47 protein-coding genes and 2 pseudogenes (1 of these 49 running past the window's edge) are annotated in these 57,671 nt (G+C 63.2%); 15 read left to right on the top strand and 34 right to left on the bottom strand.

What is annotated here, in order from left to right:
* The 10 genes and pseudogenes from JSS27_04105 to JSS27_04060 all read left to right on the top strand — a co-directional run.
* Positions 1 to 2,640: pseudogene (locus JSS27_04105) on the top strand (multidrug efflux RND transporter permease subunit); it begins 1,054 nt to the left of the window's first position.
* Between the two features lie 50 nt (positions 2,641 to 2,690).
* A complete protein-coding gene (locus JSS27_04100; GenBank protein ID MBS0208117.1) occupies positions 2,691 to 6,005 on the top strand; it encodes an efflux RND transporter permease subunit in 3,315 nt (1,104 codons plus the stop codon).
* 221 nt (positions 6,006 to 6,226) lie between these two features.
* Complete coding sequence (locus JSS27_04095) at positions 6,227 to 7,138, top strand: hypothetical protein (GenBank protein ID MBS0208116.1); 912 nt, start codon at positions 6,227 to 6,229, stop codon at positions 7,136 to 7,138.
* Between the two features lie 194 nt (positions 7,139 to 7,332).
* Positions 7,333 to 7,704, top strand: a complete 372-nt coding sequence (locus tag JSS27_04090) for a hypothetical protein (protein ID MBS0208115.1) — start codon at positions 7,333 to 7,335, stop codon at positions 7,702 to 7,704.
* Between the two features lie 422 nt (positions 7,705 to 8,126).
* The gene (locus tag JSS27_04085; protein ID MBS0208114.1) at positions 8,127 to 9,119 is read left to right on the top strand and encodes an RHS repeat protein; all 993 of its coding nucleotides are present in this window, start codon (positions 8,127 to 8,129) and stop codon (positions 9,117 to 9,119) included.
* A 160-nt stretch (positions 9,120 to 9,279) separates the two neighbouring features.
* Positions 9,280 to 9,864 (top strand): sigma-70 family RNA polymerase sigma factor, encoded by a 585-nt coding sequence (locus JSS27_04080; GenBank protein MBS0208113.1) that lies wholly within the window; start codon positions 9,280 to 9,282, stop codon positions 9,862 to 9,864.
* A 46-nt stretch (positions 9,865 to 9,910) separates the two neighbouring features.
* Positions 9,911 to 10,714, top strand: a complete 804-nt coding sequence (locus JSS27_04075; GenBank protein MBS0208112.1) for a hypothetical protein — start codon at positions 9,911 to 9,913, stop codon at positions 10,712 to 10,714.
* A 102-nt stretch (positions 10,715 to 10,816) separates the two neighbouring features.
* Positions 10,817 to 11,959 (top strand): PDZ domain-containing protein, encoded by a 1,143-nt coding sequence (locus tag JSS27_04070; protein MBS0208111.1) that lies wholly within the window; start codon positions 10,817 to 10,819, stop codon positions 11,957 to 11,959.
* Positions 11,960 to 12,249: 290 nt separating this feature from the next.
* Positions 12,250 to 13,557 carry a hypothetical protein gene (locus JSS27_04065; GenBank protein ID MBS0208110.1) on the top strand — a complete coding sequence of 436 codons (1,308 nt, stop codon included), beginning with the start codon at positions 12,250 to 12,252 and terminating at the stop codon, positions 13,555 to 13,557.
* Between the two features lie 363 nt (positions 13,558 to 13,920).
* Positions 13,921 to 14,784, top strand: coding sequence for a rhomboid family intramembrane serine protease (locus tag JSS27_04060; protein MBS0208109.1), 864 nt, complete (start codon positions 13,921 to 13,923; stop codon positions 14,782 to 14,784).
* A gap of 364 nt (positions 14,785 to 15,148) precedes the next feature.
* On the opposite strand, the gene JSS27_04055 is transcribed toward JSS27_04060, so the two are convergent.
* From JSS27_04055 to JSS27_04045, 3 genes are all read right to left on the bottom strand, one after another.
* Positions 15,149 to 15,976: a hypothetical protein gene (locus JSS27_04055; protein MBS0208108.1), complete on the bottom strand. Its 828-nt coding sequence runs from the start codon at positions 15,974 to 15,976 to the stop codon at positions 15,149 to 15,151.
* A gap of 376 nt (positions 15,977 to 16,352) precedes the next feature.
* A complete protein-coding gene (locus tag JSS27_04050; protein ID MBS0208107.1) occupies positions 16,353 to 17,303 on the bottom strand; it encodes a phosphatidate cytidylyltransferase in 951 nt (316 codons plus the stop codon).
* A gap of 6 nt (positions 17,304 to 17,309) precedes the next feature.
* Positions 17,310 to 17,930, bottom strand: coding sequence for a 1-acyl-sn-glycerol-3-phosphate acyltransferase (locus tag JSS27_04045; protein ID MBS0208106.1), 621 nt, complete (start codon positions 17,928 to 17,930; stop codon positions 17,310 to 17,312).
* Positions 17,931 to 18,294: 364 nt separating this feature from the next.
* On the opposite strand from JSS27_04045, the gene JSS27_04040 reads away from it, so the two are divergent.
* From JSS27_04040 to JSS27_04025, 4 genes are all read left to right on the top strand, one after another.
* A complete protein-coding gene (locus JSS27_04040) occupies positions 18,295 to 19,887 on the top strand; it encodes an aldehyde dehydrogenase (NADP(+)) (GenBank protein MBS0208105.1) in 1,593 nt (530 codons plus the stop codon).
* 3 nt (positions 19,888 to 19,890) lie between these two features.
* Positions 19,891 to 21,114, top strand: a complete 1,224-nt coding sequence (locus tag JSS27_04035; GenBank protein MBS0208104.1) for a sulfatase-like hydrolase/transferase — start codon at positions 19,891 to 19,893, stop codon at positions 21,112 to 21,114.
* Positions 21,115 to 21,278: 164 nt separating this feature from the next.
* On the top strand, positions 21,279 to 25,250 hold the full coding sequence (locus tag JSS27_04030; GenBank protein MBS0208103.1) for a hypothetical protein: 3,972 nt from the start codon (positions 21,279 to 21,281) through the stop codon (positions 25,248 to 25,250).
* 61 nt (positions 25,251 to 25,311) lie between these two features.
* Entirely contained in the window at positions 25,312 to 26,535 is a 1,224-nt protein-coding gene (locus JSS27_04025; protein ID MBS0208102.1) for a tetratricopeptide repeat protein, read from the top strand.
* A 376-nt stretch (positions 26,536 to 26,911) separates the two neighbouring features.
* Here the strand turns inward: JSS27_04025 and JSS27_04020 are convergent, their stop codons facing one another.
* The 30 genes from JSS27_04020 to mdh all read right to left on the bottom strand — a co-directional run bounded on the left by JSS27_04020 (position 26,912) and on the right by mdh (position 55,576).
* Positions 26,912 to 27,265 (bottom strand): DUF5615 family PIN-like protein, encoded by a 354-nt coding sequence (locus tag JSS27_04020; protein ID MBS0208101.1) that lies wholly within the window; start codon positions 27,263 to 27,265, stop codon positions 26,912 to 26,914.
* A complete protein-coding gene (locus JSS27_04015) occupies positions 27,265 to 27,498 on the bottom strand; it encodes a DUF433 domain-containing protein (GenBank protein MBS0208100.1) in 234 nt (77 codons plus the stop codon). The genes JSS27_04020 and JSS27_04015 overlap by 1 nt, the downstream gene beginning before the upstream one ends.
* Before the next feature lie 223 nt (positions 27,499 to 27,721).
* Positions 27,722 to 28,804: a flagellar biosynthesis protein FlhB gene (gene flhB / locus JSS27_04010; protein MBS0208099.1), complete on the bottom strand. Its 1,083-nt coding sequence runs from the start codon at positions 28,802 to 28,804 to the stop codon at positions 27,722 to 27,724.
* Positions 28,805 to 28,996: 192 nt separating this feature from the next.
* Positions 28,997 to 29,779: a flagellar biosynthetic protein FliR gene (locus JSS27_04005; protein MBS0208098.1), complete on the bottom strand. Its 783-nt coding sequence runs from the start codon at positions 29,777 to 29,779 to the stop codon at positions 28,997 to 28,999.
* A 190-nt stretch (positions 29,780 to 29,969) separates the two neighbouring features.
* The gene (gene fliQ / locus JSS27_04000) at positions 29,970 to 30,239 is read right to left on the bottom strand and encodes a flagellar type III secretion system protein FliQ (GenBank protein MBS0208097.1); all 270 of its coding nucleotides are present in this window, start codon (positions 30,237 to 30,239) and stop codon (positions 29,970 to 29,972) included.
* A gap of 149 nt (positions 30,240 to 30,388) precedes the next feature.
* Positions 30,389 to 31,252, bottom strand: coding sequence for a flagellar type III secretion system pore protein FliP (gene fliP, locus JSS27_03995; GenBank protein ID MBS0208096.1), 864 nt, complete (start codon positions 31,250 to 31,252; stop codon positions 30,389 to 30,391).
* A complete protein-coding gene (locus JSS27_03990; GenBank protein MBS0208095.1) occupies positions 31,245 to 32,075 on the bottom strand; it encodes a flagellar biosynthetic protein FliO in 831 nt (276 codons plus the stop codon). The genes fliP and JSS27_03990 overlap by 8 nt, the downstream gene beginning before the upstream one ends.
* A 31-nt stretch (positions 32,076 to 32,106) precedes the next feature.
* On the bottom strand, positions 32,107 to 32,694 hold the full coding sequence (gene fliN, locus JSS27_03985) for a flagellar motor switch protein FliN (GenBank protein ID MBS0208094.1): 588 nt from the start codon (positions 32,692 to 32,694) through the stop codon (positions 32,107 to 32,109).
* 101 nt (positions 32,695 to 32,795) lie between these two features.
* The gene (locus JSS27_03980; GenBank protein ID MBS0208093.1) at positions 32,796 to 33,353 is read right to left on the bottom strand and encodes a hypothetical protein; all 558 of its coding nucleotides are present in this window, start codon (positions 33,351 to 33,353) and stop codon (positions 32,796 to 32,798) included.
* Between the two features lie 72 nt (positions 33,354 to 33,425).
* Positions 33,426 to 34,172: an OmpA family protein gene (locus JSS27_03975; protein ID MBS0208092.1), complete on the bottom strand. Its 747-nt coding sequence runs from the start codon at positions 34,170 to 34,172 to the stop codon at positions 33,426 to 33,428.
* Positions 34,173 to 34,177: 5 nt separating this feature from the next.
* The gene (locus tag JSS27_03970; protein MBS0208091.1) at positions 34,178 to 34,951 is read right to left on the bottom strand and encodes a motility protein A; all 774 of its coding nucleotides are present in this window, start codon (positions 34,949 to 34,951) and stop codon (positions 34,178 to 34,180) included.
* Between the two features lie 21 nt (positions 34,952 to 34,972).
* The gene (locus tag JSS27_03965; protein MBS0208090.1) at positions 34,973 to 35,239 is read right to left on the bottom strand and encodes a flagellar FlbD family protein; all 267 of its coding nucleotides are present in this window, start codon (positions 35,237 to 35,239) and stop codon (positions 34,973 to 34,975) included.
* A gap of 260 nt (positions 35,240 to 35,499) precedes the next feature.
* Positions 35,500 to 37,947, bottom strand: coding sequence for a flagellar hook-basal body complex protein (locus tag JSS27_03960; protein ID MBS0208089.1), 2,448 nt, complete (start codon positions 37,945 to 37,947; stop codon positions 35,500 to 35,502).
* 93 nt (positions 37,948 to 38,040) lie between these two features.
* Positions 38,041 to 38,580 carry a hypothetical protein gene (locus JSS27_03955; protein ID MBS0208088.1) on the bottom strand — a complete coding sequence of 180 codons (540 nt, stop codon included), beginning with the start codon at positions 38,578 to 38,580 and terminating at the stop codon, positions 38,041 to 38,043.
* 72 nt (positions 38,581 to 38,652) lie between these two features.
* On the bottom strand, positions 38,653 to 40,224 hold the full coding sequence (locus tag JSS27_03950; GenBank protein MBS0208087.1) for a flagellar hook-length control protein FliK: 1,572 nt from the start codon (positions 40,222 to 40,224) through the stop codon (positions 38,653 to 38,655).
* A gap of 26 nt (positions 40,225 to 40,250) precedes the next feature.
* Positions 40,251 to 40,940 (bottom strand): hypothetical protein, encoded by a 690-nt coding sequence (locus JSS27_03945; GenBank protein MBS0208086.1) that lies wholly within the window; start codon positions 40,938 to 40,940, stop codon positions 40,251 to 40,253.
* On the bottom strand, positions 40,940 to 41,386 hold the full coding sequence (gene fliJ, locus JSS27_03940; GenBank protein MBS0208085.1) for a flagellar export protein FliJ: 447 nt from the start codon (positions 41,384 to 41,386) through the stop codon (positions 40,940 to 40,942). The genes JSS27_03945 and fliJ overlap by 1 nt, the downstream gene beginning before the upstream one ends.
* A gap of 80 nt (positions 41,387 to 41,466) precedes the next feature.
* Positions 41,467 to 42,828, bottom strand: coding sequence for a FliI/YscN family ATPase (locus JSS27_03935; GenBank protein ID MBS0208084.1), 1,362 nt, complete (start codon positions 42,826 to 42,828; stop codon positions 41,467 to 41,469).
* Between the two features lie 14 nt (positions 42,829 to 42,842).
* Positions 42,843 to 43,496, bottom strand: coding sequence for a hypothetical protein (locus JSS27_03930; GenBank protein MBS0208083.1), 654 nt, complete (start codon positions 43,494 to 43,496; stop codon positions 42,843 to 42,845).
* 37 nt (positions 43,497 to 43,533) lie between these two features.
* Positions 43,534 to 44,502 (bottom strand): hypothetical protein, encoded by a 969-nt coding sequence (locus JSS27_03925; protein ID MBS0208082.1) that lies wholly within the window; start codon positions 44,500 to 44,502, stop codon positions 43,534 to 43,536.
* Positions 44,503 to 44,511: 9 nt separating this feature from the next.
* The gene (locus JSS27_03920) at positions 44,512 to 46,185 is read right to left on the bottom strand and encodes a hypothetical protein (GenBank protein MBS0208081.1); all 1,674 of its coding nucleotides are present in this window, start codon (positions 46,183 to 46,185) and stop codon (positions 44,512 to 44,514) included.
* A gap of 59 nt (positions 46,186 to 46,244) precedes the next feature.
* Positions 46,245 to 46,559, bottom strand: coding sequence for a flagellar hook-basal body complex protein FliE (gene fliE, locus JSS27_03915; GenBank protein MBS0208080.1), 315 nt, complete (start codon positions 46,557 to 46,559; stop codon positions 46,245 to 46,247).
* A 27-nt stretch (positions 46,560 to 46,586) separates the two neighbouring features.
* Positions 46,587 to 47,009, bottom strand: a complete 423-nt coding sequence (flgC, locus tag JSS27_03910; GenBank protein MBS0208079.1) for a flagellar basal body rod protein FlgC — start codon at positions 47,007 to 47,009, stop codon at positions 46,587 to 46,589.
* 37 nt (positions 47,010 to 47,046) lie between these two features.
* Positions 47,047 to 47,448, bottom strand: a complete 402-nt coding sequence (locus JSS27_03905; protein ID MBS0208078.1) for a flagellar basal body rod protein FlgB — start codon at positions 47,446 to 47,448, stop codon at positions 47,047 to 47,049.
* Between the two features lie 258 nt (positions 47,449 to 47,706).
* Entirely contained in the window at positions 47,707 to 49,134 is a 1,428-nt protein-coding gene (locus JSS27_03900; protein MBS0208077.1) for a sigma-54-dependent Fis family transcriptional regulator, read from the bottom strand.
* Positions 49,131 to 49,952, bottom strand: a complete 822-nt coding sequence (locus JSS27_03895) for a sensor histidine kinase (GenBank protein ID MBS0208076.1) — start codon at positions 49,950 to 49,952, stop codon at positions 49,131 to 49,133. The genes JSS27_03900 and JSS27_03895 overlap by 4 nt, the downstream gene beginning before the upstream one ends.
* Positions 49,953 to 50,083: 131 nt before the next feature.
* Positions 50,084 to 50,542 (bottom strand): hypothetical protein, encoded by a 459-nt coding sequence (locus JSS27_03890; protein ID MBS0208075.1) that lies wholly within the window; start codon positions 50,540 to 50,542, stop codon positions 50,084 to 50,086.
* Positions 50,543 to 50,563: 21 nt separating this feature from the next.
* Positions 50,564 to 53,074, bottom strand: coding sequence for a tetratricopeptide repeat protein (locus JSS27_03885; protein MBS0208074.1), 2,511 nt, complete (start codon positions 53,072 to 53,074; stop codon positions 50,564 to 50,566).
* 581 nt (positions 53,075 to 53,655) lie between these two features.
* Positions 53,656 to 54,411: a hypothetical protein gene (locus JSS27_03880; GenBank protein MBS0208073.1), complete on the bottom strand. Its 756-nt coding sequence runs from the start codon at positions 54,409 to 54,411 to the stop codon at positions 53,656 to 53,658.
* A gap of 223 nt (positions 54,412 to 54,634) precedes the next feature.
* Positions 54,635 to 55,576: a malate dehydrogenase gene (gene mdh / locus JSS27_03875; protein ID MBS0208072.1), complete on the bottom strand. Its 942-nt coding sequence runs from the start codon at positions 55,574 to 55,576 to the stop codon at positions 54,635 to 54,637.
* 385 nt (positions 55,577 to 55,961) lie between these two features.
* Between mdh and JSS27_03870 the strand changes: the two genes are divergently transcribed.
* Positions 55,962 to 56,618, top strand: coding sequence for a hypothetical protein (locus JSS27_03870; GenBank protein ID MBS0208071.1), 657 nt, complete (start codon positions 55,962 to 55,964; stop codon positions 56,616 to 56,618).
* A gap of 196 nt (positions 56,619 to 56,814) precedes the next feature.
* Here the strand turns inward: JSS27_03870 and JSS27_03865 are convergent.
* Positions 56,815 to 57,642: pseudogene (locus JSS27_03865) on the bottom strand (DUF1559 domain-containing protein).
* Positions 57,643 to 57,671 lie beyond the last annotated feature (29 nt).

Genomic DNA, 57,671 nt, shown 5'->3' with positions numbered 1-57,671 from the left:
TGGTCGCGCTCGTGGTGTTGGTCTTCTTGCAAGGCTGGCGGGCCGCGATCATTCCGCTGATCGCCGTCCCCGTGGCGATTATCGGCACCTTCGCGGCCATGGCGGTCGCTGGTTTCAGCCTGAACAACTTGACGTTGTTCGGCCTGGTGCTGGCCATCGGCATCGTGGTGGACGACGCNNGACGACGCCATCGTGGTGGTCGAAGCGGTCGAGCACCACATCGAGCGCGGCATGGCTCCGCGCGACGCCGCGATCCACGCCATGGACCAGGTTGCCGGTCCAGTCATTGCGGTGGGACTGGTGCTGGCCGCGGTGTTCGTCCCTTGCGCCTTTATCTCGGGCATCGTCGGGCAATTCTTCCGGCAGTTCGCGCTGACCATTGCCGTGTCGACCGTGATCTCGATGGTCAACTCGCTGACGCTTAGCCCGGCGCTGGCGGCGATGTTGCTGCGGCCGCGCGGGGCGCGGCGCGATCCGCTGACGTGGCTGCTGGACCTGCTGCTGGGGTGGTTCTTCCGGTTGTTCGACGCCGGATTTCGGCGCTCGACCGCGGTCTATTCGGCCACGGTGCGGCGGATGCTGCGCGTGCCGGCGCTGGTGTTGATGGTCTATGGTGGATTGTTGGTCCTGACCTATTGGGGCTACTTGCAGTTGCCCACCGGCTTCATTCCGACGCAAGACAAGGGGTATCTGCTGGCCAGCGTCAAGCTGCCCGATGCGTCGGCCGCCGTGCGGACCCGCGATGTCATCGCGCACATCGAGCGGATCGCCCTGGAAACGCCCGGGGTGAAGAACTGCAATTCCATCGCGGGCAACTCGTTCTTGCTCAGCGCGTATGGCTCGAACTTCGGTTCGATGTTCGTGATCCTAAAAGATTTCGCCGACCGCAAGGATCCCGAGCTAAGAGCCGAGGCAATCCTGACCAAGCTCAACAAGCGCTTTGCCGACGAGGTGCCCGAGGCCCAGGTGATCGTCTTTCCCGCGCCGGCCGTGTCGGGGCTGGGGCGCGCCGGCGGGTTCAAGCTGATGGTCGAGGACCGAGGTGGCGGCGGGCTCGACATGTTGCAAGGCCAGACTGATAAGCTGATCGAAATCGCCAACGAACAGCCGGGACTGAAGGGCCTGTCGACGGTCTTCAATGCCAATTCGCCGCAGCTCTACGCCGACCTCGACCGCCAGGCTTGCCTGACGCTGGGGGTGAACCTGGCCGACGCGTTTGCCGCATTGCAGGGCTACTTGGGCTCGCGCTATGTCAACGATTTCAACCGCTTTGGCCGCACTTGGCAGGTGATCGTCCAGGCCGACGCGCCGTTCCGCGATCAGGTCGAGGAGATCAAGAAGCTCAAGATTCGCAACACCCAGGGGGCGATGGTGCCAATCGGCGCGGTCAGCAACATTCGCATGATCAGCAACCCGCTGGTCCTCACCCGCTACAACATGTACCCCGCCGCGGCCATCAACGGCAACGTCACCACCGGCTTCAGCAGCGGGCAAGCGATGGCCGTGCTCGACGAGTTGTGCCGGCGCGAACTGCCGCGCAGCTTTTCGGCCGAATGGACCGAGCTGTTCTACCTGGAACGCATTTCCGGCAGCACGGGGCTGGTGGTGTTCGTCTTGTCGGTGGCGTTCGTGTTCCTGGTGCTGGCCGCGCTCTACGAAAGCTGGTCGCTGCCGCTGGCGGTGATTCTGGTCGTGCCGATGTGCGTGCTCAGCTCGATCGCCGGCGTGGCCTACGCCGACATGGACATCAACATCTTCACGCAGATCGGCTTCGTGGTGTTGATCGGCCTGGCCAGCAAGAACGCCATTCTGATCGTCGAGTTCGCCAAGCTTCGCCGCGATGAAGGAGTCGACGCCAAGCAAGCCACGCTCGAGGCGTGCCAGTTGCGCCTGCGGCCGATCATGATGACCTCGTTCGCGTTCATCCTGGGCGTGTTGCCGCTGGTGGTGGCTCACGGCGCTGGTTGGGAGATGCGACGAGCGCTGGGGACCGCCGTGTTCAGCGGCATGCTCGGCGTGACGTTCTTCGGCGTGTTCTTGACGCCGGTCTTCTTCTACGTGATCGACCGCGTTTCGCGCTCGGCCTTGTTCTCGTCCCGCTGGATGAACCTGCTGGGAACCATCGCGCTCGACATCGTGACGCTCGGGCTGGTGCGTTTGGTCGGGTTGGCGTTCCGCCAGCCGCAAGCTGCGACCGCAGGGGTTGGTGTGCCAGTCGCTGTGGCCGAACCGGCGCCGGTTGTTATGTCAGTCGCCGAATCGCCAACAGCGCCGGTCGCGGTCGCCGATGCGCCCACGGTCGTCGAAACGGTACCGTCGCCGCTCGACGAGGCAAAGCCTGTGACAACCGACGCGCCCGCGCCGCCGGCCGAGGCGACACCTCAAGCCGAGCCGGCGGTGAGCACGTCGGCCGTTGACGCGGTGTTCGCGGCGGCAGCGGGCGAGGCCGAGGAAGTGACCGAGCCACCGCCATTGCCGGCAGATGCCAAGTCCGAAGAGGCCCAGCCGCGCGAGCCATCGCCGCTCGAGCTGGCCTTGCGGCCGACGATCATCCCCCCTCCGCAACATCAATACGGTCCCCGCCGCACGCCCCCGATCACCGATCGAACCGGCGACGGCGGCGGCACTGATGCGAAATAAATCAATCACCGAACGAAACCCAACGCGCCGCCGCCGCGCACCGCACGCCTATGTTTTCAAAACTCTTCATCGACCGGCCGATCATGGCGTCGGTCCTTTCGATTGTGGTCACGCTGGCCGGCGCGATTGCGCTGTTCCAACTGCCCGTGACGCAATATCCCGAGATCACGCCGCCGACGGTCGAGGTGTCGACCGTTTACCCCGGCGCGAACGCCAACGTGGTGGTCGAGACGGTCGCCTCGCCGATCGAGGAGCAGGTGAACGGCGTCGAGGACATGATGTACATGTCCAGCCAATGCACCAACGACGGGATGTACGTCCTGACGGTGACATTCAAGCCTGGCACCGATTTGAACCTGGCCCAGGTGCTGGTGCAAAACAAGGTGAATCTAGCCCAGCCCCGACTGCCCGACTTGGTCAAGCGGCGCGGCGTGACGGTCAAGAAAAAGTCGCCGAGCCAGTTGATGATCATCAACTTGTACTCGCCCGACGACTCGCGCGACAACTTGTACCTGAGCAATTACGCCACGATTCAGTTGCGCGACGAGCTGTCGCGCCTGGAAGGGGTGGGGGACATCTCGTACCTGGGACGACGCGATTACAGTATGCGCGTCTGGCTGGACCCGAACCAGATGGCGGTTCGCAACCTGAGCGCGACCGACGTGGTCCATGCCATCGAGCAGCAAAACGCTCAAGTGGCCGCGGGCCAGATCGGCCAGCCGCCGGTGCCCGCCGGGCAGGTGTTTCAATTCACGATCAGCACGTTGGGACGCTTGAGCGAAGAGGAACAGTTCGCCGACATGGTCATCAGGGCCGACGCCGATGGCCGGCTGGTCCGGCTGCGCGACGTGGCGCGGGTCGAACTCGGCGCGCTCGGCTATGACCAGGTTTGCACCTTGGACGGCAAACCCTCGGTGGCGCTGTCGGTCTTTCAATTGCCCGGCAGCAACGCGCTGAAGACGGCCGAGGAAGTCAAACAGAAGATGCGCGAGCTGAAAACCCGGTTCCCCGAGGGAATCGACTACAGCATCGTCTACGACACGACACCGTTCATCGAGGAGTCGGTTCGCGAAGTCTTTGTCTCGCTTCGCGACGCCGTGATCCTGGTCGCGCTCGTGGTGCTGGTCTTCTTGCAAGGCTGGCGGGCCGCGGTGATCCCGCTGGTGGCGGTGCCGGTGGCGATTATCGGCACGTTCGCCGCGATGATGGCGGCCCATTTCAGCTTGAACACGCTCACGCTGTTCGGGCTGGTGCTGGCCATTGGCATCGTGGTCGACGACGCCATCGTAGTCGTCGAGGCGGTCGAACATCATATCGAACATGGTCTTGCCCCGCGCGACGCGGCCATTCGGGCCATGGACGAGGTGGCCGCCCCCGTCGTGGCGGTGGGACTCGTGCTGAGCGCGGTCTTTATTCCCTGTACGTTCATCACCGGGATCATCGGTCAGTTCTTCCGGCAATTCGCCGTGACGATCGCGATTTCGACCGTGATCTCGACGTTCAATTCGTTGACGCTCAGCCCGGCGCTGGCCGTGGTGTTGTTGAAGCAGCGTGGCGCGGGGCACGGCGAGGCGCTGCCCAAGATTGGTCTGGCCATGATCGGCGGCTGGCTGGGTTACGCCTTTCTGACCCCGCTGGTCCAGCCTTGGGCGGCCCAGGCGATTGCCCGCTTGCCATTCGACGCGCAACTTCTGTTGCCCTGGTGCGGCTTGCTGGTGGGCGTGGTCCTGGGGGCCGTCACCGCGCCGGTGGTGAATTGGGTGCTGGGCATCGCCTTCCGCGCGTTCAATCGCGCCTTTGGCTGGTTCACCAGCGGCTATGTCTGGGGCGTCGGGCTGGCGCTGCGCGGCAGCTTGCTGATCCTGCTGGCGTACGGCGGCTTGCTGTATTGGACCTATGACTTGTTTGTGAAGACGCCGACCGGGTTCATTCCGGCCCAGGACAAAGGATTCATCGTCGTCAACCTGCGCCTGCCCGACTCGGCTTCGCTGGTGCGGACCAGCGACGTGATGAACCAGATCGAACTGGTCACCGGCAAGATGCCCGGCGTCAGTCACACGGTCGCCATCGCCGGCCAGTCGGTGCTGCTGGGGGCCAACGCGCCGAACTTCGGCACCATGTACGTGATGCTCGACGACTTCCACCACCGCCACGACCCAGAACTAAGCGGCGACGCCATTGCCGAGCGCCTCGGCGCGACATTGCAAGACCAGGTTCCCGACGGCGTGATCAATGTGTTCGGCGCGCCGCCGATCGAAGGGCTGGGGACCGTCGGCGGCTTCAAGATCGTCGTCGAAGACCGCGGCGGCGCGGGCCTGGGCGCGTTGCAGGATGTCAGCCAACGCATCGTGGACCAGGCCTCGACCACGCCGGGCTTGCAAGGAATGTTCACTAGCTTCCGCGCCAACACGACGTGGCTGTTTCTGGACATCGACCGAACCGCCGTCAAGACGATGGGGGTGCCGCTCGATGAAGTCTTCAACCTGCTGCAGGTTTATTTTGGCTCGCTGTATGTCAACGATTTCAATCGCTTTGGCCGGACGTGGCAGGTGAATGTCCAGGCCGACGCCGAGTTCCGCGCGCAGATCGAGCACCTGAAGCTGCTCAAGGTCCGCAACGACCAGGGGCACATGGTCCCCTTGGCCACGGTGTTGAAGGTCCGCGAAGTGACCGGTCCGGTGATGGTCAGCCGTTACAACCTGTACACGGCCGCCATGATCAACGGCGACGCCGCGCCGGGCGCCAGTTCGGGCCAGGCGATCGAGCGTCTGCAAGAAGTCGCGGAAGGGAACCTGCTGCAATCGATGCGATCGCAGTGGACCGAGTTGGCGTTGTTGCAGTTGCAAGCCGGCAACACGGCGATGTACGCATTTCTGCTGGCGGTGGTGCTGGTGTTCCTGGTCCTGGCGGCGCAATACGAAAGCTGGTCGCTGCCGCTGGCGGTGATTCTGGTCGTGCCGATGTGCTTGCTCTGCTCGCTCGTTGGCGTGCGGGCCGCGGAACTAGACGTGAATATCTTCACCCAGATTGGTTTCGTGGTGCTGGTGGGGCTGGCCTGCAAGAACGCGATCTTGATCGTCGAGTTTGCGCGCGCCCGCGGCGAAGCCGGCGTCGACCGGCGCACGGCCACGCTCGAAGCGTGCCGGCTGCGGCTGCGACCGATCATCATGACGTCGTTCGCGTTCATTCTGGGGGTGGTGCCGCTGGTGCTGGGCGTGGGGGCCGGCGCCGAGATGCGGCGCGCGCTGGGTACGGCGGTGTTTGCCGGCATGTTGGGAGTGACGATGTTCGGCATCGTCCTGACGCCGGTCTTCTTCTACGTGATCCAATGGTTCGCCGACCGGCGGAACAGCCGCTGTCACTAAGACGAGGTCGCCGTTGCGATCTCCGCCACATTCCGCTTGCCAGCGGCGCCGAGAGCTATTGCTTGAGCGCTTAATACGACGAATCAGCATGGGCGTCTAGCGTTCGCGACCGGATCAAACTCGGTGAAAAAGCTTGCCTGTGCGCGTAGCGTGCGACACAATGCGGCGAGCAACGCGTACTGGGCACTTCTCTTCTTCTGTCGATCGGGCAGGACTTCTTGGTGAACGCTGGCGAATCAAAGGCTGAAGAGACCGCCGCGAAACGACGACGGCGTCGCCGTGCGCTGTCGCTTGTCGCTTTAGGCTTCCTCTTCGTCGGGATCGTCGCAGCGATTTATGGCTATGTCTGGGTCTGGCCGCGATATCAGCAGGTGCTTTCCAGGCGCGCGCTCGGAAGCACGATGAATGCCGATCGCCTTCCAAAGCCTAGCATAGTTCTCGAATGCCTAGTTCGGCGTGAGCACCTTTCGTTTTATCGTCCAGAAATAGACGACGAATGCTCATTTGTGCAAGACATTTGGCATGCTGTGCGCGACGATGATCCAATCGTTATTACAGCAGCTCGCTGTAGCAACCTAACTGCCGATGAAATTGGCCGCCTGGCTCACCTTGACCGACTTGCCTCTGTTTCTCTTCGTGGCGGCGAAATTACAGACAAAGCCGTCAAGTCGCTAGCGAAACTGAAAAACTTGAAGACTCTTGAATTGCGAGGCGGTTCAAACTTGGAAATGTCGTCACTCACAAACTTTGCAAATAACCGCATTTTGAAATCGCTTAGCGTGATAGACATTCATCTGATCGGAGATGTTGGGGATTTAGGCAAACATTCGCAGCTCAAATACCTCATGCTTCATCGCACGGGCTTGGATGACGACGGCCTAAAGCACCTATCGTCAATCGGTAGCTTGAGGTCATTGGAATTGGACGAGCCCAAGGTGAGCAGAAACGGCCTTTTCGCACTTGTCTCAATGACGAACCTCGAGCATTTGAGCATACCTGCGGAGCTAGGCGACTCGGAATGGTGCGGCCGTTTCGTGGACTGTTTTGCGAACCTTCGCCTTTCGTGCGGTCCTGGGGTGATGTTTCAGTCAGGTGGTGTGCGCTCTAATCCAGGAATAAAAGACAAAGAGTGATCTGCATCAGATGTCAATGGCATCAGCGTAAACAACGGAGGGGGCTTTCATGTTGCAAAAGTTGCTCACATTGTTCTCAATGCCGAAAAGGAAATCGCGCCGAACGAGTCGACGGCATTGCGGGGGGAGAAAAGGTGTCAGGAACCGAATCTGATTTCGGTTCCTGACACCTTTTCTACGCGCAAACCAACGTAGTGATTAAGTTTGTTTTGCCCGAAGAGTTTCGAGGGCTTATTGTTTTTTGCCTGGACTCCAACTCAACAATGACTCCAAGCCGTGGCGCTGATGGCGAATACACAGTGACTGTTCCTCCAAATGGCAAGGTAAAGATGGGCTCGCTCACACTTATGAATAAATGGCACAAGAAAAAGGCCATCTATACCAATGGTGTAGTTTGTCCGGTTTTCAATTATGGAGAAACGGACCCAAATGTGGTTGCGCTGCAAGGCTACCATGGGGCGTCAACAAACAAGGAGGAAAGGATATATACGTTTGTAGGCACTTGTGCAGAGGCGACAAAAGCATTCGCTCGCGACGACTTATGGCTGACTGAGAAATGCGATTAGCTGCCGCGATCCAGCGATCTTTGAATGAACATTTGTGAGCTATGGATCGTCCGATGTTTCGGACGATCCATTCGCGTTTTTAAACGCGAGTATTGTCCTTTCCGAAAACCTCCTCTAACAAGTTGGGCAAGCAGTCGGTTGACCAGTGACAGGGTAGCAGCGGGCAGCGTATTGCGATTCGTAGCGCAATGAATCAGTAACACGAGGTGGCGCGACCGATTTCCCGCCTTCGGCGCGCAGATTCTTCGCCCCGTCCCGATGAACAGCACCAACCGCCGAATCAAACGGCGCGGGCGTAGCGATGATGCAATCCGCCGACTTGCGAAATGGCCCTGGCCGCACTCTCAAGGTTGCACTTCGCGCCATTCTTGCTTCATCTGGCCTTTACGTGGGCCGTACTCTCCAACGCTTGAACGTGCTACGTGGCCGACGGCACGGCGGATACGGCCACCAGCAGCACCACCTACAACACGAATGGCCAACCGCTGACCACGACCGACGCCCTGGGGAACGTCACCAGCGACACGTACGACGCGGCCGGCAACCTGGCCAGCGAGACCGACGCGGCGGGCACGGTGACCACCTATGCCTACAACTCGGCCAACCTAGTGACCAGCCAGACGGTCACGCCGGCCGGCGCGTCGAGCGGCCTGACGACCAGCTTCACCTACGACGCCGATGGGAATCAGACCTCGGTCACCGACGCGGCCGGCAACACGACGTCTTATCTCTACAACGCCAACGGCCAGTGCGTCCGGATGACCGATGCCCTGGGCAATGTCACCACCTACAGCTACGACGCGGCGGGCAACCGGCGGAGCGAGACCGATGGCCTGGTCGCCACCACGGGGGGCGGCTACGCCTTTACGGCGGCCAGCAGCACCACGACGTTCACGTACGACCAAGACGGCAATCTGCTGACCCAGACCAGGGCCGCCGGCACGGCGCTGGCCGCCACGACGACCAACACCTACGACGGCAACGGCAACCTGGTCCGCTCGGTCGATCCGCGGGAGAACGTCACGCTCTCCACGTACAACGCCGCCGGTCAACTGCTGACCCAGGCGATCGGCGTCACGCTCGACAGCGATGGCGGCGACAACGAAGCGAACGCCGTCACCACGCGCTCGTGCGAAGCGTTCAGGGCCTGGCAGAGGTCGCGGGCCCGCTCGCGCATGGCGCAAAGCTCGGCGTCGAGCGAATCGTACATTTCGCCGGCCAGCATCTTTTCCCGCTCGGTCGACATGGCATTCCCCCGCGAATCGTGGCCTCTGATTCATTCTATCAATTGCCACTCCCGCGAGGCCGCGCGAGGAATCTCGTTGCTTCTGGGCCTCCTGTCGCTGACGCGACACTGGTTGCCGAGCAACCGGTGCTACCCTGATTGGAAATTGTTGGCGTCCGGGCGTTCCTAAGCGAAGGTGGCAAAGCTAGTTGCGACAATTTTCGTACACTGCCGCGGCCCGCCGCCCCTGGCTATTCGTCGTCCCCAGGGGAAAAATCTGGGATACCGGGCACAAGACGCCGCACGGGTGCGGTAACCATTCTTTCGGCTCCATCGAGCCAGAAGCGGTATTGGCAGTGAACGACTCAACCTCCGCGGGGAGCGCTGGCATCGACTGGCGCGCCGAACTGGCGCGGCACGATCGCTGGTTGCGCGCCGTCGTGCTAGCGCGACTAGGCTCGTGGCAGGGGGTCGATGAGATCATGCAGGAAGTGGCGCTGGCGGCCGTCCGCCAGCAAGCCCCGCTACGCGACCGCGAACGCGTGGCGCCTTGGCTATACCGGCTGGCCGTGACACAGGCGTTGTTATACCGCCGTCGCCTGGGTCGCGCCCGCCGGTTGGCCGAGCGTTACGCCGACCGCACGTTGCCGACCGAACAAGATAATCGCGAGCCCGACCCGCTCGAATGGCTGTTGGCCGATGAACGTCAACGGTTGGTGCGGGTGGCGCTAGAAAAGCTGCCCGGGCGCGACGCTGAAATCTTGCTGATGAAGTATGCCGAGGATTGCAGTTATCACGAGATCGCCGACCGCTTGGGCGTCAGCCACAGCGCGGTCGAAGCCCGCTTGCACCGCGCCCGCGAACGCTTGCGGCGCGAGCTGGAACACACCTTGCCGAACCTGAGCAGCGGGCGCGCGGCCAGCGCCAGTCGCTAGGCCCGTCCCCGACCGTACGCCAATCAAGACAGAGTCAGGCAGAACCATGAATACTTCCGCTCCTTTGCCCGCCAATGATGAACAACGTCAGCTCGACTTGTTGGCCGATGGCGAGTTGTCCGAAGCCGAGCGCCGGCAACTGCTGCTTCGGTTTGAGCACGAGCCCGGCGCGTGGCGCCGCTGTGCGTTGGCGCTGCTCGAAGCACAAGAGTGGCGGTGGCAGATGGGGGCCTATGCCCGTAAGGGCGAGCCGCAGCCTGCGGCGGAAACGTCGCAGCCCAAGCTGACACCGGCCAGCCGGCTGCCCCAAGCGGCGACCGCTTCACGCGGAAACATGAACACCCTGTTCGCCATGGCCGCCAGCTTTGTCGTGGCGCTGGGCCTGGGATTGTTGACGCGCGATTACTGGCTGGGTGGTTCCAGCGGTTCGCATCCGACCGACCGCATGATCGCCCAAGCGCCCCTGACGGCGCCGAGCCCTGTAACTCCCAGCGTCGGCGAGGCCTCGGCAAACCTTGCCCCCGTGGTGGCTAGTGCGCCGGCGGCCGGCGTGCCCGTGATGAACGTGGCGCGCGACGTGACGGTGCTGGTCAACGACGCGGCGGGGCGTGCCCAGCAAATGCACGTGCCCCTGGTTGAAGGCTCGCCCGACGCCTGGCGACAATGGACGCAGGGCTTGCAGCAGGCTTCGCCGTTGCCGGCCGAGTTGCAGAAACTGCTGGAACAATCGGGTCACCGCATCGACCAGCATCGCCAATTGATGCCGATCCGTTTGAGTGACGGTCGCATCGGCATTGTGCCCGTCGATCAGGTCGAGATTCACCCGGCTTCGACCAAGGATTTGCAATAAGGCGAACTTGCCGTCACTCGAACTGGCCATCGTCCACTCATCGGTCTATGCAATCAACGCCTGTCATCAAACCGTGGCACGCTCAACGGAGGCTCTGCCGCCATGTCCCTGAACTCGCTTCGCTCGTTGACTCGTAAGCTTGCCGCTGTCTGTGGCGGCGCCGCATTGGTTGCCTTGGCAATCATTACCGCGCCGTGGGCGTCGTTGCACGCCGACGAGCCGGCCGCGCCGCCGGCCAACAAAACCGCCGCGGCCGAGACGAGTGAGAAGGGAAAAGTGGCCGACGATCCGTGGATTGGCCTGGGTTGTGAACAGATGGCGCCCCAAGTGCCTGAGCTAGTCGATGACCAGCAGACGATCCTGGTGATCACGACGGTGGCCGTCGACGGCCCCGCGTTCCGGGCCGGAGTGCGGCCGCTCGACGTGTTGATCAGCGCCGATGGCAATCCGCTGGAAACGGTCGAGGACTTGCGGGCCGCGGTCAAAGCGGCGGCCGGGCGCGAGCTGAAACTGCTCTACACCCACGACGGCGGGCAGCGCGAAGTGAGCGTCCGTCCCGAGCGTCGCCCCGAGCAGTTCGAGTCGGCGCCGCTGCCCAATGCGGACGTCGAACGATTCATCGCCCGCTGGCTCACGCCACCGATCCTGCCCGAAGCTCATCCTGGCTTCACCTTCCGTCACGTCCACCCCGGGATGATCATGCCGGGTCGGCCTGGCGCGCTGGAGAAACTTCCCGAGGGGATGAGCATCTCGGTCACGCGTTCGGCCGATCAGCCGGCCAAGATCACCGTGCGCCAGGGAGAGCAAACCTTCGAGACCACGGCTGACAAGCTCGACGCGCTGCCGCGCGATGTGCGTCAACGCGTGGTGCAATTCTTGAGCTGGGAACTGCCGAGCGCGGCCTGGGCGTTGAACTCGCCCAATGGCGCGCTGCAGCTGCGCCCGAATATGCCGGGCGATGAGGCGGGGCTGGGCGAGCTGCGCGACAAGGTCGAACGAGCCGCCCGCGAGACCAAGGCGGCGGCCGACGCGGCCGCGGCTCGGGCTCGGCGCGCGGCCGATCAGGTGCAGCGCGAAGAGGGGGATCGGCACCTGGACGAAGCGCTGCAAGGGACCGAGCGCCGCTTGCGGGTGTCGCAAGAACGGCTCGAGCAGCAGCTCCGGTCGATGCAAAAGCAACTCGACCAGGTGCAAGATTCGCTCCGCCGCCTGCAGCCGCCAGCCAAAGCCTCGGGCTTGCAGTAAGGTTGGCGCCGGGCGGCCAAGGCTGTGCGTCGCAACGATTGTAGCGGTCATGCTCGGCGCGGGGGCGTGAAGGCCCGCGGCGGGTCAAACGTCGCGGTTTCCCTGCGTTTTTCGCGGCCTTTGCCAGGTGTTAAAGTTTGACATCCGGCGACCGACCTGCCTAAGATCGATCGAGCGGGCTGTTCTGCCCTAACTTGTTTGCGCTACGGTTGTTGACATTGCCGGCCAGGGCCGCCGTCGCCCTGGGGCAGGCACACTGTCACTCACCTTCACTGGTCCGAGCTTCCTCCATGAACTTACTTCGGTTGATGCTGACGTTCATGATCCTGCTGGGGAGCGCCGGGGTGGTTTACCTGTCGGGTGTCTCGATCAATCTGCGCAAGCAGAACGAGCAGTTGGCCACTCAGGCCGAGCAGCAACTGAAGCAAGCGATCGAAGAAGGAGAAATCCTCCGCGTCGGCGATCAGCAAGCGCGCAATGAAGTGCTGGCCGGCTGGGTCGACGCGCCGATCAGCGAGCAATTGAAAAAAGGTCGCCCCGGCTTGCGCCAGATGCAGACCGCGCTGAACGACGCGCTGGTCGGCCGGGGGCGCGTGTGGGACGAATGCCGCCGCAGCAGCGCCAACGAGAAGGGGGAAGCCACCGTCACCGTGGCCCAACCGACTCCGCCGGGCATCGAAGCCAAGATGCTGATGCGCGTGTTCCAAAAGGCCGATCTGAGTAACGCCGATACGCCGGCGGGGGGCGCTTACCTGGGCGAGTTCCTGGTCACGGCGGTCGATGCTCAGAAAGTTTCGCTCAAGCCGGCGTCGAGCATGCCGCAACGGAAGCTTGATCAGTTGGCCAACGGTCCTGGCGAATGGGTGTTGTACGAGATCATGCCCAGCGACCGGCACTCGGCCTTTACGGGGGCCGAACTCGGCAAGCTGATTCCGACGAGCGTTCGTCCCGAGTACGCTCGCGACGGGCAGCCGGCCAATGAAAAGGATCCGCCCGAGGCGCTGCGCCGCGTCTGGGTCCGTAACGCCGATGGGAACGGCGCGTACAAGCTCGATGTGCCCGAGGGAGAAGCGCCCGATGCGGTGCCGGCCACGCCCGCGAACAACGCCAAGTTCACCGAGAGTCCTGGTTCGGGGAATTACGACCTGAAGGAAGGCAAGCTCGAAGACGGTAAGTTCGTCGAGGGCAAGTTCTACGACCGGCCGCTGCGCGACTACAGCGTGATTCTCCACGAGTTGCAGCGGCATATCTGGGTGATTCAAGATCGTTTGGCCACGGCGCAGAGCCGTTTCGACGCGCTGAGCAAGTCGGCCGAAGAATTGAAGAAGGACGATGGCCCGCTGGCCAAGGCCGACAAGGAAATCGCCAAGCTGGAAGCCACGCTCAAGCTGACCAAGGAAGAGGTCGAGTTCACCAAGAAGAAGCTCGAAGCGGCGCTGAAGTACATGGCCGAGAACTCCGATAAGATTGAACAACTGCTGGCCCAGAACAAGAAGCTGGCCGATCGGTTGACCGCGTATCAATTGAACGAAGCCCGCAAGATCGACGACGCCTCGCAAGCGACACGGACGCCCGAGCCCGCCGGCGCGGGGCAGTAGCGGGCCATTCTTAGCTGGCAATTCTGTTTGCCACCGGGGTGGCCCAGGTGCTTGCACCTGGGTGGCCGAAGGCCACAAGAAACCTCGAGCGCCGTCCCGTGCGGGTGGCAAGTTTCCCTTTGGGTTGCGCGTGCCCATCGAGTTTCTTGTTGCTGCGCAACACCGATGGCCGAGCCATCGGTGCCACCCAAGCCACTATAACGCGGCGAGAATCGCTCCAATGCGCGCTCAAGGGCCGCTTAAATCAGCGCTCGCGCCTCTCGACCTCAGGGGTAGAATACCTCGGGACGGCCCTTCACTCGGAAGGGCTGCGCAAGGTTCACGCCGGCGGCTCACGCGCCGGCCTCAACGCAGCGAGACGGCATGGGTATCTACGACCGGGACTATTCGCGCGAAGACGACGCCCCCAGCACCTTCAGCGGGCCGCGCACCGCCGTCGGCATTCTCATTGTGCTGAACGTGGTGGTGTTCATCGCGGTCTATCTTCTGCAACGAGGGCAAAATGTCCCGGTGCCGATTGTCGAGTCGCTGTTGCTGACCGCCGACTGGTTCCAGCACCCCTGGATGATTTGGCAGTTGGTGACCTACGGGTTCGTCCACGATTGGCAAAGCATCCAGCACGTCGTATTCAATATGCTGGGGCTGTTTTTCTTCGGCCGCGATATCGAACAGATTTATGGCAAGCGCGAGTTCACGTTGGTCTACCTGGCCATGCTCGTCTTCGGCGCGCTGGTCTGGTTGGTGTCGATGCTCGCCATGCAACGACAGGGAGTGGTGCTGGGGGCGTCGGGAGCCGTCATGGGAATGACGGTGCTGTTCGCGCTGCACTATCCGCACCGCCGCGTCTTGTTCATGGGCTTTCTGCCCCTGCCCGCCTGGGTCATGGCGGCGATGTACGTGTTCTTTGACCTGACGGCGAATCCTGCCCGCGGGGGCGTGGCGTACCAGGTTCACCTGGCGGGCTCGGCCTTTGCGGTAGCCTACAAATACTTCGGCTGGCGATTGTCGGGCATCGTCCCGACCGACTGGCTCAGCTTGAAAGCCTGGCGTCGGCCGAAGCTCCGCGTCCACCGCGAAGAACCCGACGAACACGGCATGGACCGGGTGCAACAGCGCGTCGATCAGATCCTGGCCAAGTGGAGCAGCGAAGGGGAGGAAAGCCTGACCCGCGAAGAACGACAATTCCTCGAAGAAGCCAGCCGCCGCTATCAACAACGCCGGCAGTGAGCAGGCCTCACCATGAGCATTCGACCACAATGACGGATCGGCGCGACACTGTTCCACCGTCCCCGAGCCAGCGCCAACCCTTCTCCCTCCGGGAGAAGGTGGCCGAAGGCCGGATGAGGGTCCATGTCGACCGACGAGAATGCGTGACATCAGGCCACGTGGACCCTCATCCGGTTCGCTGCGCTCACCACCTTCTCCCGGGGTGAGAAGGGTTAGGCGGGGTGCCATGCTCAAACTTCTTGTTTGAGCATGTGAAGCGTGTACCAAGCATGCTCAAGGCTTAATGCCTTGAGCATGGCCCCCGGCCTAACTCGCTTGGGTCGATGTCACCGAGGGGGAATTACAGCACGCGATTCCAAGCGGTTCATGGAAGCGCTATGTTCTTGAATTCGAATTCAAGAGTTTTGGAAATGGTCGGTCTCGCGACGATAAGGCCAAGAAAAAGGTCTTGCGAGTAATTTACCTTATATCTCGTCTCCAAGATGGCCGCGCCGTCGCGAACACTTTCCGATTTAAAGTCTTCTGTCAAAAGTATGCCGTCTTTGCCCAAGCCCCAAGTGACGAGCCGGGAATGCTCAGGTGGAACCTTTAAAACCAAAGTTGTCTCGCCGTCTTTGTGTTCGATTGTCATGTGAGTCGAGAATCCTTCAAGGCTTTTGTGCTTGAGTTCCTTTCCACTGATCGCAGCAGGATCGAGGAATACTGCTTTTACAGTAATCCCACGAGACACTTTCACTTTTCCGCGTATCAACTTGAGAGACTCTGCACCACGCCGAGGCGCGTCGAGCATCAAATGGACCACTGGTCCCTGCCTGCCACGAAATGAATGCGTTTCAGAGCACTTGGTTTCGCCTTTCAGACAATCAATGTTTTCAAGGCGTTCATCTGTTGAAAGTAATGTGCCTGTATTGTCTTCAATCGGGCTTAGCTCGATGAGCTGCACGAGGAAATCGGCGTTGCCAGGCGCATAATCGAGTGTAGGACAAATGGTCAAATCCATGCTGTTAAGCTTCGCGCTTTTTGCAGAGTAGGAAACACGCTCGCGCTTTACCCTAATCGCCGATATTTCGACGCCACCGCTTATACCGATTAGTTCGTTTCGACCGTCCATCGGGTCAGACTGTTTGGTCTGACCCAGCACAATTAGAGGAGTAAATGCCACGCTCAGCAAAACGCTCACGCAAATTCGCATCGCGAATAACTCCAGGTGAACAGGGAGGCTGGGCCGACTGAAAAATGATCGTTGATTCATCACGAGTCACAGCAATGTCGAGAGGCGATTGCTTGCAAATAAGAACCGAACAAATGCCACGCTCAAGCGAGGTCTAGACAAGCCGCTTTCAATGCTTGGTTCGATGTCACCGTTGGGTTTAACTCGCTTGGATGCGACACACCCAAGCGGGTTACGGACAAGCAGAAAAATCGTCAAAAACTTGCCTGCCCGGGCTGCCGGACGGTTCGGGCGTCTCGACTCGTTCGTGCCTGCCTTGTTCAGCTTACCCCTCACCAGCGACGTTTGCCACCGCGCGACGAGAACCACCCTTCGTCGTCACGATGGCAGGCCGATCCTAGTTCGTGGGCAAGAATAAATACCGCGTAAAGTGAAAGAAGACCGGCGCGGCGAAGCAGAGCGAGTCGATCCGGTCCAAGACGCCCCCGTGCCCTTGCACCAGCGTGCCATAGTCCTTCACGCCCCGGTCGCGCTTGATCGCTGACATGGTCAAGCCGCCGGCGAAGCCCATCACCGTGGTGGCGGCGGCCATGCCCGCGGCCTGGTAAAACTCGAACGGCGTGGTCCATTTCATGGCCATGCCGAACATCGTGGCGCAGGCCAGCCCGCCGATAAACCCTTCCCAGGTTCGATTGGCGTTGATCGTGGGGACGATCACGTGGCGGCCGAACAGCTTGTCGCACAAGTAGCTGAACGCGTCGCCAGCCACGACCACCAGGATGAAATAAAACAGCAACTGCCGCTGGTCGTAGTTGGGGTCGGGAAACTCCAACTGCAGCAAGGCCGGCGCGTGGCTCAGGCAGTAGACGCAGATCATCAGCCCCGCTTGAATCTTGGCGCACCGCTCGAGATAGCGCTTGAAGTCGCCGGCCAGCGCCACGCGGGCCGGAATGAACAGAAAGCCGTAAACCGGGATCACGATGCTGTAGAGCTGGTACTGCTTCTGGGCGACCAGCACATATTGCAGCGGCGTGAAGGCGAAAAACACCCAAAACAGCGTGCGATGGTCGGCCATGCGCGTGGGCGTCAGGGTGACAAACTCGCGCAATGCCCAGAACGACAACAGCCCGAACAGTATCTCGGTCGGCAACCGCCCCGGCAGGAAAAACGCCGCGGCCAGCACGGCGCACAGCAGCCACCAGGCGCGAATCCGCGAGTTGAATTGCTCGACGGCCGCCGAGTCGAACCCGGTCTCGCGCTGCCGGCGCAGCAGTTGCCCCAGCCCTGTTGCCAATCCCAACAGCAACAGCACCGAGCCGACCAGCGCTAAAGTAGACAGGTTGTTCATCGCGCGTTATCGGTCCTTCAGGTTCACCACCGCCTCGCGGGCGCGGTTCAAAAAGTCGGTCTTGGGCTCACCCTTTTCCAGCCAGATCGGCGCGCCGAACGTGATGCAACTGAGCATCGGCACCGGCAGAAACTCGCCCCGCGGTAAGACGCGATTCATATTGTCGATATGCACCGGCACCAACTCCAAGTCGGGGCGCTTCTTGGCCAGATAGTACAGCCCGCTTTTGAATTCCCCCACGTCGTCGGTCACGCTGCGATGCCCTTCGGGAAACACGATCAGCGAATGGGTGTCGCCGATCGCCTTGATCATCAGGTCGACCGGGCTTTGGTGGACCTTGATGTTCTTGCGATCGATCAGCAACGCGTCGAACACGTGGCGGGCCAGGTAACGCCGCACGAAGCCTTGCTCCCAATAGTCGCGGGCGGCGACCGGCCGCGTCAGTTGTCGCACCTGGGCCGGCAACGACGACCAGAGGATCAATGCGTCGAGATGGCTGGTATGGTTCGCAAAATAAATGCGCTGGCACGTGTCGGGCTGACAGTCGATCCAGCGCACGCTGGCCCCGGCCAGCAGTCGCGCGATTCCTGCCAGAACTTGCCGCACAATCTCCGTTTGGTTCAACATCCACGCACTGATCGACTTGCGAACACCCTTGGCTGTGGCGGCATCTGGCTAGAAAACACCGGAAAGTTTTGAACCGCAAAGACGCAAAGGGCGCAAAGTAAAGGCGAATAGCGATGTCAGGAAGGCTTCGGGCAAGAGCCACTCACGGTTCTTGGATGCCTTCTTAGCGTCCTTTGCGCCTTTGCGGTTCAAATGGTTCCTATTCCACGATGAACCGCTCCCCAAATGGCATCCTAGTCGGCGCGTCGCGCCCCGTCCACCGGCCCCCAAGCCGGCTCCTTTCGGCGTGTCGGCGGGCCGGGTACATTGAGGTCAAACCGCCCGTTTCTCGGCGTTTCGACGCTTGTTGCCAGGATCATCGCGCATGTCACTTGAACCTGTCTTGATTGCCGGCCAATGGCGTTCGGACCAGGCCAGCGGCTCGTTCCAGGCCGATAACCCCACGAGCGGCGAACGGCTGCCGCCCGAGTTTCCGGTGAGCAGTTGGGCCGATTGCGACGGCGCGCTGGCGGCCGCCGCCGAGGCCGCCGTGCAACTGCGCACGATCACGCCGGAACGCATCGCGCAATTCCTCTTGCGCATGGCCGAGTTGATCGAGGGAGCGGCGGCCGATCTGGTCGCCTCGGCCCACGCCGAAACTGGCTTGCCGGTCAAGCCGCGCTTGGCCGATGCCGAACTGCCGCGTACCACCGGGCAATTGCGCCAGGCGGCCGAAGCGGCCCGCGAAGGGTCGTGGTCCCTGCCGACCATCGACACCAAGGCCGGCATTCGCTCGTGCCTGGCGCCGCTGGGGCCGGTGTGCGTGTTTGGCCCGAACAACTTTCCGTTCGCGTTCAATGGCGCGTCGGGGGGAGATTTCGCCGCGGCCATTGCCGCCGGCAATCCAGTGATCGCCAAGGCCAACACCTCGCACCCGCGCACGACGCAACTGCTTGCCCGACTGGCACACCAGGCCGTCGTCGACACCGGCCTGCCGGCCGCGACCGTGCAACTGATTTATCGGACCAGCCATGCCGACGGCGAGCGCTTGGCCGCCGACCCGCGCTTGGGCGCGATCGCCTACACCGGATCGCGTAGCGCCGGCCTGAAGCTAAAGGTCGCCGCCGACGCAGCCGGGCTGCCGATCTACTTGGAACTGTCGAGCGTCAACCCCGTGGTGGTGCTGCCGGGTGCATTGTCCGAGCGGGCTGACAAGCTGGCCGATGAATTCACCACCAGTTGCTTGATGGGAACCGGGCAGTTCTGCACCAATCCTGGGCTCGTGCTGCTGCTGGCCGGTGCCGAGACCGATCGGTTCATTGCCGCGATAACCGAGCGCTTTCAAAAGGCCCAGCCTGCGGTGTTGCTGTCGTCGGGCGTGCTGCGCAGTCTGGGGCAGGGGGTCGACACTTTGCGCGGTGCCGGCGCCGAAGTCCTGGTGGGCGCCAAGCCGGTCGACGGCCCCGGCTATCGCTACCAGAACACGCTGTTGCGCGCGACTGGCGCGCAATTCCTGCAAAAGCCGCACGAGTTCCAGACCGAAGCGTTCGGCAACGCGTCGCTGTTGGTCGTGGCGCGCGATGCCGCCGAGTTGGCCAAGATTTTCGATGCGTTGGAAGGGAGCCTGACCGGCTGCGTCTACAGCGACACTCGCGGGTCGGACGACGCGTTGTACGACCAGCTTACGCCGCACTTGCGTTGGCGCGTGGGGCGATTGCTCAACGATCAGATGCCGACCGGCGTGGCGGTGAGCGCCGCGATGAACCACGGCGGCCCGTTTCCGGCCACCGGTCACCCCGGCTTTACGGCGGTGGGCATTCCGGCCGCCTTACGTCGGTTCGGCGCGCTCCATTGTTACGACCACGTTCGTCCGGCACGGTTGCCGGCGGCGCTGCAGGACAAGAACCCGAACGGTCGCATGTGGCGATTGATCGACGGTCGTTGGACGCAAGCCGACGTCGGCGCGGCAGGAGCCTAGGGCGTGAATCTTCTGGTCGTGGCGGTCGACCGGTTGCACGCCGGCTATCTCGGCTGCTTTGGCAACACGTGGATCGAGACGCCGGCGTTCGATCGATTGGCGGCCGAGTCGTTCGCGCTCGACCAGGTGATCGTCCATTCAACCGATCTGGCCGAGTTGTACCGCGGCTGGTGGCAACTGCGCGCGACGAAGGACGCGCCGACGGGCGGGCACCTCTTGTCAGCGCTGGCTGCGGCCGGGCATCGCACCGCGATGTTGAGCGACGATCAACAAGTCGCCAAGTTGCTGGCCGGTGACGCGGTTGAGTCAATCGAACTGCCGGTGGTTCCCGCCACTGAGCGGGCCGAGGACGTCGAACAGACGCACCTCTCGGGCGTGACGGCCGCGGCGCTCGACTGGCTGGCCGAGGCGCGCGAGCAGCCGTTTGCGTTGTGGCTGCACACCGGTGCGCTCGGCGCGGTCTGGGATGCGCCCGACGCGCTGTGCGATCGTTACTCCGACGAAGAAGACGCACCGACGCCGCGCTTGCTCGCGCCGCCGCACGAAGCGCTCGCCCCCGGCGAGGACGAGGAGCGACTGTGGAACGTGGTGCGCGCCTACGCCGCCCAGGTGCTGACGCTCGATGCGTGCCTGGACAACTTGCGCGACGGGCTGGCGGCGCTCGGCCTGGCCGAGAACACCCTGCTGGCCGTGGTCGGCGTACGCGGCCTCGCGCTGGGCGAGCATCATCGCTTTGGCTGTTGGGACGAAGCCGTCTGCGGCGAGACGGTCCACGTGCCGTGGCTGATTCACTGGCCCGACGGTCTGGCTCGTGGCGAACGATCCCAGGCGCTCGTGCAGCCGGCCGATTTACCGACGGCGCTGCTAGCAAGCCTGACACAGAACACCGAGGGGGCGAACGACGTGCTAGCACTGGCGCGAGGCAGCGCGGCGAGCCTGCGCGATCGGGCAGTTGTCGCGTCGCCGACGGGCGAATGGGGAATCCGAACTGCGGCCTGGTATCTGCGCCATCGCGGAAGTCGCGTCGTGCCAGGGGATATGGCCGACAGCGGCGAGGCGCTTTTGTACGCAAAGCCCGATGATTTCTGGGAGCAAACCGACGTGGCGGTTCGCTTGCCGCAAGTGGTCGAAGAGCTGGAACAGGCGTACCGCGACGCTCGATCGCACGCCGCCAGCAGCGAACCGCTGGCATCGCTGTCGCCGTTGCTCACATCCCTTTGGCGATGAGCGGCGGCGCGACAGCTAGCACACGTTGAAAACGATCTCGGCCGATCGCTGTAGGTCACGCCGCCGACCAGAGTTATAATCCGCCGCTCGATTCCCCCCGAGCCGGGCGCGACAAGGATGGTCGACGCTCGCTTTTCACCTCGTGAACCGTTGGCAGCCGATCGATGACCGGACAAGGACGTCCGCATCGCGCCATTGATTTCTCGCGCAAGCCAGTGGGCTTGATCCGCGTCGGTTGTTGCGCGCTCTGGTTGCTGACGTTCGTGGCGCCGCTGGCCGCTGCTGAAACATCGTTGCGGCTGCGCATCGAGTGGGGTGGCACTCAGGAACGGCGCTGGGCCGGCACGATTTCGGTGACCGAAGGGCAAGTGTTCGCGCCGGCCGCGCTGGGACTCGAAGCGGACGAGCCAGGTTCAATCTTCGAGGACGACGGTCGAGTGATCGTCGCCACGCCCAGTCGCCGCCGCTACGACGGTGTCGACGTGCAGATCGTCGCGCCGCTTGAAGCCAAGCTGGTCATCGAACTGCGACCGGCCGATCAACGCGCCGCGGGGGATCGCTCGCCACGGGCAGCGCCGATCGTTGTGCCGCTGGAACAAATCGTCGAAGAGTTCCACAGCAGCGTGCTCGACGGCCAAGGGAGCCGAGTCGTCGTCCGCCGCGCGCCCGGCGACAAGCTGCGTGTCACGCTCGATCGGCAATCGCTCGTCTACGCGCCGGACGATACCGTCGCCTGGCAAGTCCAGCCTAATATGCCGCAGGTGGCCGCGGGCACCCGCGTACGCCTGCAAGCGCGGCTGGCGGCTGTCGGCACGGGTCGCGTGTTCTGGAACGACGAGCGCGAGTTCACCGTCGGGGCCGAGCCGATCGCGGCGCAGCCGTTCGAGTTTGTCGTGCCCGCCGGCGAAGGGGCGTACGAGGTCGTGTTGAACGCGACGAGACGCAACCTGACCGATCGCTTGACCATGCGCGGCGCGATGGACGAACGGCACTGGCAATTTGTCGTCGTCGGCCCGAACCGGATTCCCATGGGCACCAGCTTGCCGGCGTGGGACGTGCTGGTCGAAATCGATCCGGCCCATCCCGGCTGGTGGAACCGCGTGGCTCAGTTGCCCGGCAATCTGCCGTATGTCAACAGCTGGACCTGGCGGCGCGGCCCGCTGGGGAACGGCGAGGTCGCGATCAAGCAGCACTCGCTCGGCGCGCTGGTGCAGCTCGATGCGACCCAGGCCGGCAGCGACCCGCGCTGGGAAGCCTACCCGCTGGCGGTGCAACGCCCCGGTCAGCCGCACGTGCTCGAGGTGGAATACCCGTCCGACGCGCCGCAGTCGCTCGACATCAGCATTGTCGAACCCAACGCCGCCGGCGCGGTGTTGCCCATCGGCCTCGACTCGGGCGTTTACTTGCCGGCCGAGGCGGCGGGTGACAAGCCCGCCATGTTGAAGCATCGGCTGGTGTTCTGGCCCCGAACCGAAGCGCCGCTGGCGTTGATCGTGAATCGTGGCGCGCAGACGCGCGCCACCTATGGCAAGATTCGCTTGCTCGGTCCCAAGGGGAACAGCCGGTCGGCGGCGGCCTTGGCGACGATCTCGAATCCGTTGAATCGCGCGACCGATCCCTTGCCCGACGTTCATTTACCAGCCACCCAGGAAGCCGGCGCGCCCAAGGCCGAACGGCTGATCGCGGCTTACTTCGATCGCCCCTTGTTGCCCGAGAACTTCTCGGCCGGCGGCACGACCGATACGTCGAGTTCCCCTAGCGGTCGCACGCTGGATGACTGGTCGAGCTTCTGGCACAGCGGGCAGCGCTTGACCGAGTATCTGCGCTACGTCGGCTATGGCGGCGCGATGGTCAGCGTCTATGCCGACGGCAGCAGCCTGTATCCCAGCCAACTGTTGCAACCGACGCCGCGCTATGACGACGGCGTGCTGTTGATCGGCGGGCACGACCCGGCGCGCAAGGATGTGCTGGAACTGCTGCTCCGGTTGTTCGATCGGGAAGAATTGCTGTTCATCGCCGGCTTGCAGTTTTCAGCGCCGCTGCCCGAGCTTGAGACGCTGCGCCGCCAAGGGGGCGGGGCGGTGGCGGGCATCGACCTGATCGGGGCCGATGGCCAGCCCTGGCGGGCGCGGAACACGCCGCGCCGCGAGCTGGCGCCCTACTACAATCCGTTGGACTCGCGCGTGCAGGAAGCGATGCTCAACGTGGTCCGCGAACTGGCCGAGCGTGGCCGCGACCACCACTCGTTCGCGGGCATCGCGCTGCAACTCTCTGCGGATGGTTTCGCCCAGTTTCCCGGCGCCGAGTGGGGCTACGATGAGGACACGCTGGCCCGCTTTGAACGCGAAACGCGCGTCGACTTGGGGGCCGCGGGCCCCGACGCCTTGCCGCGCCGGGCCGAACTGCTGGCCGGCAGATATCGCAGTGTCTGGCTGGCGTGGCGAGCCAAGCAGCTCGCGCAGTTCTACGAACGGATGAGCGCCGAGATGCGCGCGGTTCATCCCAACGCCAAGCTCCACCTGGTGACGGCCGAGTTGTTCGCGCGACCCGAGCTGCAATCGCAACTACGGCCGAGCTTGACCGTGGATGTGAAGCCGGATGATTTGCTGCTGCAAGCCGGCATCGACGGCGACACACTGGCCCAGTCCGAGAGCGTGGCGCTATTGCGAAGCATGCGCGTCGCGCCGCTCGACGATCTGACCAGCCAGGGGCCGAACCTGGAATTGAACCTGGCCGAGCAGTTCGAGCGGAGCCTGCAAGGGGGGCGTCACGCCGGGACGCTGTTCTATCACGAACGAAATGAATTGCCGCTGCCGTCGTTCGACGCCAAGAGCCCGTTCCGCAAGACGTACACGCGGCTGGTGACGGTGGCCAGCCCCTCGGGCGACTATGGCCGGCGGCGGTTCATTCACGCCCTGGCCGCCCAGGACAGCCAGTCCTGGTTCGATGGGGGCTGGATGTTGCCGCTGGGGCAAGAACAAGCGACCGTCGAGTTGATGAACATTTTCCGCCAACTGCCCGCGGGTGTGTTCCAGCCGATCGGCGAGTCGACCCAGCCGTTGGCGATTCGCACGTTGCAGAAGAACGGCCGCACCTATATGTACGCGGTGAATGATTCGCCCTGGAAGGTATCGGCAGCGCTGATCGTGAACGGGTCCGGCAGCTTCCGAATGCAGCCGCTGGGATCACAGCGGCGTGGCGTCACCTTGCAAGGCGAGGGCGCGCAGCGGGTCTGCAACCTGGACCTGAACCCGTACGATCTGGTGGGGACCGTCTTTGACGGAGACGTGCGAATCAGCAAGCCGACGGTGAACGTCCCGCCGCAATTGGCCGAGTCGCTCGAAGCGCGGATTCGCGATCTGTGGGCCCGGGCCGCGGCGCTTAAGAGCGCCGCGCCGATCGCGGGCTTGGCGAACGCCGACTTCGAGCAAGCCACTCGCCGCGAAGGGCCGGTGGCTGGCTGGGAATTGAAGCCGCAGGCTGGCGCCCGCTGGGAACTTGACGCCACCGAAGCACACGACGGGAAGCAGTCGTTGCACATCTCGGCCGGCGCGGCCGGGGCCGAGTTGAACAGCGTGCCGTTGTTGATGCCGGCGACCGGGCGATTGTCTCTGGGGGTCTGGCTGCGAGCGCCGGCCAACACGCAGCCGACATTGCGGCTGGGGGTCGAAGTGCTGGACGGTACGACGCAGGTGCGCAATGCCGTGGTCGGCGCGCCGCCGGCCGTGCAGCCGTTGCCGACGTCGTGGGGGCAGTTCGTGTTGCCGATTCACGAGTTGCCGACCGACGGGCCGCACCGGGTACGCGTGCGATTCGAGCTATTAGGAGCCGGCGAGATTTGGATCGATGACGTGCAGTTGTTCGATCTGGACTTCAGCGAGGACGAACGGCTGGAGCTGTCGAAAGAGCTGGCCCTGATCGAATACAAAAAGAACAGCGGCAACTATCGGGATTGCTTGCGGCTGTTAGAGGGCTATTGGCCGCGGTTCCTCGTCGCGCATGTGCCGGCGGTCGATGTGCCGTTGGCCAAGTCGCCGGCCGAATTGGGCCCGGCGGGTGAAACCAAGCCCGAGGCCGAACGCCGCGCGGGCCTGATGGACCGCTTCCGCCGCGCGATTCCGGATTTTCTCAGGTAGCGATTGGCTATTAGCGGCTAGCATTCCGACCGCCCCGTCTTGCATTCAAGGAATCATTGCCATGACACGTGTCATCGGGACCCTTTCGGTCTTCATCCTCTACACGTCGATGTGCCTCGGTGACGAACCAAAGAATGCGATCTCAGTGGCCAAACAGGGCGACGAATCCTACGTCAATGGTGACTATGACGACGCCATTGCCAACTACCGGGAAGCGATTCGTCTCAGTTCGATAAGGCCGAACGTGTTCTCTGAACTGGCACCTGGATCACCGTTCAAGACCGACAATCGCAAAGTCGAGGTCGGCATCCTCGATGAAAGTCGGCTCAAATCCCAGCTTGCGAGGGCCTACCAATATCGAGGTGAAATAAGGCTGCGTTTGGGGAAATATGACGAAGCCATCGCTGACTTCAATGACGCAGTGCTGCTTGATGCAAATAACAGTTCAACCTATCGAAGTCGAGGCTATGCCTGGAAAGGCAAAGGCGATCTCGATAATGCCATCGCGGATTTCAACAAATGCTTACGGCTTGCCCCTGCTGATGCTTGGGCATTTGGCAGTCGGGCGAATGTGTGGAGGTCCAAGCACAAATATGCAGAGGCAATTGCCGATTACAGCGAAGCCCAACGGCTCGATCCTGAATCTCCGTATGCCTACAACTCGCTGGCTTGGATTTGGTCCACTTGCCCTGAGCAATGTTTTCGCAATGGGAAGAAAGCCGTCGAGTACGCCACCAAAGCCTGCGAACTAAGTCAATGGAAATCTCACTCGAATGTGTCTGCCCTGGCCGCTGCTTACGCCGAAACCGAAAAATTCGAGGAAGCGATCAAGTGGCAAGAAAAGGCCATCGAACTTGCAACTCAAGAGACGACTAAGGAAACGGCCCGATTACTTCTCGAACTATACAAGCTGGACAAGCCGTACCGAGAAAAAACGGACAAGTCGTCAACCGGTTCGCCGCCGAAGAATCAGTATGTGATCGAGTTTTGGCTACTCAACCAAAACGGCTGGCTGTATGCCCCCAAGGTTCTTCTCGATGAAGGCGGCAAGACAGCCGTAAATATTGGCGAAAGTGAGAAGCGAAAACTGGAAGCAACGGCCCAAACAAGAGACGTTCAGAAGCCGGATCGACAATTATTCGACATCAAGTTTAATGATACATCCATCCCTGAGAAGGCATTCGAGATGGATTGGACGCTGAGCTTCCCTGACAAGTGCAAAGCATTTTTCGAATACGGGTGGAGAAAGGGGTTCCTCTACGGAATCACCGTCACTCGACGGTGAGAGAAGAGGTGCCGGGAACCCTTTCGGCCGAGAGCGTGCCGGGTGTCTGCTTCGCATGCTCAAGCTGTGGCTTGAGCATGGCACCCGGCGATTAGCGGTTGTGGCGGCTAGACTAGAGCGACGTTTTGAACTCTGATTCCGTCATTCCCGCGCAGGCGGGAATCTAGAGGGTAACCGCAACCACTAGATTCCCGCCTGCGCGGGAATGACGGTCTGGATGGGCCTCTCACCAAGAATGGAAAATCGCACTAAATCGCCGATTTCGTCGTGCAGGTTCTCGGCCGTAGAAAAGGTGTCAGGAACCGAATCTGATTTCGGTTCCTGACACCTTTTCTACCCCTTTTCTCCCCGCAGGCCGAAGCGTGGCCTGTGCGCGCTATTCGCGAATGCGAACGTCGGCTTCCGAGACGATCCACAGCCGGCCAGTTATTGGCTCGCGTGGCAACAAGTCGAGAATCCGTCGCACGACGCTCAAGATGTGTGAGCGACTCTGATTGGCCACACGCAGCACGATCAAGCCAGCATGATCCGCGGGCGGAAAGTTGCGAATGTCGGCGAAGTCCAAATCAAGAGTCACGAGAGCCCGGCCTTCGTCGCGGCAATGTTGAGCCAGGGTCACGTCATCCGAACCGCACAGGCCTTCGGTATGAACCGTATGTGCGTCGTGGCCGTGGCTCGAGAGTAAATCGCCGATTTCGTCGTGCAGGTTCTCGTCGATCTTGAACCGCATCAAGCCGCACCCGGCGTGAAGGGGATCACGGTTTCACGAGCCAGTTCGGCCGCGTATTGAACGGCGGCCTGGACATCTGCGCGTTCCAGATGATAGCCGCGCATGATCTCGTCTACCGATTCGCCAGCCGCCAAATTGTCGAGCACCACCGACACCATGACTCGGGTGCCGCGAATGCAGGCTTTGCCGTGACAGACGTTTGGGTTCACGGTGATGCGTTCTTGCCAACTCATGGGAGTGACCTTTTTTGCCAGAGCCACATCCATTTTAGCATGCCGAACTAGCAACCAGCAACTTTCCGCTCGCTAGGGTGGTGGGTCAGTTTGAAACTAGGACGTTGGGTGGCGGGGTCAGAGCGCAGCGATGGCCCCGTGGTTACGGTTCGGGGCCATCGCTGCGCTCTGACCCCGCCACCCTGCCGCTGCTGTCTAATCGCTAGCCGCTAATAGCTAATCGCTAGCGCTTCATCCCCTCGGGTAGCTTCTTGTTCTTGAGCTGGTAGACGTAGGCCAGAATCTCGGCCACGGCGGCGAAGGCCTGATTGGGGATCGGGCGGCCGACGTCGACTTCCTTGTAGAGCAATTGTGCCAGCGGCTTGCGCTCGACAATCGTCACGCCGTGTTCCAGTGCCAGGCGGCGAATCTGCTGGGCCAACTCGCCCGCCCCTTTGGCCAGGACGACCGGGGCGTTCATCTTGTCGGGCTGGTATTCGAGGGCCACGGCCAACTCGGTCGGGTTGGTGATCACCACGTCGGCTTTGGGAATCACGGCCTTCAGGCGTTGCTTGACCAGCTCGCGCTGGACCTGCTTGCGGCGAGCGGCGATCTGGGGATCGCCTTGCAGGTTCTTGAGTTCTTCACGCACCTCTTGCGAAGTCATCCGCAGGTCTTGCTCCTGTTTCCACCACTGAAAGCCATAGTCGAGGACCGCAATCACGAACAACGCCAGGCCGAGCTTGAACCCGAGCGTGGAGAGTGATTCGAGGATGTACGCGCCGATCTGCGACGGCGTGAGGTCCGCCAGGGACAGGATGCGATCCTGCTCGTTCGAGATGCAAACATAGGCAACGGCGGCCACGACGGCGATCTTGATCAGCCCCATCAACAAGCGCACGGCCGATTGCAGCGAAAAGACCCGGCCGAAGCCGGCCAGCGGATCGATGCGCGAGATGTCGGGGGCGAGCTTCTGGGGCAGGAACATGATGCCCACCTGAAGCATGGTGACTGTCACGTCCCAGAGCATGACCAGGCCGAGGATCGGCAGGATGACCAGCGCCAGGCGTTGCAACAAGTCGTTGTTGATGGCGCAGGCGGTCGAGGTGTCCATCGACAGCCAGGCCTGGCCGCCGAGCGAGTCGCCGGCAAAGCCGCCAAAGTAGGTGACCAGCGACATGCCGAGCCAGGACAAGACGCCGACCGCGCCCAGCAGGACAAGCGCACTGGTCAGATCGGCGCTGCGCGCCACCTGGCCCTGTTCGCGCGCCTGTTCGCGGCGATAGGGAGTGGCTTCCTGCGTTTTGTCCGAATCGTTGTCGGCCATGGAGAAGTTGCTGGTTGCTAGTTGCTAGTTGCGAGGGGGGTCAGTAGTCAGTTGCACTCCGCTTCGCACTTGGTGATTGATGTGCGTCGTATCTGTCTTCCCACAACTGACAACTGACAACGGACAACTGACCACTGACAGATCTTGAGCGTGATGGCGAGCGCGCGTGGATGTCTCATGGTGTGGCCCCCGTCACCCGACCAGTGATTCGAGCACGACTTGGACCGTCGGCTCGAGATGTTCGTCGAGCAGATATGCCACGGCGCCGAACGAAACCCACAACGTCCCCAGCGTGGCCAGCGCATTCACGCCAAAGCCGAGCGACATCAGATTCAGTTGCGGCAACGTCCGGCTCAACAACCCCAGGGCGAACGTGGCCAGCAGCAAGGCCGCGGCCGACGGAGCGGCGGTGCGAATGCCCAGCGAAAAGCTCTGGGCCATCAGGTCGGACAGAAAGGTCGTCAGCGACGGCGACAGCGCGGCCGAGCCGGGGGGAATGACGTCGAAGGTTTCGAGCAGCCCGACCAGCAACATCCGGTGGCCGCCAATCAGCACGAAGATCGCCAGGGCGAGCATGTGCAGAATCTGGGCCACCAGCGGCACGTTGGTGTCGAGCGTAGGGTTCAAGACTTCGGCCAGCGACATGCCGCCAAGTTGACCGATCATGTAACCCGACAGTTGAAAGCCGGCCAGCAGGATCGAAACGCCCAGGCCCAGCATCAGGCCGACGAGCAGTTCACTGGCCACGAGCAGAAAGTAGTCGAGCGCCGACATATCGGCCAGCGGCGTCAGAGGCAATTGCAGCGGCGTCGACAAGACGGCCAACGTCAGTGACAAGAGCGCCCGGACTTGCATGGGCACTTCCACGCCGCTGAACACCGGGGCCGAGAGGACCAGTCCGCTGGTGCGCGAGAGGACCAGCATGAAGGTGGCCACCAGGTGCAACTGGCCAAAGATCGTGGTGAGCCATTCCATGAGATGCTTCGCAGGGTCGTCAATTCAAGTGCCGCCGGTTCGTTGGCCAGCGATCCTTCTCCCACCGGGAGAAGGTGGCCGATAGGCCGGATGAGGGTCATGATTGCTTCGCGAGGCGTCGTGGACCCTCATCCGGTTCGCTGCGCTCACCACCTTCTCCCCGGGGGAGAAGGGTTGCGGACGCAACGTCTCAGTACCCCATGCCGGGCAATTGGCTGTACGACGATTGGACGTATTCGATCAGGTGTTCGAGCACCCAAGGCAACGTGATGGCAAAGACCGCGGCCATGGCGATCAGCTTGGGGACGAACGCCACGGTTTGTTCTTGCACCTGGGTCAACGCTTGCAGCAAACCCATCAGCAGCCCCATCAGCACACCGACGACCAGGACCGGCGCGCTGACGATCAGCGAGATCCAGATGGCGTTCCGCGCGAGATCGATGGCGTCTTGGGGTTGCATGGGGGGAAGTTGCTGGTTGCGGGTTGCTTGTGAAAGGTCAGTTGTCAGTAGTCCGTTGTCAGTTGCACTTTGTTTCAATCGTGGTGCCGAGTTCGGGCCGCAGGTCATGTCTTTTCAACTGACCACTGACCACGGACAACTGACCATCGCTACGTAAACGGCTGGACACTTTCCATCAGCATGCCGATCACCAGATGCCAGCCGTCGACCAGCACGAACAAGAGCAGCTTGAACGGCAGCGACACCAGCACCGGCGGGAGCATCAGCATGCCCATCGCGATCAGCACGCTCGACACCACCATGTCGAGCACCAGGAACGGCAAGTAAATCTGAAAGCCGATCAGGAACGCCGTCTTCAGCTCGCTGAGCATGAAGGCCGGCAGCAAGGCCTGGATCGGCACGTCGTCATAGCTTTGCGGCGTGGGCTGATCGGGCAGATACTCCAGGAACAACCACACGTCGTCCGAGTTGCCACAGCGGTCGATCTGCAGACCCATGAAGCGGCGCACCGGAGCGATGCCCCGTTCCCAGGCCTGATCGAGCGTGATCTGCCGATTGGTGTAGGGGCGGATGCCTTCGTCGTACGCTTCCTTCCAAACCGGCGTCATGATCCACAGGGTGACGAACAGGGCGATCGAAGTGATCACCTGGCTCGGTGGTAACTGCTGGGTGCCGAGCGCCTGTTTCAGCAGTCCGAGCACCGTGATGATCCGCACAAAGCAGGTGGTCATCATCAACAAGGCCGGCGCCAGGCTAATCACCGTCAACAGCAACATCACTTGCAACGTCGCGGTCAAGCCGCCGGGGCTGGTCCAGGCCTCGGGCCCGCCGGCCAGCGACGTGGGCATCTCGATGCGCGCCGGCATGTTCGCCGGTTGCTGGGCGGTTGCAGTCGACCAATAGCCGGCCAGCGTGATGACCAAGGCCAGCCAGGGCAAAACGCGGCTGGCGCGTCGGCCGCGCCAACGCCGCCACTGCTCGATGGGCGTCAATTGTTTTTTGGCGTCAGACATCGCCGTCCTCCTCGCCCATCGCTTCGACGCCTATCGGCTTGGTCGCAAGCGGCGCGGGCGAGCTGGTCGCGGGGCCCAGAAAGCCGCGGATCGAGCGCTGTCCGGCGAACTGTTGAAAGACGCGGCGGAAGGCGTCGCTCGAACTGTTCGATTGAGTCGACTTGCACAGGCCGGCCAGACGATCGACCTCGACCGGGTCGGTGACTTCGGCGATCGTTTCGGCCCCGCCGACGCTCAGCGAAACCAGCACCAGCTTGTTTCCCAACCGCAACAGATGGGCATGTTGGCGACCCGACAGGGGGGTGCGGCCGAGCACTTCGACGACCTCGCGCGGCAAAGCCGGTGCGCCGGCCGGCATGCTGCGCCGCAGCACCCAAGCCGAAATGAAGAACAGACCCAAGACGATGGCCATGCTCGCGCCGACCGTGGTCAGCGAAGGCGCACCGCTGGCGCGAGTCGCGGCTTCTTCGTCCGCCGCGCGGGGCGTGGTCTGTCCACGTCGGGCCAGGGGCAAAGGCTTGGATTGTTTGGCCGGCGGCGCGCGCAAGGGCTCGGCCGGCGTAGTGTGGATCGCTTGTGCCACGCCCTGATCCGCCGGGGGCGTATTCTGTCCGCCGGCATATTGAACCGGTTGCTGGCCGGCGCTGGGCGCGTAAGACGGCGAGGCGCCCGGCGGCGTGGGAATGGTGACTTGCGTCGGTGGCAACGGCGTCCCAGTGGTATTCGCGGGGAGACGTTGCGGCTCGCGCGGGGCGTTGCGCAGGTCGGGCTGCTGGGCCGCGGCCGAAGCCGCCAGCGCGAACAAGCCAACCAGCAGAAGCATGCGACTGAGCGCCATGGGCAAGCAATCCGTTTCAGCCGGCGGCCGCGACTTCGCTGGCCACGAGTTCCGCCACGCGAACGCAAAAGTTATCGTTCAGCACCAGCACTTCGCCGCGCGCGATCAAGCGTCCGTTGACGTAAATGTCGACGGGGTCGCCGGCCAGCTTTTCCAGCGGCACGACCGAGCCGCGGCGCAGCTTGAGAATGTCTTCGAGGTACATCTGCGTGCGGCCAAGTTCGATCTTCAGGTCGAGTTCGACGTCGCGCAGCAGTTCCAGCGTGGCGGCCTCGGCCGATGGCGGCGCGCCGGTGAACTCGTCGAAGCGGAAGCGTTTCACTTCGGGGCCAGCGGCCAGCGGCTGATCGATCGACGCCAGGGCCGCTTCGGCCTGGCGAATCAACAGCTCCATGTCCTGGGGGGCGATCGTGGCGTCGCCGCTGCTGGCCGCCGCCAATGCGGCTCCGGGCAGCGGGGCGCGCGCCGCAGGCGAGGGCGCTTGCTTGAGCAGGGCGTCGATCTCGCTTTGATCGACCGCGCCGGTCTTGGCCGGTGCGGCGTCGGACTGCTTGAGCAGTTGATCGATGTCTTCTTGACGCGGCGATCCAGAGTCGTCGGCCATCGGAATCCATTCCTAGGCGAGGGGTGCGCGGTTTGTCGAACCTGTCGTTCCCTGGCCAGCCGTGGCGCGGTGATCGCAGCGATGGGTCGCGCTGGTCGAGGCTATTGCTCGATGAACGAGAACTCGCTGAAAATCACGGAACGGACGAGGTTTTGGCCCAAAGTCTTGTTAGTTGTCTCCAATATCCGACGTTTGAGCAAGCCCAACCCCGCGTCGGTGAAATCATTCAAATCACAGCCGCGGACCACGACATAAACCTGGTCGCGCAGCCGGTTGGAACGCGACTTGTAAATGTCCCCCATCGCAAGCTCGTCCTTGCCTGCTAGCACCATGCCGTACAGATGGAAGTCGATGCGCAGCGTGGTGTTGGACAAGGGCTGGTAAGCGGTGATCCGATATTCGCCCAGGTCGACTTCGCGCAACTGGTCGCTCTGTTCCTCGACCTCGGGCTCGGCCTCGGGGAGCTTGGGAACCTCGACCTTGGTCGAAACGCTAGCGGCCTCGGCGCGCGGCCAGTACATGTACGCGGCCACGATCTCGGCTGCTGTCACCGCTAGCACGATGCCGCCGATCTTCAGCCAACGCTTCATGGGCTTGGCCGGAGCGGCTTCGGCGGTGGCGGGTTTGGCGTCGGTGGGCTTGGCTTTTTCGGCGGCCATGGCAAATGGATCCTTAACTTGTGCTGTTCAACCGATGCGTGCCGTGGGGCTTGTGTTTCGTCCTGGCGGCGATCAGGGTTTGCTGCCGGCGCTTGTGCCAGCGGGTTCGGTCACATTAGGCACTTCGCCCAACAGGTACAGTTCGACGCGCGAGTTCTCGCGCGCCGACAGGGCGTCGCCGACTCGTTCGACCGGTTCGTTGAGCGCGGCCACGCTGATTCGCAGCCGCGCCGGCTCGATGCCCAAGCCGGTTAGTTGTTGCATCACCTGCCGGCAGCGCGCATAGGCCAGATCCCAGTGATCGCGAAACGGCGACTCGAGCGAGATCGGGTTGCGCGACGTGTGGCCGCGAATCTCGATGCGCTGAGGCTTGCCGGCGAGCTCTTCCGAGATGCGGCGCAAATGCGCCAGCTCCTCGGGCGACAATTCGGCGCTCTGTTCGGCAAAGGACACCGGACCACCGACCGCGATTTGCGGCCCGGGCCTGATGTTGCGCACACGGGACTCGTTGCCCGGCGCTCCTTTCTGCTTGCCCCCCAGTTCGGTCGAATTGTCCCACTTGGCGAATTTTTTGGTGGTGATCTTCACGGGCTTAGTCGACGGCGGCTGGCCGGTCCCGATCCCCAGCATCAGCTTCTCGATGTCGTCGCCGAACTTCTGCTTCAGCGACACCAGGAACGCCTGAAACTTGTCGTCGTCTTTGCGGATTTCGCTCATCGAGACCAGCATGATGAAGAACGTCAGCAGCAGCGACATCATGTCGCCGAAGCTCACAACCCATTCTGGCACTGCGGCTGGTGGATCTTCTTCAACGGCCATGGTAACTAGGCAGCCTGGTTCGAGCCCTTGCGCTGTTTCGGGTGCAAGAAGCTGTTGAGTTTTTGTTCGATGACGCGCGGGTTGTCACCCGATTGGATCCCCATGATCCCCTTGAGCGAAACCTCCAAGGCGTGCAGTTCTTGCTTGTTGAGGAAGTTCAGCTTCTCGGAGAAGGGAATCGTGAACATGTTCGAAATCATCGCGCCGTACAGCGTGGTGAGCAACGCCACGGCCATACCCGGGCCGATGGCCGCCGGGTCGTCCATGTTGCCCAACATCATCACCAGCCCCAGCAGCGTGCCGATCATGCCAAACGCCGGCGCAAAGCGGCCGGCCTGGTCCATGACGGCCTTGCCGTCGCGGTGCCGCATGGCAATGGCGTCGATCTCGGTGCGGAGGATGTCCTCGATGACCTCGGGTTGCGTCCCGTCGACGGCCATCTGAATGCCCAGCACGATGAACGGGTTCTTGATCTCGGCGATCTTGCTTTCCAAGGCCAACAGCCCGTCGCGCCGCGCCACTTCGGCCAGCCCGACGATGGTCTCGATCAGTTCGGGCAGATTGGGCGGCTTGTTCAAGAAGACGATCTTGGTGACCTTGATGATCGACAGCACCGTTTTCAGTGGGAAGCAGATGAACACCACGGCCACGGCGCCACCCCCCACGCACGCGATCGACGGATAGTCGACAAACGCGCCAAACGTGCCGCCGCCGGCCAACACCGAGTAGACGATGGCCGCCGTCGCGAGCAACAAGCCGAAAATCGTGGCGATATCCATGGTGCTTCAAACGATCGTGGGTTAGCGGATAGTTGCGGTTGAGCGCGGACGGTCGGCGACGGCGCCGGCCGGCGCGGTGCATACGGCGGGGTAATGGGGCGTTGGAATCAGGTGCTTGGCGCGCTGATACTCGATCGCCCGCCGCATCACTTCATCCATCGATTCGCGCACGATCAGCCGCTCGCCCGTGGTCAACGTCACGAACGTGTCGGGACGTGATTCGACGTAGCGGATCAGCTCGGCGTTCAAGATGAACGCGTCGCCCCCTAATTGAGTCAGCTTGATCATGGCCCAGGTACACCTTCGGCGTGCGCGAACACCGTCCCCAACGGCCCCACGCCGCGGTAACCATGTCGCAAGCAAACATAGGACGCCAAACCGGGCGTGGCGCAAGAGAGCGCGCCGAGAGCGGCTGATCGGTGGCGTGCCACCGCCGGAAGGGGAGACTTGGGCGGGAAGTGACGCTATAAACGACACAGACCACAGAATCGGCCCCCCGCCGATCGCCGCGGTCTGTGTCCCAGACGTCAATCGTCCACGGCGGTCGTTTAGACCGTGCCGTTAATATTGATCAGCGTGGTCAGCAACTGCTGGGCGGTCTGAATGACGCGAGCGTTGCCTTGATATTGTTCCGACGCCGAGATCAGCGAGATCAGGCTCTTGCTCAAGTCGGTGTTCGACAGTTCGATAGCCCCCGAGCTGATGGTGCCGATGCCGTCGGACCCGGGATTGCCGAGCACGGCCAACCCCGAGTTCACGCCGGCGGCGAACAGGTTTTGTCCCTGGGCCGACAACCCCGAGGGGTTGGCAAAGCGGGCCAGGCGAATCTGGCCCAGATCGCGCTGGGTGCCGTTGTCAAACGAGCCGGTGATGATGCCGTCGGTGCCGATCGTGTAGCTGGTCAGCTTGCCCGGGGCGAACCCGTCTTGCGAGCCGGCGGCCAGCGAGTTCGTCGTGGCGGCGAGCCCCGAGACCTGGCTGAAGTCCAGATCGATACTCAACGGTTTGTTCGATGGCACGTGAGCGCGCTGGATCGACAAGGTGCTGTTCGATGTCGAGAGCAGTTTGCCATTACCGTCGAACGTCACCAAACCCGTACCAGCCGAGATGCCGGCCCCCGAGGCCGGGTCGTTCTGCGCCGCGTCGGCGAACCAGCGGAAGGTCGACTGCGAGCCGTTCTGCGATTGCAGCTCCATGGTCACGCGGACGTTGAGCGGGATGCCCAGCGAGTCGTAAACCAGGAAGTCGGCGACGGCGCCGCTGCCGGTGGCCGCTTGTGTCTGATTGAAGTTCAGATTGATCGACTGGGCGATCGTGCCGCCGCTGGGCGTGAATTGCAGCGACGATTCGCCGATCGCCACGGCGTTGTCGGTGCCGTTGTTGCTGACCAATTCCAATTGCCCATTGGCCGTCACATAGCCGCCGGCCGCCAGCCCCGAGCCGCCATCGGTTGGGATCGGATTGGCCGGGTCAGACCCGCTGCCGGTTTGAATGCCGGTGGCCTGCTGCATGAACGTGACCAGATCGAGCACCGTCGTGTTGTTGGTGACGGTCAACGACTTGGTGGTCAGCGTGCGACCGCCCTTGGTCGCGGACAACGTCAAGGTGCCACCTGAACTAAAGACGTGGTGCAACCCAGTGGTCGAGTTCTGCATCAGGTTGATCAGCAGGGTGTTCGTCGTGGCTCGCGGACCGGTCATGTCGAGCGCGGCATTGCTGGCGATCGAAGCGTCGCTGTTGTTGTCGGTGTAGCTGACGCCGGCCGTGTTGTTGGGGATTTCAGTCACAAAGGTGAAGGAGTTCGGGTCAGTGGCCGAGCAGCGATAAATGCGTCGAACGGTGTATTGGCCGCTCGAATCGGTCGGCAGGTTCGACAGCACGACGCGACCGTTGATCACGTTCAACGGCCCGACCAGTGACGATGGGGCGCTTTCAAAACCGTGGCCAGGGCCGCCGGTGGCCGTGGCGAAGGTGACATAATAACTGTAGTTGCCCGTCAGCGTGGTCGTGTTCAGGCTGGCCCCCAGCGAGCCATCGGCGGTGCTGTCGGTGAAGTTGGTCGTGGTGTTGTCGTTGATCGTGGTCAGCAACTTATACGTCGTGCCGTTGGCGTCGGTGCGATAAATGCGCCGCGCGACATATTTGCCCGTGCTGTCTGTCGGTATGTTCGCGAGCGAGGCCGAGTCATCGCTGCCGCCCAGCGTCGCGCTGAAGGCCGCCGACGGCATGCTCTCCTTGCCCGCCGCGTCGACGAACACTACTTCATAGCTGTAGGTGCTCGAGGCGGTCATGCCCCCCGAGCCGCTGCTGGCGGCGGTGGCCGTCGTGCCCGGCCCGACGATATCGGGCGTGGGGGCGATGGCGGCCGTGGTGCCGCTGGTGTTGGGCGAAGCGAATGACGAGTCGCCCAGGGCGCCCGTCTGGGTAATCGCGGCGGTCGTGGCCACCGCGCCCGACGGCGACAATGTTCCTTGCAGCGAGACGTTTTGCGTGGCCTTGGCCACGGCCGCGCTGCCCAAGGGAATCGAAATTGGGACCAGGTTGGTCGATTGGATGTTAAAGCCGCTGTCGACGCCAAAGCCGAGCACCTTGTCGCCGTTGGCGGTAACCAGCTGGTTATTGCCATTCAGCTTGAAAGCGCCGTTGCGCGTGTAAAGCTGCTGGCCGTTCTGGGTCTGGACCGTGAAGAATCCGTCCCCCTGAATCGCCAGGTCCGAAGGGTTCGAGCTGATCTGCAACGTGCCTTGGGAGAAGTCGGGCGAAATCGACGACACCAAAGCCCCCAGGCCGATCTGCTGAGGGTTGGTGCCCCCCAGATTGCCCGACGGCGCCGAGCCGATGCTCAATGTCTGCAAGAACTGGGTGGCGAACTGCACGTTCGAGGCCTTGAACCCCGCGGTGTTCGCGTTCGCGATGTTGTTGCCCGAGACGTCGATCACGGTTTCGCTGGCTTGCAAGCCCGAGATCGCGGTGCTGAAGACGGATGAGAGACCCATGACGGAATCCTCGGATGAACGTGGAGCTTGTTTTTAAGGGGAAGTTAAACTCGGTCGCTACGCTTCGCGCGGCCGAGCGCTGAACGACTTGGTTTACGATCCGGTGGTGGAACCCGTGGTTGAGCCCGTGGTTGACCCACTGGTGTCGGTGGTCGAGCCGGTGGCGCCGGTCGACGAGCCGTCAGTGCCGGTGCTGGCCGGTGCGTCGATGACTTGTTGCACGTTGTTCAAGGTGACGGCCTGGCCCTGGCTGCCGACGATCAGTTGCGGCGTGCCGTTGTTGACGATCACTCCCCCGACGATGCCAGAAGCCGAGTTGCCATTGGTGTCGAGGCCCTGGATCCCCTTGCCAATCAGCGCGCTAGCCGCCGCCAGGTTCTGCCCGGTGCCGATGCTGCTCAACGTCGACTGCAACTGCTGGGACGAGGTAATGCTGCCGATCTGCGACAACTCGGACAGAATCTGCGAGCTGTCCATCGGGTTGGTGGGATCCTGGTTCTGCAGTTCGGTGATCATCATCTTGATGAAGTCGTTGGCGTTCAGGTTGCTGAACGACGCCACTTGGGAGGCGGCGCTGTTGTCGGATGTCGAAGTGGTCGAAGTGCTGGAGCCGATTCCGCTAGTTGTCGCCATGATTAGTGTTCCTGGTGCCTGCCCGTCTCGTTTTGGAAACTGTTTTTTGGGATATCCTTTCGGCGCGGCCCGCTAGACGAGCACGTTGACGCCGCTGGTAAAGTTCAAGGGGGTTGTGGCGGGGCCTGCCGTTGGGGCTGCCACGTCACCGACGCTCGTGGTCGGCGCCACAAAGGTGTTGCGCGGAGCGCCGTCCCCCGATTGCTGCCACGAGCGGTCAGGGGTTGGCGTATTGCCGCCGTTGTTATTGTTGTTGTTTCCCATCAGCCCAACGTCGAATTGGGCTACTTTGATGTCTTGCTGTTCCAGCCGGTCGCGCAACGCCGCGATATTGTCCAACAGCAACGACTGTGCCTGTGGCGTTTCGACTTCAATGTGGGCGTGAATCTGTCCCTGTTGAACCTGGATTTCCAGGTTCAACGCCCCGAGTTCCGGCGGGCTGAGCCGTAGCTTGACCGGGCCGCCGCTCTGCTCGGCCGCGCGAAACGCGCCAGCCACGCGCTGCACGAACCGCGAGCGGTCGACCGTCGTGGTGGTTTCAGCGCCGCTGGCTTCGCCAGAGGCCGATGAGTTGGGTGTGATCAGCCGTTGAGCGGCAGTCGTGCCATTCAAGCCCAGCGCGCCGCTCAACGAGTCGAGCGTTGCCGCGGCCGGTTCGTCGTTGTCCTTCTTGGCGTGTGCCTTGGCGCCGGCTTTCGGTGCGTCGATGGTTGCCACCGTCGCGACGACCGCGCTGACGCCGATGTTGGCCGTGACAGCCGGGGCCGTGTTCGGTGTGGCGACAGACGCGGGCTGATTGGCGTTGGCTTGGTGGTCGGCTCCGGTCTTGGCATCAACGGTGGCGCTCGTCGGCTTCGGCTCGTTCGTTGGCGCGACGCTAACCGCGCCGCCCGTCGCTGTCGGGGCCGCGTCCTGAGGCTGTTGCTCGCCATTAGTTGATGTCACGGTCGCCGTGTGTCGCTGGTCGTGTTGCTCGCCGTGATGAGCGGCGCCTGCGACGATCGCCTGCTCGGCGCGCGCCTTGGTCGCGGCGCCTGCGTCACTGGTGTCGGCTTGCTTGGCTTTATCACCCGCATCAGACGTGCCGGCCACGGTCGAGGCCGCATCGCTCGGCGTGGCCTTGCTCGTTGTGGCCGAGAGGGTCGTCGCTTTGGCCAGCGCGCCGGTCAACGCACGCGCCGCGGCATCACTCTTGCCACCCTTGGCGTCCTTGCCGCCGTCGGTCGTTGACGCATCGCCCGAGTTGCTGGTGTCCGTGTTCTTGGTGTCGAGGGCGGCCACCAGCGCGCTGGCGGCCGCGGTCGTATCGCCATTCGAGGTGGGCGCGGTATTGTTGGCGGCCGCCGCCGCGGCGGTCTGGGCGCCGGTCGCCGAAGAGTCGGCCGAGTCCCCATGCCGCGAGTCCTTGTCGCCCCGCGAGGGTCCATCGGCCTTGCCAGCTTTGCCGCGGGAGGAACTCGACGCCTTGTCCGCGCCGCGCGGTGGCTGTTGTTGCACCGCCTGGACCAGTTGCGCGCTGAAGAGCGAATCGCCTTTGCCGCCCCGCTTGGCGTCGGCTGCGCCGCCCGCCTGGGCGCCGACCGTTGACGACGTGTCGGTCGAATTGGCCGAGGCGAGAATGGAATCGATGTTCAGCGGCGCCACGGCGTGTCTCGTTGGGCTCGGGTGGTTTAAGGGCTGCGCGTCGAGCTGCCTCCCAGCTTGCGGGTGGCGCCGTCAATCGCATCCAACTCAGGTTTGCCCTCGCGGATCAGCTTCAGGATTTCAGCCAGCCGTTGCCGTTCTTCGTCGGTCTTGAACTCGCCGAGCACTTTCGCTTGTCGCGTCGTGGGCATGGCGGAGATCAGATCGACCGTGGCCTGCATCTCGTTGGCCTTGATCATGCGCATCAGCTGATCCTTGGCCTGGGCGGGCTTAATCGTTTCGATGATCTGGCGAGCGCTCTCCTCGTTCCGATCGATCGTCGACTCGCGCAACGTGGCGAGTTCAGTTTCGAGATCGAGTTTCACACGTTTATATCGGTCAGTCTCCGCCGCGAGTTTGAGTTGTTCACTCCTTAATTGGTCGAGAGCCTGCGTGAGCGACTGTTCACGGAACTCGACGTCGCGAAACTTGTCGGCGCGCGCGCGCGCCAGATCACCCATCGAAGGTTGTGAACCCCGAATACGATCGCGCTCGGCTGCCGCGGCGCGCAGCGATTCCACGTCCAGGCCCGTGAGCACGGCGCGCAGCGCGTCGATGCGTGGCGTGGTGAGATCCCCACGACTCCACAACCATGCGCCCAGCGCGAACTCGGCCAGGACCGTTCCGATGCACAAACACGCCGTGAGCACGCCGAGCAAGCCCAGCGCGCGTCCCATCATAGCGCCTCCTGCCTCGCATGACGTTGAATCGCGATTTCATCCAGCTCGCGCTGCGCCAGCCGTTCGCCGGTCAATCGCCAGCGTTCGGCCTGCGTGTCGCGAAGTTTTTCCAAGGTTCGCACTTGCTGGTCGGCGTCGACCAGCGCCAGCCGGCGCTTTTCGATTTCGACCTTGAGTTTGGCGAGTTGTTGTTCCAGGGCCAGCCGTTCCACCTCGAGCACCGTGGCAAACCGCTGGGCTTCGAGCAGCCGGTCGACATTCACCGCGCCGACGTGGGCCGTATAGCCGTGGCGTGCGCGCTGCTGGTCGGCGAGCAGCCTTTCCTTTTGTTCGTTCAGCGAGACATCCACGCGCAGCGCGTCGGCCAATTGCGCTCGCCGCTGATCGCGCAGGGACTCGCGCAAGTGCAACAGCGGATCGAGGCGGAATCGGTATCGCTTCACGTGTGCTGACTCTTAATCGTGTCGGTCTTGTTTCGTCTTGCTTCGCCGCGGGGCCATCGGCCCGCGCGTCCGCACCTTGTTTACTGCGTATTCGGCGTCGCCATCCCGGCGCGGTTGGCTTGCATCTGCTGGGCTCGTTGCAAACAGTGCCGGCGGAACTCGAGCAAAGCCGCGCTGGCTTTCTCGACACTCGACGCGTCGGCGATTTCCTGCCGCAAAAAGGCGTTAATTTCTTCCTGCATGTCAATCGCCAGGTCGACCGACCGGCTGCTGCCGCGGCGATAGGCGCCGATGTTGATCAGGTCTTCCTGGTCGCGATAGGCGGCCATCAGCTCGCGCAACACGCCGGCAGCCTCGCGATGCTCGGGCGAGGCCACTTCGGTCATCAACCGGCTCAGGCTTTCCAGCACGTCGATCGCGGGCCAGTGGTTCTTCGACGCCAGTCGGCGCGACAACCAGGTGTGCCCGTCGAGCAAGCCGCGTACCGTGTCGGCGATGGGCTCGTTGGCGTCGTCGGCTTCGACCAGCACCGAGTAAAAGGCGGTAATGCTCCCGGTCGGCGTGCGGCCGGCCCGTTCGACCAGCCGGGGCAACATGGCGAACACCGACGGCGGGTACCCACGCGTGGTGGGAGGTTCGCCAGCGGCCAGTCCGATTTCGCGCTGGGCCAAGGCGAACCGCGTCAGCGAGTCCATGATCAGCAGCACGTCGCGCCCTTGATCGCGGAAGTACTCGGCCACCGCGGTGGCGGCCAACGCGGCCCGCACTCGCAACAGCGCCGGCTCGTCGCTGGTCGAGACGACGACCACGCTGCGGGCCAGTCCCTCGGGGCCGAGATCGCGTTCGATGAATTCGTTGACTTCACGGCCACGTTCGCCGATCAAGGCGATTACATTGATGTCGGCCGACGTGTAGCGGGCCATCATGCCCAGCGTGACGCTCTTGCCCACGCCCGAGCCGGCGAAGATTCCCATCCGTTGCCCGCGCCCGCAGGTCAGCAACCCGTCGATGGCGCGCACCCCGGTGCTCAGCGGCTCTTGAATCCGCGGTCGATCGACGGGATTGGGGGGACGCCGTTCAAGAAGCGTTCGCGACGGCAAGGCCGGCGGCGGCAACCGATCCAAGCAGTTGCCCCGCGCATCGATCACGCGCCCCAGCAACTCGTCGCCGACGCGCAGCCAACCCTTGGTCCGCTTCAATCGGACACGGTTACCGTACCGTACGCCGTGCAACTCGGCGAAGGGATAGACGAGCGTCATGTCTTGGTCAAAACCGATTACCTCGGCTTCGAGCGGGCCGCCGCTTTGTCGCGCAATCTCGACCACGGCGCCGACCGGGGCCGGAAAGTCAGCCACGGCGGCGGTCATGCCGGCAATGCGCACGACGCTCCCTTCGAGGGCCGTCGGCATCACCGCGTCGAGTTGGTCGGCAAGTTCGATCATCTGTTTGGTCAGGCTTAGGTGAGTTCTTCCTCGATGCGGGCCAGTTGCGCGTCGATCCCTTGATCGAGCGAGCCGTGCAACGTGTCGACGCGACAGCCGCCCCGTGCGACGTTGGCGTCGGAGACGATTTCGGCGGTGCCCAGCTTGGCGATCTCGGCGGTCAGTCGCTCGACCTGGCTGCGCAACACTTCGTAGTCGTCAGGGTTCAGTACCACGCGCACCTGACTCGCTCCGGCGGCCAGTTCGAGCGCTTCGCGCACCAGGTCCAGCGTCACCTCGGGCATGTCCGGCAAGCGACGCCGCAACACCCGGCCGGCGATCGCCGCAGCCAGGTGGACCGCGCGGCGTTCCCAGTGGGCCAGCCAGCCGGGTCGCGCGTCGCCAATTTGTTTCACCGCCGCTTCAAGCGCCGGCAGCACTGTTTGCATCTGAGCTGCGATCTTCTGGTTCAATTCCGAGTCGAGTTGCTGCAGCGCGTGACGCCGGGCCTCGGCCGCCGCGGCTTGCTTGATGGCTTCGGCTTGCTTCTGAGCCTCGACGAGCATCTGCACTGCCTGTTCGCGGACGCGACCCAGGTAGACGTCGGCCTGGACCCGGACGTCGTCCAGATTAAAGGCTTCGCCGGCGTGGGTGCCCGAGCGTTCCGCGGCTTTAATGACAGTGGCCATGTCTGTTTCTTCGTCGTGTCGTCGTTTGCAAGGTGTCTTAAGCGGCCAGGGCCAGCACGCGCCCGGTCGGTCCCGGCAGGTCGATTTGTCCTTCGGCCAGCAACTGTTCCGTCACGGCGGCGACTTGGCGCTGGGCCTCCTCGACGTCGGACAGTCGTGTGGGATCCCAGCGGTCGAGCGCCTTGCGAAGCGCTTTCCCCTCGCGCGGCGGCAGGAGCTTAACGATCCGACCGATCAACTGAGGCGACGAGCCGGCAATCGCCAGCCGCAGCACTTCGGGATTGCTCTGTGTCATCACCAGCCGCAGCGCGTCGTCGTCGAGGTGATCCAGGTCCGAGAACAGCACTTCGCGCCGGCCCAGCTTGTTGGCCAGCGTTCGGTCTTGCGCCGCCAGGTTGGCGAGAATCGCCCGCCGCACGCGCGGCTCGGCAGCGCGCAGGATGCTGGCCACCGCGGTCAAGCCGGCAGCGCGACAGTGTTCGTCGTGAATCAGGTCGGTTACGCGCGACTTCAGGCCACGTTCGACTTCGCGCAGGATTTCGGGATCGGTCTGGTCCAGCACGGCCAGCCGGCGAATCACATCGATCTGCGTCGTGGCCGACAACGAGCCGAGCAGGTCCGACGCCTGATCCTCGGGCAGATGCGACACGACCAGGGCGATGGTCTGGGGATGTTCCTGATGCAAGACAGTCGACAAGCGAGCCCCGCGCGCTTCGCGCAGAAACTTGAAAGGCTGGGCTGGGTTCGGGGCTGGCTTCGGCGCGGAGATTTGGATTACGTCGATGCCTGCGACCGGCGCACCAGCGGCGGGCTTCACGCGCAGGAACTCGTTGATTACCACCGACTGTTCGCCTGACTCGACCTCGTCGAGTTGTTCGCGCAAGCGGCGCAGCAAGTCGGCTTGCTCGGCGGGCATTTGAGCCAACAGACGGTCAGCCGTTTCGGCATCCAACGATGCCAACAGAATGGCGGCCTTGCGCAGCGATGGTTGAGTATGAGGTGTCATGCGTGTTGGCTAGCTGGCGTTTCCGATCCAGGAACGAAGGATATTGGCGGCGGCGTCCGGGTCTTCGCGGACCAGGTCGACCAACTCCTCGCGGAGCGACGGACCCGACACGCGACGCTTCAAGCGGCTCTTGGCCTTTTCTTCCGGCTCTTCCGCCTGCTCGGGTTCTTGTGGGAAGGCGGCGGTCACAGCGGTCGGCGGCTCGGTTCGCTGTTGCGGCACTGACTTGAGTAGCGAGCGGAGCATCAGCAAGCTGAAGCCGACCAGCGCGACCAGTGCGATCGTGTTCCACCAGTTCCCCAGCCAGACCAGCATCTGATCGGCGGTGTTCGGCTCGGCAATGGCGCTGGCCGGCACGTTCAAGAACGTGGTGACCGTCACCAGCGGCGCGGTCGCGTCGGCAGCGCCGGCCGTGGTGACCGGCGGCGGCAGAATCTTTTCCACGTGCTGGCGAATCTTTTCGGTCTCTTCGCGCTGAATGGCTTCGAGCGCGGCTTGGTCCGGTTCCTTGGCCGCCTGACCAGCCGCGGCCGGGTTGCGACGACGCCAGACGCTTTCAAAGTAGCTCGACGGCACGGCGACCGAGGCTGTGACACGGCGCGGCGTCAGCGGCGCCCGATCGACCTTCAAAATCTCGTTCGAGACGGCATTGGTCGTCTCGGTAGTCGTTTTCTCATCGGTGCTCTTGGGGCCGCCAGCCCCGGGCACCAATCGCGCCGCCTGGTTGGCCGCTTGTTGTCCTTCAAAGCCAGGGCGTCCGCCGGGGCCGCCACCTTCCTGGGTCGAATTGCCCGTCTCTTCGCGCGTTTGCAGCGGCACCGAGCCCTTGGGGTCGTAGGTGTTCTTCTCGGTGCGATGGAGCAGCTCGCGGTCAAGTTCAACCTGGGCCGTGATCGTCGCGCCGGGCACGTAGCTCAGCGCGTGAGCGATCATCTGCTCGTACATCGCCTGGTATTCCTTGACGCGAGCCAGGTAAGGGTCTTCCGAGGCGCTGCCCGGGCCGCTGCCGTGCGAGTTGCCGCTGTAGGTACGGCCATTCAGGTCGACGACGGTGACGGCGTCGGGCGACAGGCCCGCGATCGCGCCCGCCACCAGGTGGCGAATCATCGGCACTTGCCGCTCGTCCAAAGGTTGTGGGCCGGCGGGCTTGACGCTGACACTGGCCGTGGTGACCGGGGTGCCGCGCAGGCCGCCGCGTTTTTGCGTGTCGTAATGGACGGCGGCTTTTTCGACGCCCGACATCGAGCGGATAATCAACGCCAGTTCGCGCTGCTTGGCCGTCTTGATCATTTCGTCTTGCTGGGCGCGACTGGTGAACTGACTGACCTTCATCGTGGCGTCGGTCAGGTAATCGCCAAAGTGAGCGGGCAGGGCGCCGTTGTCGGCCAAGGCGGCCATGTAGGCGGCTTGTTGTCCGCGGGGAATGCGCAAGCGCGTGCCGTCGAGCGAGTAGCCCGACAGCTTGGCCTTGCCAAAGGCGGCTTCCATGGCCGAGATTTCGCTGGCCGAAAAGCTTTGCCCGCCCAGGAGGTAGATGTCGCCGCCGCTCGACGTGTGCGAGAACAAGTAACCCAGGCTGACCACCACGCCAATCAACAGCAGCGCCGCCATGAACCGCGAGGCGGGCGTCATCTGGCGGAACAGATCGGCGACTTGCGCGAAGCTTTTGTTCAGAAAGTCCATGTTCGTCGTCAGCTCGGGCTAGTTAATCGTAAGTGTTCTGGTCAGGTCGGCTGCGTGGGCTACACGCGAATCTGTTGCACGTCCTGGTAGGCTTGGACCAGCTTGTTCCTGATCTGCATCATCAGCCGGAAGGCGATGTCGGCCTTTTGCACGGCCGATAGCACTTCGGCCGGCGAGACATCGCCGCCGGTGGCCAGTTGCTCGACGGCGCGGTTGGCGTCTTTTTGCAGGTTGTCGACCTCGCCAATCGACTTGAGCAGGGTGTCCTTGAACGACGAGCCCCCCGCCGCCGGCGTCCCCAGCGAACTGCCGCTCGATGCGCTGGTCGCGCCCAGCGACGTGACCGACGAGGTGTTGATGTTGTTGATAAGCATGGTTTATCTCGCAGCTTCGTCGCGCGCTTAGGCCAGAATGCGGAGCGTGTGCTGAATCAGATCCTTGGAAATCTCGATCGCGCCGACGTTCGCTTCATAGGCGCGGCTCGTTTCGATGGCGTCGGTGAACTCGGCCATCATGTTGATGTTGGGATACGCCACGTAGCCGGTGCGCGGGCCTTCCTTGATCGCGTCGGGGTGGCCGGGCTGGTACTTGTAGCGCGGCTCGACGTCGGCGGTTTCGACCGAGCGGACCTTCACGCCCGCCGTGCCGGCCGGACCCGCGTTCGAGGGATCGGTCTGAAACACGACGAACTTCGCCTGGTAGGGGACCGGCTCGCCGGCTTCGTTGTGGGTGGTGCTTATGTTGGCCAGGTTGTTCGAGATGGTATTCATCCGCAGCCGCTGGGCCACCAGGGCGCTGGTGCTGATGTCGAGTGCGTTTAACATGACAAGTCTCCCAGGCTAAATGGTTTGCCGGCTGGCGTTAGGCCCGCTCGCTGATGGCCGCGCCGAGCAATTGGAACTGGCTGCTCAAGACAGTCATCACCAGGTTGTGTTGCAATTGGTTCTTGTTGATCTCGGCGACCTGCTGTTCCAGGCCGACGTTGCTGTCGTCGTGAAACACGATGCCGCGGAGGTTCTTGCGGACGTCGTCAAACGGGTTCACGTGTCGGGCGTTGGCCATCTGTTCATTGAACTGCGCCGGCTGTGTATCGCGAGTTTTGATCGCTTCGCGAAGCCGCGACCGAAATTGGTCGGTGTTCAGATCGCGGACGCGATAGCCCGGCGTGTCCAGATTCGCCAGGTTGCTGGCCAACACCGCGTGGCGATGCTGGGCAAACGCGGCCGATTGCTCGAGCACCGGCACGGTCGTCGAATTGAACAAGCTGGAGAGCATCGGTTTACCTTGTCGTGGATTACGCGAAGTGTGTTGTTGCAATCGCGGTGCCGGGCTGGGTTGCTGTTAGACTTTGCGGGCTAGTGTCGTTCAATCTTCGGCGTCGGTGGTTGAACGTAAGTCGTCAGGCCTTGGGGAGTTGTCGTGGTGCTGGCGTGTGTCGCTCGTGGTTGTGTGTTGCTCGGTTGTCTCGTGGCGTCGCGCAGATTCTGCCGCTAGCGAGCGGCGGAAACCGCGCGAGCGGTGCTAGGCTTCGCTCCGTTGCAAACGCTTGGCGCGCGGGGCGTAGCCGTACTCTTTCAGCTTGCCGCTCAGCGTGCGCAGGCCAATGTTCAAGGCCTGAGCCGTCTTGGCCCGGTGACCGTCAAACTTCTCCAGCGTGGCTTCGATGAGCTGACGTTCCATCTCTTGCAGACTCAAGCCGACCGGCACGGTGGCCGAGGTCGCGGCGGTGCTCACTGCCGGAGCGTCGATCAGCCAGGGGCGCACATCGTCGACGGTGATCGGACGATCGGCGCCGAGCACGCTGGCCCGAGTGACGATGTTTTCCAGCTCGCGCACATTGCCCGGCCAGTGATAATCGCGCAGCAGCGCGCGTGTGATGTTGTCGAGCGCACAGGTCGGCTGTCCCAGCCGGGCGCTCGCGCGCTTCAAGAAGTGGTCGACCAACAGCGGCACATCTTCGCGTCGCTCGCGCAGCGGCGGCACGCGCAGCGGAATCACCGCCAGTCGATAGAACAAGTCTTCGCGAAATCGCCCGGCCGCCACTTCGGTTCGCAGATCGCGATTCGTGGTGGCCAGGACGCGGACGTCGCACTTTTGCGTCCGGCTCGACCCGACGCGCTCGAACGTCTTTTCCTGCAACACGCGCAAGAGCTTCGCTTGCAGCGAGAGGTCGAGCTCGGTGATTTCGTCCAGCAGGATCGTGCCGCCGTCGGCCAGTTCAAACCGCCCGGTTCGCGGCGCGTCGGCGCCGGTAAAGGCTCCGCGCTCGTGGCCGAAGAGTTCGCTTTCCAGCAAGTGGGCCGACAGGGCAGGGCAGTTCAAGCTGACCAGCGGCCGGTCGGCGCGCTGGCTTTGGCTGTGAATCGTGCGGGCGACCAACTCCTTGCCGGTGCCGCTTTCGCCGTGGATCAACACGGTCTCGACCGTGGGGGCGGCGCGCGAGACGGCAGCCCGCAGGGTTTGCATGGCGGGGCTGGTGCCGACCATCACGGGGCTGTCACCGGCCGAGCCGAGCGCCGCCGGCGTGGCGGCGTCGAGCAGCCGGCCGCGCTCCAACGCGCGAGCCACCAGCGATTCGATCTGGTCGACCGCGAATGGCTTTTCGATGTAGTCGAACGCGCCGTAGCGCATCGCCTCGACGGCGGTCAGCACCGTGGCGTGGGCGGTGACCATGATTACCTGCGCGCCGTGCTTCCGCCGGCTCAGTTCGCGAATGAAGTCCAGGCCCGACAAGCCGGGCATTTGCAGATCGGTGATCACCAGATCGACGGCGTGTTGCGGCAGCCAGTTGAGGGCTTCGACCGCGCTTCCCAACGTGTCGACCGTGTAGCCGGCCTGGCGCAGAATGTCGGCCAGCGACTCGCGCGCCGGGCGATGGTCGTCGACGACCAGAATGCGTGCGGCGGTTGCGGTATTCGACAGTCGTGGGCTCGTTTTGGCGCTGTTCATGCGGCAGCCTCCAAAGTGTGGGTGCGTTGCGGCAGTCGCAGCGTGAAGGCTGCGCCCCCTTCGGGACAATTCATGGCGCTGACCGTGCCGCCGTGGACTTCGGCCATGCGGTAGACAATCGCCAGGCCGAGCCCGGTGCCGTTACTCTTGGTGGTGAAGAACGGTTCAAAGGCGCGGCGGCAGACCTCGTCGCTTAGCCCCGGGCCGTTGTCGGCGACTTCGATTTCGATCGCCCCATCGGGCATGGCCACGCCGGTGATCGTCAACTGCCCGCCGTCGGGCATGGCGTCGACGCCATTCAGAACCAGGTTCAGCAGCGCTCGCCGCAACATCTCGCGGTCGGCGGCAAAGCCGAGCCCGGCTGGGGCCTTGATGGCAAAGTCGATGTGCTGGGCGGCCAGTTGCGGCGCCAGCGAGTCGCGAATCTCGCTGGCCAGTTCGGCAAAGTCGCACCGCGACACCAGCGGGTCGCGCTCGGCCGTGAAGTGCAACAGATCGTTCACCGTCACGTCGAGCGCTCGCAGGCCGGTTTCGACCTTGTCCAGCACGTCCAGGCTGCCACGGTCTTCGGTCAAACGCCGCCGCAGCAGTCCCAGGTACAACGACACGGGCAGCAAGTTGTTCCGTACTTCGTGGGCGACGTGCGACGCCATTTGCCCCAGGTCGGCCAGCCGGTTCTTGCGAGCCAGTTCGCGATTCTTGACTTCGAGCTCGTTGGTCAGCCGGCGGACCTCGGCACGTAGCGCTTCGTGCGTCCGTTCCAGCCGCATGGTCGCCCCTTGCCAGGCCGACAGGACCGATTCCAGGTCGTGGGCCATCGGCTGAGGGAACGGCAGGATCGCCGTCTCGGACGCATCGAGATTCTCGTCGAGAGCGTCGGCCAGCGGCGCGGCGTCCGTCGCCGTTTGCAGTTCGTACGCGTCGTGGGGGTCGGGTTCGTGCGCTGGTTTCATGATTGGCTCGTCAGATCGAGTTGAGCAGGGGGGAGCGTCATGTCGACATAGGCCTGTCGGGCCAGGGTGGCTTGTTGGGCTTGGGCGAGTTGTCGTCCGGTCTCGTCGCGGCGGCGGCGAAGCTCGTCTTCGCTGTTCCGCTCGGCCGCCAGGATTTCTTGAAACAACGCCTCGGCGCGGGCCAGCAGTTGGCCGCACTGGCGGCGGGCCGCTTCGCCGCGCCATTGGCGTTCGGCGGGTTCTTGCAAGCGGTACGGATCGAGTTGTTGTTCGACGGCTTGCAGCGCGGCCAGCAGTTGCTGCTTGGCCGACAGCAATTGCAACAGCGGGGTCACTTCGCCCGCCGCGACCAGCGTTCCTTGTTGCTGACCGAGCGCGAGCAGTTGCTCGAGGCAGCGGCATTTCCGCTCCATCAAGCTGGTCAGCAAATCGGTGGCAGCAACGTCGGTGGTCATCAATTTGGTTTCAGCGGGCAATTACAAGGTGCCGAGCGCGGCGAGCAGCTCGGTCCATTGGGCCACGGTGTACGTCGAGTTCTTGGTGGCGCCGCCGGCCAGTTCCAACTGGTTCAGCGCCGCCTTGGCTTGCAACAGCGTGTGTCGGGCCAGGTCGTCGCGTTTCATCTGGCGATAACAAGCCGAGATTCGCACCAGCGCTTCGAGCGATTCGGCCGTGTCCTGGTAGCGGCTGGCGGCGTTGCGATAGGTGGCGATCGATTCTTCGTAGCGCCCCAGCTCGTACTGGACCAGTCCGCGACTGAACAGGCAGTTGCGCAGCATGTGCTGTTGCGAGATCGTCAGGCCAGGATGTTCGAGGTGCGTGCTCAGGTGCTGCTGCACGGTTTGATAGTGGGGCAACGCCGCTTGGAAGTGTTCGGTCGCGCGCTGGGTCGCTTGCTGGCGCGGCAACGTCGCTTCGGCGCGCTCGGCGTCGCGGCGGGCTTGCTGGCCCAGTTGCCGGTACGACTCGGCCAGCATGTACGTCAGCTCCATCGTCTGGTTCGCTTGCGGCCAGCGCAGGCAGGCTTCTTCCAAACGTGGAATGGCGTCGGACCAGCGCCGCTCGTCATAGAGCAGGTGGGCCAACGTCCAGAGGCTTTCGCGCCATTGGCGAGCGGCCGGTGTCAGCAAATCGCTGGCCACGTTTTGTTGCAACAGGGCAATCGCGCGCTCGATCTCGCCTTGCCGCCAGTAAACCTGGGCCGCCAGCAGCCGGGCCTGATAAGCCGCCGGATCGTTGGCTTGTCCTTCCAGGATTTCGGCCAGCGTGTCGTACGCTTCTCCTTCGCGGTTCTGACCCAGCAGCGATTCGGCCAGTCCCAACAGCGCTTGCTGCCGACGGCCTTTCGGACCCAGTTGCAGGAAGTGCTCGTACATGCGCGACGAGGCCAGGTAATCCTGGCCAGCCAGGAAGTTCTGGGCCGCTTCCCAGATGTCGTCCGGATAAAGTCGCGTGCTGAATCGTAGCCGCGCGAGCTTGTAGTATTGCTCACCGGCGGCGCGGAAATGTTTGCGGGCCTCCTCGGTCAGTTGATCGGCTTCGATCGGCGTGGCCGCGCGAGCCTTCTCTTCGAGCGCCCGCCCCCAGGCCGCTTGCGTCGAGCCCAGCAGCATGGCCGTGCGGTCCACCGGCAGCAGCGGTCGCGCGGCCTCGATCAGCTTGACAGCCGTGTCGTATTCTTGCCGCGTGTGCAGCAACTCGAACGTGGTGGCCAACCGGCGGCGGAGGTCGTCGAGCGAGAACCAAGGGTTGCGGAACGGCTCGGGCTGACGCATCTCGCCCAGCGCTCGCAGATAGCTTTGCAGGGCGTCGGCGTCGCGTTCCTGGCGGACGAGCAACTCGGCTTCCTCGAACGTGGCGGCCCAACCTTCGGGCGTGGCGTGGCTGTTGGTGATCAGCAGCCCGAACTCCTTCAGCGCCAACTCACCGTTGCCTTGCAGCGCGTGGGCGCGAGCCGACAGCAGCGAAATCCGGGCCACGTCTTGCCGGCTGGTGCGAGCGGATTCGGGCAGCGCCTCGAGCAGCTTGAGCGCCCGGCGGGCGAGCTCGCTGGGCGAAGTTGGTGGCGCGACGCCGGGGGGCAACTCGACCGGCTCGACATCGGGTCGAGGCTGATCGGCAATTTGCCGCGCGTGGTCCAGCAGGATGTTCGCCCGTTCGATCACCGCTTCGGTCGCCAGCGGTGACTTCTCGGGCACGGTTCCCAACACCGCCTCGGCGTCGGGACGGCGACCGGCGCGGACCAGCAGCCGCGCGCGTTCGAGCGTGAATTGCTGCCGCTGCAGGTCCGACAGGTCGGGTAACTTGATCAAGGCGTCGTTGTGAGCCAGCGCCTGATCCAGGTCGGCGCCGGGCTCTTGCGCCAAGGATTCAATCAACAACTGTTCGACATCGGCCAGTTGCTGATGCGGCTGACGCAAGGCGTCGCGCAGCACGTCGCGGGCGGGCACGGGCTGGCGGCTGTTCAACAGGCACATCCCCCACGTGCGCAGACCATCGGCCATCTGGGCATCGGGCCAGCCGCAAGAGAACGATTCGTCGAACAAGCGCGCCGCCAAGGCGTATTGGCGGATGCGGGGGCGGTTGCCAAGAGTGGCGGCCTGCTTGGCCACCAACATGCCCAGCACGTAAGGCGAGATGAACCGCTGGGGCGCGGTGACGTGTTCCTCGTTGCGGAATCGCTCGGCCAGCCGCGCGGCGGTCGTGTCGTCACCCCGGTCCAGCGCCGACAGGGCGTCCAGCGGCGTCGGCGGTCGACGTGACGGCGGCGGGGGCGTGATCGTGGCCAGCCACAGCACCAGGCAGGTGATCGTGACGATCGACAGGCACGACGCGATCAGCACCGTAGCCAGACGGTGCGTGAGCATCCAATGCTGCGCGCGCGCCAGGCGACCGCTGGCCGGCTTCTTGCCGCCAGTTGCCGAGCTGCGCGCGCGGGGCGCGCCAGCGCCGGTCGATCCACCATCTTTTTGTGGCGAAGCAGCCATCCGTGACGTCGAGCGAGGTAGGAACGGAAAAGTTTTGTCTTTGGGTCAAGCCAATCCGTGGCCTGGCCGATTCATCAGACACGATTCCAAGCGCCGCGAAGTTAGCGAAGCTCGAATCAACAAACTGACGGGTCAACAAGCTGACAACGACAAGTGCGTAGCGCGAAGGGAATGTCAGGCGGGGAGCGAAACGCGCGACGATGTGGTACGGCCCATCGTGGCCGGCGGCAGCGCGGCGAATTTCGCTAGAAAAGCCGCGAACTTGTACGAAACCCACGGGGTTGCGTCAAGGGACGTTTGACGGTGCGACGGGGGAGAGCGCCCCGGTGAAGTCGCTGGCGCGGGTTTCACCACGTTCTAGCGTCTTGGGTGGCACCGATGGCTTGGCCATCGGTGTTGCGCAGCAACAAGAAACTCGACGGGCAAGCGCAACCCAATGGAAACTCGCCACCCCTGCGGGACGGCGCCCGAGGTTTCTTGTGGCCTTCGGCCACCCAGGTGCAAGCACCTGGGCCACCCATGGTTCACGTTAACCGAAGACTTACGTCTCCGGCTCTCGAGAGGCGACACGCGAGGTGTCGTCAGACCGGCGTGGCGCTCGCGGTGCTAGCGCCGACGATCAGATTCATCATCCAGCGGTCCATGTCGGCCAGCATCGCCGACATGATTTCATTGCCGCACGGATACTGGCGCAGATCGACCGACATGCCGGCCGAGTGCAACAGCCGCAGGTTGTCGCACACCGACGGCGCCGGGTAACGCTCGCTGTCCTGGCCGCAGGTCAGAAAGACCGGCAGCTTGCGCAAATCGGCCAGTCGCGACAGCGGCCGCCGCTCGTGGGGCAGTGACCCGTCCAGCGACATCACGCCAGCAAACACGTTGGGATGGGCCAGCGCCACGCGCAGCGCCATCGTCCCCCCCGAGGTGTGACCGGCCAGAAAGATTCGCTGATTGGCGATGTTATAGCGCCGAGTGGCCTGGTCGATGGCCTCGAACACGGCCTGCTCGGCCTGGGCCACGTGGGCGCCAGCTTGCGACCAGGTGTAACAGACATCCCCCGGCGATTCCTCGACGGCCAGCGTGCCGCGAACCGAGACGGCCACGTAATTGCGCAAGCTGACGTGGGGCATCACACGGCGCAATTGGGTCTCGTCGTTCAACGGGCTGTGCAGCCAAACTAACAGCGGGTAGGCGTAGTTCGGTTCGTAGTGCAGCGGCGTGAAAAACGCCGTCGGCAGGGTGTGACCCCCGGCCGTGGTCGCGGGCTGGGGAATGGTCAGATCGATCTGCGGGCCAGTTACCGAGCCACGCGAAGCGAACGGTTCAAATCGATTCATGGTCCTGGCGAATATCGGGTTGCGGGACAAGAAACAGACGCCGAACCAAGCGACGCCCTACGAAACATCCGGCGTCGTGCCGTCAATCCAGCCAGCGGTGCGGGTGCGGACTGTAGTTCAGTGGCCGTAAACGTGTCAACGGCGACCCTCGCGAATTGAACCAGGAAGCAAGAAACGGGCCCACGCCAGCAGCGCCAGCCCACGACCAGCAAGCCAGCCGAAACTAGGTCAGCTTGGCCATCGCGGCGACCAGATCCTTGACCGCGGCGATGCTCTTGTCCAAGTCGGCCTTCTCTTGCGCTGACAACTCGAGTTCGATGATCTTCTCGACGCCGTTGCGCCCCAAGATGACCGGCACGCCGACGTAATAACCGCCGACGCCGTACTCGTTCTTGCAATAAGCGGCCACCGGGATCAGCCGCCGCTTGTCGCGGACAATGGCCTCGACCATTTGCGCCGTGGCCGCCGCCGGTGCGTAGTACGCGCTGCCGGTCTTCAACAACTTGACGATCTCGGCCCCGCCGTTACGGGTCCGGTCGACAATTTCGGCCAGCCGTTCCGGCTTGATCAAGCGCGTGACCGGAATGCCGCCGACGCTGGTATAGCTAGGCAGCGGCACCATCGTGTCGCCGTGGCCCCCCATCAGCAAGGCGCTGATGTCTTCGACGCTGACGCCCAGTTCCATCGCCAAAAACGTGCGATAGCGGGCCGTGTCCAGCACGCCGGCCTGGCCAATGACCTTCTCGGGCTTGAAGCCGGTGACCTGCAAGGCCCGCTGGACCATCGCGTCCAACGGGTTGCTGACGACGATGATCACCGCGTCGGGGCTGGTCGTTTTGATTTGCTCGGCCACCGAGCCGACGATCTTGGCGTTGGTGCCCAGCAGATCATCGCGGCTCATGCCGGGCTTGCGCGCGATGCCAGCAGTGATCACCACCACGTCGCTGCCGCGGGTGTCGGCATAGTCGTTGGTGCCGACAACATTTGAGTCGAAGCCCATGATCGGCGACGCTTGCATCAGGTCGAGAGCTTTGCCCTTGGGCATGTCTTCGACCTGGGGAATGTCGAGCAGGACGATGTTCCCCAACTCGGCGCTAGCGCACCAGTGGGCGGTGGTTGCGCCGACGTTGCCGGCGCCAACAATGGTGATCTTTGCACGTCGCATGCTCGCTCCTCAAGACTTCAACGCTGGTAGTTGATCGAATGACCGGACGCGCGGCTGATAAGTCGGGTGGACTACTCGACCGGGCGTCCCACAAGGCGGCCCAACTTTCGTGAGTATCCGACTCGGGCGCGGCAAGTCAAGGGACGGGGCACTTCGGCCGTAACCTTGGCACTAATAATGGGTAACGAACCTCTTGACAGTTGCCCGCCGGTTCGATTCGGACCCTCGCGCCGCCAGCGTGGGGCAATCGACCTTGCTCCGTTTTCGCGGGCTCGCTATCCTCCCGCGCCCTGGAAAGTGCGCGCCGGCGTTTCAATCGAACGTCGCGACCGCTTGGGGCTGCAAACTCGCTTTTATTCACGGGCGGAACATCGAGATGAAACGCGTGCCCACTGCGAACCGTCGATCGTCGCGTCGGCTGACCTTGGCGACTGGCTTGCTGCTGCTGGCCACGCAATTGGGCTGCACCAGCTTGCTGTTCTTCCCGATGTACCTGATCAAAGGCAACACGGTCAAAGCCGACTACGACGGCTTGAAGGGCAAGAAAGTGGCCATCGTTTGCCGCCCGTTGGTCGAGTTGCACTACTCGGCCGGCAGCGTCAGCAACGATCTGTCGCGGCTGGTTGGCATTCTGCTCGAGAAGAACGTGAAGAAGGTCGAGATCATCGATGCCGACCGGGTCGCCGAGTGGAGCGACGAGCACAACTGGGAAGATTACGCCGAAGTGGGCGAAGCGCTCGGCGCCGATCTGGTGCTGGGGATCGATCTGGGACAGTTCAGCCTGCACCAGGGGCAGACGCTGTATCAAGGCCGCGCCAAGACCGTGCTGACCGTCTACGACATCAAGGATAAGGGCCGCATCGTCTACGAGAAGCGGATGCCGCAGACGGTCTTTCCGCCGAACACGGGCATCCCGGCTTCGGAGAAGCCCGACGAAGATTTCCGCCGCCAGTTCCTGGTCGTGCTGGCCGACCGGATTGGCCGGTACTTCTATGACCGCGACGCGACGACCGACTTTGCGGAAGACAGCCGAGGGCTGTAGCGAGGAAGTTGCTAGAGGAAAAAGTTGCTGGTTGCTGGTTCCTAGTTGCTAGTGCAGAACAACCTGATCGCATTCCAAGCCCAGGGGTTTCACCCCCCTGGGTTTTTTCATGCGCCGCTCGAAGCGCGCAAGCGACCAGAACTCAAGAGCCGGGGACGTAAGTCCCCGGTTGGAACTGCGTGCGAGTCGCGAGGCGCTAGTTCCTCGAGAACCATTCATCGAGTGCATGTTGCCAGCGAAGATCGCCCACCGTCTGTCCGGGCACTTTGACGTTCCTTCCACCCGGCGTCATTAACAGGCAGTAAACGAAGTATTCCACATCTTCGCTTAAAAAGGCGATGTGGCCGTCGCAGTATATCACATTCACGCCGCCGGAATGATTTGACGACGGACGAGTGAAATCGTAGGGCCAGGACATTGCCACAGGCTTAATCACGTGCTCCTTGGTCCAGGCCCCTTTGCCTTGATTGATGCGATAGGTGGCTAAGGTTGGCGTCGCGGTTGGCAGGGCACTTGGGCGCGCGTCATTAGTCGGAGTGATTATCGCGTTGATATCCCAAATCATACCGAGCGATTGCTCATGCACGTCGGTGAATTGACCATGGTCGATGTTCTCGGAAAGCATGATTGTCTGCGCTTGGCCGTCGCGCTGGCCAATCCAGGCATTCGACTGTTGAACAATCGGCAACGTGTTCGAGTCGAGCGCGCCGATGCCGCCAAGCATCTGATTTGCCCTACGGTGCCCCGTGAATCTGTCAAAGAAAATACCGTTGGCCGGCCAATCGCGCGGGATGCCATTCGGCTTGTCCGACCTCGGCACGCCGGCCGCGTCGATGCACCCGGTGTTCCCGACGTACGCTAATTCCTGGCCATAGGCCATGATGGGAGGGTCGGCGGGGCACGTCAGACCCTCGATCGACACTGTTCCGTTGTCCGCTCCCCGACGCGGTCTTGGTGGCCCCGTAAGAGGATTACGGAACGCGTCGTAAATACTGCTGTGACCAAGATACGGCAGGACAGGCACAAACCCAGTACTGTCCGGTTAGAAGTCGA

This window comes from Planctomycetota bacterium (assembly GCA_018242585.1).
Lineage (GTDB): Bacteria > Planctomycetota > Planctomycetia > Pirellulales > PNKZ01 > JAFEBQ01.
Note: the sequence above shows the minus strand (reverse complement) of the source record. Positions and strands in the feature narration are given on the sequence as shown.

Bases quoted from the DNA above. Each gene is read 5' to 3' on its own strand.
- JSS27_03960 (MBS0208089.1), bottom strand. From the start codon at position 37,947: ATGGGTCTCTCATCCGTCTTCAGCACCGCGATCTCGGGCTTGCAAGCC.
- JSS27_03890 (MBS0208075.1), bottom strand. From the start codon at position 50,542: ATGACCACCGACGTTGCTGCCACCGATTTGCTGACCAGCTTGATGGAG.
- mdh (MBS0208072.1), bottom strand. From the start codon at position 55,576: ATGCGACGTGCAAAGATCACCATTGTTGGCGCCGGCAACGTCGGCGCA.
- JSS27_04020 (MBS0208101.1), bottom strand. From the start codon at position 27,265: ATGCGGTTCAAGATCGACGAGAACCTGCACGACGAAATCGGCGATTTA.
- JSS27_03975 (MBS0208092.1), bottom strand. From the start codon at position 34,172: ATGGCCGTTGAAGAAGATCCACCAGCCGCAGTGCCAGAATGGGTTGTG.
- JSS27_03880 (MBS0208073.1), bottom strand. From the start codon at position 54,411: ATGAATCGATTTGAACCGTTCGCTTCGCGTGGCTCGGTAACTGGCCCG.
- JSS27_04030 (MBS0208103.1), top strand. From the start codon at position 21,279: ATGACCGGACAAGGACGTCCGCATCGCGCCATTGATTTCTCGCGCAAG.
- JSS27_04065 (MBS0208110.1), top strand. From the start codon at position 12,250: ATGAACTTACTTCGGTTGATGCTGACGTTCATGATCCTGCTGGGGAGC.
- JSS27_03980 (MBS0208093.1), bottom strand. From the start codon at position 33,353: ATGGCCGCCGAAAAAGCCAAGCCCACCGACGCCAAACCCGCCACCGCC.
- flhB (MBS0208099.1), bottom strand. From the start codon at position 28,804: ATGGCCGACAACGATTCGGACAAAACGCAGGAAGCCACTCCCTATCGC.
- JSS27_03935 (MBS0208084.1), bottom strand. From the start codon at position 42,828: ATGATCGAACTTGCCGACCAACTCGACGCGGTGATGCCGACGGCCCTC.
- JSS27_03945 (MBS0208086.1), bottom strand. From the start codon at position 40,940: ATGGGACGCGCGCTGGGCTTGCTCGGCGTGCTCACGGCGTGTTTGTGC.
- fliN (MBS0208094.1), bottom strand. From the start codon at position 32,694: ATGGCCGACGACTCTGGATCGCCGCGTCAAGAAGACATCGATCAACTG.
- fliP (MBS0208096.1), bottom strand. From the start codon at position 31,252: ATGTCTGACGCCAAAAAACAATTGACGCCCATCGAGCAGTGGCGGCGT.
- JSS27_03970 (MBS0208091.1), bottom strand. From the start codon at position 34,951: ATGGATATCGCCACGATTTTCGGCTTGTTGCTCGCGACGGCGGCCATC.
- JSS27_04005 (MBS0208098.1), bottom strand. From the start codon at position 29,779: ATGGAATGGCTCACCACGATCTTTGGCCAGTTGCACCTGGTGGCCACC.
- JSS27_04060 (MBS0208109.1), top strand. From the start codon at position 13,921: ATGGGTATCTACGACCGGGACTATTCGCGCGAAGACGACGCCCCCAGC.
- JSS27_03895 (MBS0208076.1), bottom strand. From the start codon at position 49,952: ATGGCCCACGACCTGGAATCGGTCCTGTCGGCCTGGCAAGGGGCGACC.
- JSS27_04070 (MBS0208111.1), top strand. From the start codon at position 10,817: ATGTCCCTGAACTCGCTTCGCTCGTTGACTCGTAAGCTTGCCGCTGTC.
- JSS27_03885 (MBS0208074.1), bottom strand. From the start codon at position 53,074: ATGGCTGCTTCGCCACAAAAAGATGGTGGATCGACCGGCGCTGGCGCG.
- JSS27_03900 (MBS0208077.1), bottom strand. From the start codon at position 49,134: ATGAACAGCGCCAAAACGAGCCCACGACTGTCGAATACCGCAACCGCC.
- JSS27_03925 (MBS0208082.1), bottom strand. From the start codon at position 44,502: ATGACACCTCATACTCAACCATCGCTGCGCAAGGCCGCCATTCTGTTG.
- fliE (MBS0208080.1), bottom strand. From the start codon at position 46,559: ATGCTTATCAACAACATCAACACCTCGTCGGTCACGTCGCTGGGCGCG.
- JSS27_04025 (MBS0208102.1), top strand. From the start codon at position 25,312: ATGACACGTGTCATCGGGACCCTTTCGGTCTTCATCCTCTACACGTCG.
- JSS27_04050 (MBS0208107.1), bottom strand. From the start codon at position 17,303: ATGAACAACCTGTCTACTTTAGCGCTGGTCGGCTCGGTGCTGTTGCTG.
- JSS27_04045 (MBS0208106.1), bottom strand. From the start codon at position 17,930: ATGTTGAACCAAACGGAGATTGTGCGGCAAGTTCTGGCAGGAATCGCG.
- JSS27_04055 (MBS0208108.1), bottom strand. From the start codon at position 15,976: ATGCGAATTTGCGTGAGCGTTTTGCTGAGCGTGGCATTTACTCCTCTA.
- JSS27_03955 (MBS0208088.1), bottom strand. From the start codon at position 38,580: ATGGCGACAACTAGCGGAATCGGCTCCAGCACTTCGACCACTTCGACA.
- JSS27_04015 (MBS0208100.1), bottom strand. From the start codon at position 27,498: ATGAGTTGGCAAGAACGCATCACCGTGAACCCAAACGTCTGTCACGGC.
- JSS27_03930 (MBS0208083.1), bottom strand. From the start codon at position 43,496: ATGGCCACTGTCATTAAAGCCGCGGAACGCTCGGGCACCCACGCCGGC.
- JSS27_04040 (MBS0208105.1), top strand. From the start codon at position 18,295: ATGTCACTTGAACCTGTCTTGATTGCCGGCCAATGGCGTTCGGACCAG.
- JSS27_04100 (MBS0208117.1), top strand. From the start codon at position 2,691: ATGTTTTCAAAACTCTTCATCGACCGGCCGATCATGGCGTCGGTCCTT.
- flgC (MBS0208079.1), bottom strand. From the start codon at position 47,009: ATGTTAAACGCACTCGACATCAGCACCAGCGCCCTGGTGGCCCAGCGG.
- fliQ (MBS0208097.1), bottom strand. From the start codon at position 30,239: ATGCAACCCCAAGACGCCATCGATCTCGCGCGGAACGCCATCTGGATC.
- JSS27_03920 (MBS0208081.1), bottom strand. From the start codon at position 46,185: ATGGACTTTCTGAACAAAAGCTTCGCGCAAGTCGCCGATCTGTTCCGC.
- JSS27_03990 (MBS0208095.1), bottom strand. From the start codon at position 32,075: ATGCTTCTGCTGGTTGGCTTGTTCGCGCTGGCGGCTTCGGCCGCGGCC.
- JSS27_03965 (MBS0208090.1), bottom strand. From the start codon at position 35,239: ATGATCAAGCTGACTCAATTAGGGGGCGACGCGTTCATCTTGAACGCC.
- JSS27_04075 (MBS0208112.1), top strand. From the start codon at position 9,911: ATGAATACTTCCGCTCCTTTGCCCGCCAATGATGAACAACGTCAGCTC.